The sequence below is a fragment of the Aestuariimicrobium sp. T2.26MG-19.2B genome, assembly GCF_950101875.1.
Classification (GTDB): domain Bacteria; phylum Actinomycetota; class Actinomycetes; order Propionibacteriales; family Propionibacteriaceae; genus Aestuariimicrobium; species Aestuariimicrobium kwangyangense.
Genome location: NZ_CATNLW010000002.1, coordinates 450,890 through 507,995, shown reverse-complemented (window position 1 = coordinate 507,995; position 57,106 = coordinate 450,890). Strand labels below are relative to the sequence as shown.

Here is a 57,106-nt window from a genome sequence, read left to right as displayed (position 1 = left end):
TACTGGGGCGAGAAGGTCTTGTTCGCCACCAGCATCCCGGCGACCACTGCGACCATCATCAAGGTCAGCACATCGGCGGGCAGCGACCGGTGGAGCAGGGCCATCAGCCCCATGCCCACGGCACAGATGACGACGACGGCCATGGCCAGGTCGGCTGCCCTCAGCCACGCGTCCACGCCCGGTCCGTAGATCTCGAAGGCGTTGTGGGGGCTGAACTCCACCTTCCACTGCGACGAGGTGACCCGCTGCGCCATCAGCCAGGTGGCCGGCACCGCCTCGATCTGCAACCCCCGGTCTCCCTGCCAGGTCAGGGGCGAGACCAGTCGCGCCGGCGACGAGCTGATGAGCGCCAGCAGCGCCAGGGCCAGTCCGGTGAACGCGAACCACACGACTCGCTGCACACCCGCGCGATGGCGCCCCGCCAGGGGGGCGATCAGGAGCGCGGGCCACAGCTTCAGACCGGCACCCAGCGCGACCAGAGCACCGCTCACCCGTGGATGCCTGGTGACGTAGAGCGCCGCCAGGCCCACCACGAGCGCGGGCACCATGTCGTAGCGGAACCAGATGAGCCCACCGAAGGCGAGCACGAAGACGGTCCAGAACATCACGGCACGGGTGGATCCACGGCGGTGCAGCGCGATCGTGAAGACCGCGTCGAGGGCGGCCATGGTCAGGCCGAACAGCACCACGTAGTCGTTCACCTCCCGTGCCGGGAGCACGATCAACCCCAACACCCACAGCACCGGCACGGGGTACTCCACGAGACGGTTCATGCCCAGGTCGGGTTGTGACATCCACGCGTAGTAGTAGCGGACGTCGTTCCAGATGAACCGGGCGTGTGCCGACCACTGCGAGAACATGTAGGCCCGGGTGACGATCCACACCACCGCCCACAGGGCCCCGTGCCGCCAGACCCGCACGAGGTCGTCCCGCAGTTCGCGGGTCAGCCCCCTCACCGCTGGGCTTTCTGCAACGGCTGGGCCTTCTTCGCCGGGGGTCGCAGGAACGTCCACAGCCAGTGCAGCACCCACACCAGCAGGGCGACGATCCCGAAGTTGCGGGCGGCCAGCACCAACGTGACCGCGGTCATGCCCAAGGATCCCTTGACCAGCGGCGCGTATCCGATCGGGTACACCAGTTGGGTGGCCAGGGTCAGGGCCAGGAGCACGGAACCGGTGCGGATCAGCCGCCGCTCGTCGGCGAGGCGCCGGAAGGTGGAGGGGTCGTCCGCTGAGGAGATCACGCTCAACCCTGCCGCCAGCGGCCCGCCGAGCCAGATGATGTACTGCGGCGAGAAGGTCTTGTTGGTCACGATCATGACCAGGATCACCATCAGCATGAGCACCACCGCCTCGATCCGTCGGCGGGAGTGACCCGGTCGGAGCCACGCCAGGTAGACCCCGACGGCCAGCGCGTAGCCCACGTAGGTCGAGATGGTGGCCATCGCCAGCAGGGCGTTGGCCCCCGGTCCCCAGATCTCGAAGGCCTGGAAGCTCGAGATGCCCACCCAGTAGTCGTGCCGGTGCAGGATCCGCCACAGCATCGCCGGGGTAGCCCAGACCGACTCGATCTGCAGGTGTCGTCCCGACTGCCAGGTCAGCGGCGACAGGAGCCGGTCCCACCCCGCCCAGAGGAGGCTGGCCAGGGCCAGTGCCCCGCCCAGGCCGAACATGGCGGCGGTGGCCTTCACCCGGGCCCGCGCATCCCCGCGGAGCAGGGCCGGCCACAGCAGTGCCGGCCACAGCTTCGTGGCCGCACCCAGGCCGATGAGCGCCCCGGCTCGTCCGTGGTGCCGGTTGACCAGGGCAAGCAGCGCCCAGGCGGCCAGGGCCGAGGTGACCAGGTCGAAACGCAGGTAGGCCGTGGGTCCGATGAACGCCAGGAAGACCACCCAGAAGACGACCGCCTCACCGCGCAGACGGCCGCCGTTGATCCACAGGCTGCGGCAGATGGCGGCGTCGATGGCCAGCATCACCACCACGAAGACGATGATGTAGCCGACCTTGGTGGTGAACCCGAGGTAGTAGGGGACGAGCATCAACCAGATCACCGGCGTCGGGTACTCGACCAGGGTCTGTTGGGGACCGACGTCGAACAGGGCGCGTGTCTTCTCGAAGTAGTAGACGACATCGCCCTGGGTGCTGGGTGCCGCGATCAGCCACAGCGCGAACACCAGGCATCTGGCGATCACCCACAAGGTGGCGAGGAAGCGAGGACTGTCGAGCTGGGCGCTGGTGAACCAGGTGCTCCACGCCCACCAGCGGCGTTTCAGGGGCAGTCGACGAGGCGCCTCCGTCTCCACCACGAGGCCTCCTGACACCGCGCCGCGCCGGGCGCGACACCCGCCCCTGGGTCCTGACTGGTCGATCCTGCTGGCGCCCCCGGCAGGATTCGAACCTGCGCTCCCGCCTCCGGAGGGCGGTGCTCTATCCCCTGAGCTACGGGGGCCTGGTGGCCTGGGGCCTGCCCCACACTAGCAGCCGTCGGAGGGTCTCGACACGCGCCGCCCGCCGCCCCTCCAACTGGACGGCATCGGGCCGATCCTCGCCGACATGGCACGCTTGCCCCATGACCCACATGCACGTCGCAGGTGTCACCCACGCCGATGTCTGGGGTGCTGGCCCGCAGTGGCTGGAACGCCCCACCGATCCCAATGCCCTCGACACCCAGTTGTGGTCGTCCACGACCAGGCGCGAGCCCTCTGGTGAGGTCACCATCGGCGGGCTCGGCGTCACCGGGATCGTCGAGCAGACCCAGACACCGGTCTACGTGATGGACGAGGTCGACTTCCGCGCCCGCGCGGCCGCGTTCAGGCAGGCCTTCGCCGACTGGGACGTCTACTACGCCGGCAAGGCGTTGCTGACCCGGTCGGTCGCCCGCTGGGCCATGGAGGAGGGCCTCCGACTCGACGTGTGCAGCCTGGGTGAACTCGTGACCGCCCTGCGCGCGGGGGTTCCGGCCGCCGACATCGGGCTGCACGGCAACAACAAGAGCGTCGAAGAACTGCGGCTGGCCATCGAACAGGGAGTGGGCCGTATCGTGGTCGACTCGCTCGACGAGGTGGCGCGCATCGAGCGGCTCACCGAGGAACTCGACCTCACCGCCCATGTGATGGTGCGTGTCACGGTCGGGGTCGAGGCGCACACGCACGAGTACATCGCGACCGCCCACGAGGACCAGAAGTTCGGCTTCTCGATCGCCAATGGGGCCGCCATGGTCGCGATGGTCAGGTGCCACTACAACCCCCGGATCGACCTGCGGGGAATCCACAGCCACATCGGCTCGCAGATCTTCGCCACCCAGGGCTTCGAGGTGGCGGCGCGCCGCACCATGAAGCTGTTGGGACAGTTCGTCTCGGCGACCGGCTCCCAGTTGCCCGAGCTGGACCTCGGGGGCGGTTTCGGCATCCGCTACACCAGTCAGGACTCGCCGGCGACCCCCGACCAGTTGGCCAGCGACCTGCGCGAGATCGTCGAGCACGAGTCCCGCGCGTTCGGTCTGACGGCGCCGAGGATGTCGATCGAGCCGGGCCGGGCGATCGTCGGACCGGCGGGTACCGCGCTGTACACCGTCGGCACGGTGAAGACGGTCGAACTGGACGGTGGCCAGAGCCGGGTCTACGTCTCGGTCGACGGAGGCATGAGCGACAACATCCGCACCGCCCTGTACGCGGCGGAGTACTCGGCCGCGTTGGTGAATCGCGCCAGCACCGCCCAACCCGTGCTCTGCCGCGTGGTGGGCAAGCACTGCGAGGCAGGTGACATCGTCGTCCGGGACGTCTTCCTGCCCGGGGACATCACCCCCGGTGACCTGATCGGAGTGCCCGCCAACGGTGCCTACTCACGTTCGATGGCCTCCAACTACAACCACGCCACCAAGCCCCCGGTGGTGGCGGTGCGCGACGGGCACCTGGTGACCATGCTGCGCCGCGAGACACTGGACGACCTGCTGGGACTGGACGTGGGCGCATGATCAAGCCTGCAGACCTGAAAGAGGACACCGTGAAGGAACCGCTGAAGATCGCCCTGTTGGGGTGTGGGGTCGTCGGTACCCAGGTGGCCCGACTGCTCACCCAGCAGACCGCCGACATCGAGGCCCGGATCGGCCGGGAGATCGAGTTGGTCGGCATCGCGGTACGCGACCTCGACCGGCCCCGCGAGGGGCTCGACCCTGCGTTGTTCACCACGGACGCCACCGCCCTGGTCAGCCGGGACGACCTGGACGTGGTGATCGAGGTGATCGGTGGTATCGACCCGGTGCACGCCCTGGTGCGCGCAGCCATCCAGCACGGTGCCTCGGTGGTCACCGCCAACAAGGCGCTGTTGGCCGAGCACGGCCCGGAACTGGCAGCCCTCGCCGAGAGTGAGGGGGTCGACCTGTACTTCGAGGCGGCCGTCGCCGGTGCCATCCCGATCATCCGCCCACTGCGGGAGTCGTTGGTCGGTGACGAGATCACCACGGTGATGGGCATCGTCAACGGCACCACGAACTTCATCCTCGACAAGATGTCATCGGAGGGCGGATCGTTCGCCGACGTGTTGGCCGAAGCCCAGGAGCTGGGCTACGCCGAGGCCGACCCGACCGCCGACATCGAGGGATTCGACGCCGCCGCCAAGGCGGCCATCCTCGCCTCCCTCGCCTTCCACACCCACGTGCGCGGTTCCGAGGTCTACCGCGAGGGGATCACGAAGCTTGCCAGCGACGACATCGCCGCCGCCCAGCGGATGGGCTTCGAGGTCAAGTTGGTCGCCATCGCCCACCTCAACCAGGACGATTCGGTGACCGTCAAGGTGCATCCGGCCATGGTTCCGCTCGACCACCCGCTGGCCGCGGTCAAGGGTGCCTACAACGCCATCTTCGTCGAGTCGAGGGAGGCCGGACGCCTGATGTTCCTCGGCCCCGGCGCCGGAGGAGCGCCGACCGCATCGGCGGTGATGGGTGACCTGGTCACCGTGGCCCGCAACCGCGTGCGTGGGGTGGCGGGTCCCGCCCAGACCAGCTACACCCAGCGCAAGGTCGCCCCCATGGGTGCCTCCGTGACCCGCTACTTCATGCGGTTCGAGGTCCGGGACAAGCCGGGCATCCTGGCGGCTGCGGCCCAGATCTTCGCCGAGCACGAGGTGTCGGTGCAGACGGTGCAGCAGTCGACCATCGAGGCCCTCTCGAGGGGCGACGAGATCTCAGCCACCCTGGGCATGCTCACCCACGCCGCCACGGAGGAACAACTGCGCGCCTGCGTGCAGGAACTGGAGGCGAGCGACTTCGTGCCCGGCGCCGTGCGGGTGCTGCGCGTCGAGGGGGTGTGATGGCGGCCGTCACCGTACGGGTGCCGGCCACCTCGGCCAATCTCGGCCCGGGTTTCGACGCCATGGGTCTCGCGCTCGACGTCTATGACGAGATCACCGTCACCCCCGCCCACCGGCTCGGCTTCGACCTGAGCGGCGAGGGTGCCGATGACGTGCCCCGCGACGAGTCGCACCTGGTGATCACGACGATCCGCCAAGGCCTGGTCGACCTCGGGCACCACGATCCGCACCAGGGCCTGCACCTGCGCGCCACCAACGTCATCCCGCACAGCCGCGGTCTGGGCTCGTCCGCCGCCGCCATCGGCGCGGGTCTGGTGGCGGCCTGGGCGCTCGCTCGTCCGGGCACCGAACTCGACCGCGAGTGGCTGCTCGACCGGTCGTCGCGCATCGAGGGGCACCCGGACAACGCCGGTGCGGTCGTGCACGGTGGTGCGGTGCTGGCCTGGATGGACGCCGACCGGGTCGGACTGGTCAACCTCGCCCTCGACCCACGCATCGAGGCCCGCGTGTACGTGCCCGCCACGACGCTGCCCACGGCCAAGGCGCGTCGGGTGCTCCCCGGCACCATGCGGCGTGCGGCGGTCATCAACCAGGCGAGTCGGGCGGCGCTGCTGGTGCACGCCCTGGCCGGGGCGCCGGAACACCTGTGGGAGGCGACCCGCGACTGGATGCACCAGGAGCAGCGGGCAACCCTCATGCCCGAGTCCCACCGCCTGCGCCTGCGCCTGCGCGGGGTGGGGGTTGCCGCGGCGGTGTCGGGGGCCGGTACCACCATCATCGCCCTGGGCACCCCGGAACAGTTGGCGGCCGCTGACGCGGTCGACTGTGAGGGTTTCCAGGAGCACCACGTCAAGGTCGGACGAGGCGCCCATCTCGTCGGCTGACCGTTGGCACCGGCGCGTCAGAATTCCCCAGTTGTCGCCACGCTGCTATGGTTGACGCTGACACGAGACGATGTCATACAGCCGAGGACTCCGGCAGCTTCCAGCAAGCACGCGGACCCCGCCACCAGCACCTGGTGCCGGCCCGCTGCAACCCAGACGATCACAACTGGGAGAAGTCCGAATCTTGGGTGACCGGGTTCGTCCCGTGAGCTCACATGCACCCCTTGAAGGGACCTTCGTGACCGAATCCACCGCCGGCCTGTCCGGCAAGCTCCTGCCGGAGCTCAAGTCCATCGCCGCAGGCATGGGCATCCAGGGCACCGCAAAGATGCGCAAGGCAGACCTCGTCGCCGCCATCGGCGCCCGCAACGGCGGGGGAGGGGCGCCGCGTCAGTCGGCCGCCCAGACCTCAACCGGCCAGGGCGGGACGGGCCAACCCGAGACCCAGCCGCGCCAGCACCGCTCGGCCCGCCGTGATGCCGGGGCACCCGCCCAGAGCCCAGCGGAGTCGTCCGGTGTGCACGTCGCACCCTCGACCGTCGACGAAGTGGGCGCCCGGCTGGCCCAGCTCGCCGCCGAGAGCGGCACCCCCGACACCCAGGACGGTGGGGGATCCCGCCGCCGCAGGCGTCGTGGTGACCAGGCCGACCAGTCCGAGGGCACCCAGCCCTCTGAGAACCAGCCGGACGACTCGGGCTCGAACGACTCGCAGGGCTCGGAGGGACGACGCTCCCGCGGTGGCCGCAACGATCGCCAGAGCGGTGATCGCCAGAACGGTGACCGCCAGAACGGTGATCGCCAGAACGGCCAGAACAACGATCGCCAGGGCTCTGGTCGCCCGGGCGGCCAGAACAACGACCGCCAGAACAACAACGACCGCCAGAACAACGACCGGCAGAACAACAACGAGCGGCAGTCGCAGAACTCGGGCGGGGGCTTCGAGTTCGACGACGAGCCGGGCGGTCGGCGCAGCCGTCGTCGTCGTCAGCGCGACCGACAGGGCCGCCGTACCCGCCCCTCGGGTGGCCAGGGTCTGGCCGACGAGCCCACGGTCAGTGATGACGACGTGCTGGTGCCCGTCCGCGGCATCCTCGACGTTCTCGACAACTACGCCTGCGTGCGCACCCAGGGCTACCTCCCCGGGCCCAACGACGCGTACCTGTCGCTCTCGCAGGTGCGCAAGTACGGCCTTCGCCGCGGCGACGTGGTGACGGGCCAGATGCGCGCCGCCCGTGAGGGTGACCGGAGCCAGAAGTTCTCGCCCTTGGTCTCGGTCGAGTCGATCAACAATGCCGAGCCCGAGTCGATGCGCAGTCGTCCCGAGTTCAACAAGCTGACGCCGCTGTACCCCCAGGAGAGGCTGCGGCTCGAGACCACCCCGACCAACATGACCGGCCGCATCATCGACCTCGTGTCGCCCATCGGCAAGGGTCAGCGTGGCCTCATCGTCTCGCCGCCGAAGGCCGGCAAGACGATGATCATGCAGAACATCGCGAATGCGATCGCCACCAACAACCCCGAGGTGCACCTCATGGTGGTGCTGGTCGACGAGCGACCCGAAGAGGTCACCGACTTCCAGCGCACCGTCTCGGGCGAGGTGATCGCCTCGACCTTCGACCGGCCCGCCGAGGACCACACGATGATCTCGGAGTTGGCCATCGAACGGGCCAAGCGCCTGGTCGAGCTGGGTCATGACGTCGTCGTCCTGCTCGACGGCATCACCCGACTCGGTCGCGCGTACAACCTCGCGGCGCCCGCGTCGGGACGCATCCTGTCGGGTGGTGTCGACTCGGCCGCGCTGTACCCGCCGAAGAAGTTCTTCGGTGCTGCCCGCAACATCGAGGACGGCGGTTCGCTGACCATCCTGGCGACGGCGCTGATCGAGACCGGCTCACGCATGGACGAGGTGATCTTCGAGGAGTTCAAGGGCACCGGCAACATGGAGCTCAGGCTGCAGCGCCAGTTGGCCGACAAGCGCATCTTCCCGGCCATCGACGTGGACGCCTCGGGTACCCGTCGTGAGGAACTGCTGCTGGGGCGCGAGGAGCTGGCCATCATGTGGAAGCTTCGCAGGGTGCTGTCGGGTCTGGAGGACCAGGCCGCCCTCGAGATGCTGCTGTCACGGTTGCGCAAGACCCAGACCAACCACGAGTTCCTGGCCGTCATCTCGCGTACCACACCATCCTCGGAGAGCTGATCCCGGCCCCCTCCAAAGGCCCTCGGGGAACCGATTTCGGAGAACCGATTCTGTAGCCCCTGACAAGTACCGACGCCCCATCGTGACCCGGTGGGGCGTTGGTGTATGTTCACGATTGGGTCACGGTTCGGTGAACATCCTCGCGGATCTCACTGAATGGTGGTTCAGTTAAGCGATCCTGACACTCGGGGGGCGGTGCAGCCCACTCGTTTCGAAGGTCAGCCCTTCTGGTCGAGGACGACCAGTCAAGGACTCACAGAGCATGCAAAGGAGCATCATGAACAATTCGTGGACGCCGACCCGTCGCGGGTTCCTGGGACTGGCCGCTGCGGCCACCGCGGGCCTCGCGCTGACGGCCTGTGGCACGGCCACCAACACTCCGGGGGGTGGGAGCACCAACAAGTCCTCCACCACCGGTACCGGCGCCAAGCCGATCCGCACCGGGGCATCGGCCGACACCTTCTTCATCGCCGGCTTCCAGTGGGGCCCGCCCACCAGCTTCAGCCCCATCAACGCCTCGCCCGCCTTCGGCGCGGCCCTGAACACCTTCGACATCATGTTCGAGCAGTTGGTGCACTTCAACCAGCTCGACGGCAAGATCGAGCCCTGCCTGGCCAAGGAGCTCAAGCAGACCGACACCGGTTTCGAGCTGCCGCTGCAGGACACCATCAAGTGGTCCGACGGCACCGACCTGACCGCTGACGACGTGCTCTACACGTTCGAGATCGCCAAGAAGGCGCAGGTGAGCTTCTCGTCCTTCTGGACCTACGTCGACAAGGTCGAGGCCAAGGATCGCACCATCGTGATCACCCTCAAGAAGGATCCCTTCAACCCGCTGATCGTCAAGGACATGCTCTGCACCGTCCCGATCCTGCCCAAGGCGTACTACGGCAAGCTCTCGGACGCCGACCTGACCAAGGACGCCAACCTGAAGCCCGTCGGCTCGGGCCCGTACATGCTCGACAAGTACGACGCCACCCAGGTGATCTTCAAGCGCAATGACGACTGGTGGGGCAACGACGTGTTCGGCAAGCCCGCGCCGACCGCCATCGTCCACCCGATCTTCAAGGCCAACAACGACGGTGACCTGCAGCTCGAGGCCGGCCAGCTCGACGGCAGCCAGCAGTTCACCGCCCAGATCTGGAAGATGTGGGAGGACAAGAAGAAGCCGGTCGGCACCTACCTCAAGGAGAAGCCGTACTACCTGCCCGGCGCCATGCCCTCGTTGATCTTCAACGTCGCCAAGAAGGGCCTCGACAACGTCGGCGTCCGCAAGGCCATCGCCTACGCGATCAACTACGGTGACATCGCCTCGAAGGCCATGAGCGACTACTCCGACGAGATGCAGGCCTCGATCGTGCTGCCGAAGGGCTCGGAGGAGAAGTACTTCGACAAGGCCGCCGTCGAGAAGTCGGGCTGGAAGTTCGACAAGGAGAAGGCCGTCAAGATCCTCGAGGAGGAGCTCAAGTGCAAGAAGGGCTCCGACGGCATCTACTCCCTGCCTGACGGCACTCGTCTGGGCCCGTGGAAGCTGCAGACCCCGACCGGCTGGACCGACTGGAACACCTCCTGCGAGATCATCGCCAAGTCCTGCAAGGACATCGGCATCGACGTGCAGACCAACTTCCCGCAGGCCGCCACCATGATCGACGCCATGCAGAACGGCAACTTCGACCTGGTGCACTACAGCTACGCCTCGGTCGGCTCCGCCACCCCGTGGCAGCGCTTCCGTGACTACCTCGGTGACGAGGGTGTCGCACCCGTCGGCCAGCGTGCCTTCTGGAACTACGGCCGGTTCAAGAACGCCGACGTCACCGCGCTGCTGAAGCAGGCGGCGGCCGAGACCGACGAGGCCAAGGCCAAGGAGATCTACGGAAAGTTGGACGAGATCTTCCGTACCAACGTGCCGGCGATCCCCGTGATGTACCGTCCGAGCCAGTTCTACGAGTTCAACCAGGGAACCTGGACCAACTTCCCGACCGAGGCCAACCCCTACGCCCCCCCGACCTGGAAGGGCGCGGGACGCAAGTTCCTCTGGAACATCAAGAAGGTTGGCGCCTGAGTCACCCCTGGGTGACTCCCTCTCCCCGGAAGGACAGACATGGGCCTCGGCCGCTACTTGCTGCGGAAGGCTCTGTGGTACGTCGCTGCACTGTTCGTCGCTCTCCTGCTCAACTTCCTCCTCCCGCGACTCATCCCCGGCAACCCGGTGGATGCGCTGGTGGGGAAGTTGGCGCAGGGGGGCGCCGGCAGCGACCAACTGCAGACCATCTACGAGCACTACGTCAAGGAATTCGGCCTTGACAAGCCAATGTGGGAACAGTTCCTGGTGTACCTGCAGAACACCTTCACCGGGAATCTCGGTACCTCATTCATGCAGTACCCCGCCTCGGTCAACAAGCTGATCGGAGACGCCCTTCCCTGGAGCCTCGCGATCCAGTTGCCGGCCGTCATCATCGGATGGCTGGTGGGCAACCTGCTGGGCGCCGTGGCCGCCTTCAAGGGCGGCTGGTTCGACAGGGGAGCCTTCGTCGGCTCGCTGTTCCTGTCGTCGATGCCGTACTACTGCCTGGCCATCCTGCTGCTGTTCGGCTTCGCCGTGTGGCAGCCGGTCTTCCCGCAGGGCCGGGCCTACTCCATCGGGCTCACCCCCGAGTTCTCGATGCCCTTCTTCATGGACGCCATCAGCTACTGGTGGTTGCCGTTCTGGTCGCTGGTGCTGATCTTCATCGGTGGCCAGGCCGTGGGCATGCGCTCCATGGCCATCTACGAACTGGGTTCCGACTACGTGAACTACGGTCGCGGCCTGGGCATGCGCGACAGCCAGATGGTGCGCTACATCTTCCGCAACGCCATGCTGCCCCAGATCACCGGTCTGGCGCTGTCGCTGGGTGGTCTGGTGGGTGGCGCACTGATCACCGAACTGGTCTTCAACTACCCGGGCATGGGCTCACTGTTGTTCACCGCCATCTCGGCGAACGACTACCCCGTGATCCAGGCGATCACGTTGATCATCACGGTGACGGTGCTCGTCGCCAACTTCGCCGTCGAAGTTCTCTACGGCCTCATCGATCCCCGCATCCGGGCCACCCAAGGTGGTGACAAGTCATGAGATTCTCCGTCCGTTTCTACGTCGCGGCCGGTCTGGTCGTGCTGGTTCTGCTGGCGGCACTGCTCGGCCCGTTCCTGATCGGCGTCGACCCGAACACCTCCATCGGTGGTCTGTACGACAAACCCGGGGTCCACCCCGGCTTCGGCGGCATCCTCGGCACCGACAACGAGGGCCAGTCGGTGATGTCGAACCTGCTGTACGGCACCCGCACCTCACTGCTGGTCGGCCTGATCGCTGGCATCGTCGCCTCTGCGATCGGTCTGGTCATCGGCCTGATCGCCGGCTATGCCGGTGGTCTGGTGGAGGAGATCCTGATGGGCCTGACCAACATCATGTTGGCCATCCCCAGCATCGTGATCGTCATCCTGTTGTCGGTGTCACTGCCGCAGCGCAACATCTTCACCCTTGCGCTGGTCATCGGGATCACCTCGTGGCCCTGGACGGCACGAGCGGTTCGTGCCCAGGCAACCTCGGTTCGCACCCGCGAGCACATCGAGGTCGCCAAGATGTCGGGTGCGAACTTCTGGAGCATCCTGGTCTGGGACGTGTTGCCCTACCTGCTCAGCTACGTCGTGATGGCCTTCGTCCTCCAGGTGGCCAGTGCCATCCTGACGGAGTCCTCGTTGTCGATGCTCGGACTCGGCCCCTCGAACATCGTGTCGATCGGCATGATGCTCAACTGGGCACTGGCATGGGGGTCGATCCGGGTCGGCGCCTGGTGGGCCTTCATCCCCCCGACGTTGATGTTGACCCTGATCGCGTTCTCGCTCTTCCTGCTGCAGTCCAGCCTCGACGAGTTGTTCAACCCGCGCCTGCGCCGAGGCAAGAAGGTCAAGGCCGGCGCTGTCACCCCTGACCAAGACGACGAGTTCCTGCCCGAGGCAGGTTCGGCGGCCGGTCCCGCAGCCCTGATGGAAGCGGCCGCCGTCGAGAAGACTCGTGAGGAGGCCCGACCATGACGAAGCGCCTGTTGGAGGCCAAGCAGGTCACTGCGGCCTACCACACACCCGACGGACGTGAGGTGCGCGCCGTCGACAATGTCAGCGTGTTCGTGGACGAGGGCGAGATCCTGGGCTGTGCCGGTGAGTCGGGGTGTGGCAAGTCCACCCTCGGCAACGTGCTGGCGCTGACCGCTCGACCGCCGCTGTACCCGATCAGCGGCACGCTGAACATCGACGGCCAGGTGCTCGAACTCGGGCAGAACAACAAGGTGCCCCGCACCTGGCGCGGTTCGGTGGTCTCGATGCTGCCCCAGGGAGCGTTGAACTCGCTGTCGCCCACCGCCAGGATTCGCGGGCTGGTGGTCGACGTGCTCAAGTCGCACGGCACCAAGTTGTCGAAGGACGAGTGCCTCGACCTCGCCAGGGACAGGATGAAGAACCTCGGACTTCCCACCCGGGCCCTCGACTCCTACCCCCACCAGCTGTCGGGCGGTATGAAGCAGCGCGTGATCACGGTGATCTCGACCCTGCTCAACCCGCGACTGCTGATCGCCGACGAGCCCACGTCGGCGCTCGACGTGTCGAGCCAGCGGGCCTTGGTCGAGATGCTCCGGGAGATGCTCAACCAGGACATCATGAAGGGCGTCATCTTCATCACCCACGACCTGCCGTTGCTGAAGACGATCTCCGACCGGGTCGCCATCATGTACGCGGGGCAGATCGTCGAGGTGGCCAACGCCGAGGACATCGCGGAGCGGCCCCGTCACCCCTACTCGAAGGCCCTCCTCAACGCGGTGCTCGCACCCGAGGAGGACACGCTTGCGAAGCGGGTGGAGGGCATCAAGGGCTCCCCGCCCAGCCTGGCCAAGCCACCGTCGGGATGCCGGTTCCACCCTCGCTGTGGTCTGGCGATGGACATCTGCACCCAGGTGATGCCGCGTGCCCAGGGCAACGAGCTGCAGTTCGCCAAGTGCCACTGGTCGCAGCAGCACCCCCACGAGCCCATCCGCATCGAGGACGTGTTGCGTCGCAACGACGAGATCGAGGCCCCCGTGCTGATCAAGAAGGAGGCCTGACATGGCACTGTTCGAAGCCGACAACCTGTCCAAGACCTTCGGCGGCGGCAAGGGGGCGGTGCACGCCGTCAAGGGAGCCACCTTCGGGCTGGAGCCGGGAACCATCACGGCAGTGGTGGGGGAGTCCGGTTCGGGCAAGTCGACGCTCGCCCGACTGGTGCTGGGGCTGCTGCCCTCGTCGGGTGGGACGATGACCTTCGACGGTCGTGACGTCACCCGGATGAGCTTCCTGCAGTCGAAGAAGTACTGGCAGGACGTGCAGGCGGTCTTCCAGGACCCGTTCAGCGCGTTCAACCAGTTCTTCACGGTCGAGCGCCTGCTCGATCGTTCGGCGAAGCTGATCGACAACAAGGCTGAGGCGAAGACCCGCATGGAGGAAGCCCTCCACCACGTGGGGTTCGAGGTTGCCGACGTCATCAAGAAGCACCCGCACGAACTCTCGGGTGGGCAGCGGCAGCGCATCATGATCGCCCGAGCACTGATGATGCGACCCAAGTTGCTGTTGGCCGACGAGGCGACCTCGATGTTGGACGCCTCACTTCGTGTGAACGTGCTCAACGTGTTCAAGGACCTGCGGGACAACCTCGGCACCACCATCATGATCATCACCCACGACATCGGCCAGGCCACCTACGTGGCCGACCGCATGTTGGTGATGCAGAAGGGTGACATGGTCGAGCAGGGCACGAGCCAGGACGTGGTGTTCAATCCGCAGCACGAGTACACCAAGCAACTCCTGGCCGACGTCCCGAAGCTGCACGGCGAGCTGGGCGAACTCGTCCACTGACCCGCGCCCGTCCCACCACTCGGGACGAGGCAGTCGACCCTGAGGGGGTGAGCAGCCGCTCACCCCCTTTTGGGTGGTCAGGTCAGGGTGGGGGTGTGAGCTGTGCTTGGATGTCCTGCGTGACCCGACCGAAACTTCATGACGAAACCTTGCGCGAGGCCCTGATCGAGGAGGCCTCGAAGGTGATCGCCAGGCACGGCCCGGACAGCCTGAACCTTCGCCGGGTGGCCACGGCCACGGGTACCTCCACGACCGCGATCTACTCGTTGTTCGGGTCGAAGGACGAGCTGGTGAGCGCGGTCACGATCACCTCATACGAGAGTCTGGCGGCTTCCCAGGCCGCCGTGCCCACCACGGACGATGCCTTCGCCGACCTGTGCGAGATCGGTCGCGACTACCGTCGCTGGGCACTGAAGCACCCCCACTTCTACGTGGGCATGTTCCGCGAGCAGGCGCTCAGCCTGTCGGCCTCCACTCCCACGGCCATGGACCCGGTCAAGGACTGCATCCGCCGCTGCATCGACGAGGACCTCTTCCGAGGCGACGTCTACCTGCTGTCGATGCTCTTCTGGTCCATCGTCCACGGCTTCGTCGTCCTCGAGATCGAGGGCCACTTCGAGATGCTCCCCGACCACGATGCCCTGTACGAGACCCTGCTGCTGGCCAATGCCGCCGGCTGGGTCACCGAGGCCCACAACGCCGAGCCCCGATCGAGCGACTGGCTCCACCAGTTGTCGATTCGGATGCAGCGCCCTTCCGTGGCATAATCAATCCTCGGTCCCGGTTCACGCACTCCTGCGACCCGGGGCACCAACCCAAGGAGAATCATGAAGCAGGGCATCCACCCCGAGTACGTCGACACCACGGTCACCTGCACCTGTGGCGCCACGTTCACCACCAAGAGCACCGCGAAGGGCGGCCAGCTGACCGCTGACGTCTGCTCCGAGTGCCACCCGTTCTACACCGGCAAGCAGAAGATCCTCGACACCGGCGGCCGCGTGGCCCGGTTCGAGCGCCGTTACGCCAAGAAGTGACGCTGCCGACCGTCTGATGGCCCACGCTCGTGCGGCCTCCAACGACCCCTCGCGTTCACGCGGGGGGTCGTTCTCGTCCGGGCCAGACCCGCGACCATCGATCAGTGCCGACGCAGGGGAGAGGATTCATCCGTGGCCGATCTGGCTGAAGGCCTGCGGGCCGAGCACGCCGACCTGGAACGTCAACTCGCCGATCCCGCGGTGCTGGGCGATGTGGCCCGTAGCCGAAGGGTGGGTCGGCGCTACTCCGAACTGACCGGCATCGTCCGGGCCCTGGACGATCGGGACGCCCTGCTCGCCGACGTACAGGCCGCCCGTGAACTCGCCGAGGAGGACCCCGACTTCGCCGCCGACGCGCAGACGCTGGCCGAACGACTCGACCAGGCGCAGCGTCGAGTGGCCGAGTTGTTGGCGCCGCGCGACCCCCATGACTCCTTCGACGCCCTGGTCGAGATCAAGGCAGGGGAGGGTGGGGAGGAGTCGGCCCTGTTCGCTGCCGACCTGTTCTCGATGTACTCCCGGTATGCCGAGAGGGTCGGGTGGAGGATCGCGGTGCTCGACTCCCAGGACACCGATCTGGGGGGACACAAGTCGATCACGTTCTCGGTGCAGGCGACCGCTGCCTGCCCGCCCGACCGACTGCCCTACGGGGTGCTGAAGTTCGAGGGAGGGGTGCACCGGGTACAGCGCGTGCCCGTCACTGAATCCCAGGGAAGGATCCACACCTCGGCTGCCGGGGTGCTCGTGATGCCCGACCTCGAGGCCGACGAGGTCGACCTGCGCGAGTCGGACCTGAGGATCGATGTCTTCCGCTCGTCGGGGCCCGGCGGACAGGGGGTCAACACCACCGACTCGGCCGTACGCATCACGCACCTGCCGACCGGCATCGTGGTCAGTTGCCAGAACGAACGCAGCCAGTTGCAGAACCGCGAGCAGGCGATGCGCATGTTGCGGGCGCGGCTGGTGGCTCGAGCCGACGAGGAGGCGGCCGCGTCCGCATCGGCGGCACGGCGATCGCAGGTGAGGACGGTCGACCGCTCCGAGCGAATCCGCACCTACAACTACCCCGAGAACCGCATTGCCGACCACCGGATCGGCTTCAAGGCGCACAATCTCGACGCGGTGCTGGGCGGTGACCTGGAGGCGGTCGTCGAGGCACTCCAGTCCGCAGACCTCGCCGAACGTCTGGGCCAGGCGTGAGTGTCCTGCGCCGCCTGACCCGTCAGCTGGCGGACGCAGGCTCGCCCAGCCCCGAGGCCGAGGCGCGCACCCTTCTCAGCCATGCCACGGGCGTCCCGCTCGATCGCCTGTTCCTGGTCGGCGAACTCTCCGAGCAGCAGCAGGCCGCCCTGATGGCTGCAACCCGACGGAGGCTGGCCGGCGAGCCCGTGCAACACATCACCGGTGAGGTCTGGTTCCGTCACGCCCGGCTCCGGGTCGGGCCCGGAGTCTTCGTGCCCCGCCCGGAGACCGAACTGCTGGCGGGCTGGGCCATCGACCAGCTGCGGGGCACCCGCGGTCGGGTGGTGGTGGAGCTGTGTGCCGGGTCGGGGGCGATCAGCCGGTCGATCGCCGACGAGGCACCGGGTCACCACCAGTACGCAGTCGAGATCAGCGAGACCGCGCTCACCTTCGCCCGGACGAACCTCGCGGGAACCGAGGTGGACCTTCGGGCCGGTGACATGGCGGACGCCTTCCACGACCTCGACTCCGGGGTCGACCTGCTGGTGGTCAACCCTCCGTACGTACCGGGCCCCACCCGGGTGCCGACCGAGGTGCACCACGACCCCGCGGCTGCGGTCTTCGCCGGCGAGGACGGGCTCGATGCGGTGCGGGTGGTCGCCGAGGTGGCGGCCCGGCTGCTGCGTGACGGTGGTGTGCTCGGCTGCGAGCACGACGAGTCCCATCCCGAGGCCGTCCGTGGACTGTTCGAGCGTGCGGGACTGACCCGGGTCGAGACCCACGCCGATCTGGTGGGTCGTCCTCGGTACACGACCGCCGTGGCAGGATGATCGCGTGAGCGTGAACGAACCCGAACAGTCCCCCCTTGACGAGTCGACCGGCGACCAGCTGCCCGTGGCTCCCGTGGAGCCCACCTGGCAGCGCCACACGCTGGGGATCGATGACGAGGCCGGGCTCGACGCCGCGGTGAAGGCAGTGCGTGCCGGCGAGGTGATCGTCATCCCGACTGACACCGTCTACGGGGTCGCCGCCGACGCCACGAGTTCTCAGGCCGTGCAGCGCCTGCTCAATGCCAAGGTGAGGGGTCGTGACATGCCCCCGCCGGTGCTGATCTCGGACGCCATCATGCTCGGCTCACTCGCCGACGAGGTGCCCGACTCGGTGCACACGCTGACCGCTGCCCACTGGCCGGGGGCGTTGACGGTGATCCTCAAGGCCCAGTCGAGCCTGGGCATGGACCTCGGGGAGACCGAGGGCACGATCGCGGTGCGTGTGCCCAACCACGACGGTGCCCGCGCCCTGCTGAGGCGCACCGGTCCGTTGGCGGTGAGCTCGGCCAACATCTCGGGCAATCCCGCCGCCACCACCGTTGACGAGGCGATCGACCAGCTGGGGGAGTCGATCTCGGTCTATCTGGACGGCGGGCCGACCCCGGGACTCGCACCCTCGTCCATCGTCGACTTCTCGACGAACCCCGACGGCCGGCTGGTGCGTCTGGGTGCGTTGACGATCGAACAATTGACCGAGCTGCTGCCCCAGCTGGACCTGGGCGAGTTCGCGCCCCAACCCAGCGAGGATCCCGAGACGCCCGTCGAACCTGCCGAGTCGGACGACGACGCCACCAGCGAGGACGAACCCGTCCGCTGACATGCGCGAATACCTGCTGGTGCTGCTGACGGCGGCCATGACCACCTACCTGCTCGCAGGCATGTGTCGGCGCGTGGCGCTGCGTGTGGGCGCACTGGCGATGGTGCGGGACCGCGACGTCCATGCCGTGCCGATCCCGTACTTCGGCGGGGTCGCCATGCTCGGTGGCGCTGCGGCAGCCTTCCTGCTGGCCGCCCAGCTGCCCTTCCTGGGCCGCTTCGCACTGGTCAGCCATGACGCCATGACCATCCTGCTGGCGGGCACCGTCATCTGCGTCGTCGGGGTGGTCGACGACATGATCGACCTGCCCGCCCTGGCAAAGTTCGCCGGTCAGATCCTCGCGGCGGCCATCGTGGTGACCAACGGCGTGCGGATGTACTGGATTCCCCTGTCGAGTTCGATCTTCGCCCTCGACCAGGCCTCCTCGATCGTGATCACGGTCTTCTTCATCGTGTTGTGTGCGAACGCCGTCAACTTCGTCGACGGGCTCGACGGTCTCGCCTCGGGAGTGGTCGCCATCGGTGCCGGAGCGTTCTTCATCTACACCTACCTGCTCGCCTACGAGCAGGACATCACCCGCGCGACCACGGCGAGTCTGGTGACGGTCGGCATCACGGGCGTGTGCTTGGGGTTCCTGCCCCACAACTTCTCGCCGGCGCGCATGTTCATGGGCGATTCAGGGGCGCTGCTGCTCGGACTGCTGATGGCCTGCTCGGTGATCTCCCTGACGGGACAGATCGACTCGTCCGCACTGTCGGCCACCAACGGTTCGCTGGTGCCGAGCTACCTGCCGATCGTGCTCCCCTTCGCCATCATGGCCATCCCCCTGCTCGACCTGGTGCTGGCCTACGTGCGGCGCACCATGAACGGCAACTGGTGGTTCGTCGCCGACAAGCAGCACCTGCACCACCGCCTGCTGCAACAGGGTCACAGCCAGGCGGGTGCCGTGGGCGTGATGTACCTGTGGACGGCCATCCTGAGTTTCGGCACCGTGGCCATCGGGATGCGCACCAACGCCTGGACGATCGGGGGCACGGCTGTCGCGGTGGCCCTGGCGGTCGTCCTCACCCTGATCCGTGGCCGTGGGGCGCGGGCGGCATGAACCGTGCCGGACAACGAGTGAGCGTCAGCGCGAGGCTGCTGTCGTCCATGATGCGCGGGTCGCTGCTGTTCGCCCACGCAGCCCTGCTGATCGCGCTCGGTGTGGGATGGCTCACATCTGGGGCGGCCGGTCTGGCCAACGCGGCCAGCGGGGGAGCGATGGTGGTGCTCTTCTTCGCGGCCGGCCAAGGGGTGCAGGTTCTGGCCGGGGAACTCGACCCGCGCGCCGGTCTGGGACTGACGCTGCTCAGCTACCTGGTCAGGGCAGCGCTGCTGGCCGCGGCGCTGCTCGCGGTGCAGAACTCGCAGCAGGTCGCCGATGCCTTTCGTCCGGTGCCCTTCTGCTGGGGGGTCGGTCTGGTGCTCGCGGGGTGGCTGTCCGGCATGTTCTGGGCGCACGCGCGTCTGCGGATCCCTGTCTACGACACCGACGATGTTGGCCCCGACGAGGGCAGCGACCGCGTCTGAGGGCTGGACGCCGCAGTGTGACCCGCACTGACTTGTGCTGATAGAGTCGCCAGCGACATGGACGACGAGAGTTCGAAGAAGGCTCCGCCAGTCAGATCCGGCAACGGTGAGGACGGCATGGTGGTGCTGAGCTATGTCTTGTCGGGAATCCTCCTCTATGGCGGACTCGGCTGGGCAGGTGCTCACTTCCTGGGCCAGGTCTGGATGCTTCCAGCCGGCCTCATTCTCGGACTCGGACTGAGCCTTTTCTTGATCGTCAAGCGATACGGGAGCCCGACACGATGATGAGCACCGCGGAGCGGCCATGCTGATCCCCTTCCTGCCCCTCGAGACCGCCGGTCACGGTGGTGGCTATCACGCGCCCTCGGTCGAGGACTTCTACTTCGAGAACCTGTTCGGGGTGGCCCAGGTCGACCGCGTGATCTTCCAGGCCGTTCTGGGTGCCGTGATCGTGGTGGCGTTGTGGTGGTTGGCGGCACGCCGACTGAGGACGGTGCCGACCAAGTCGCAGTTCATCTCGGAATACCTCTACGACTTCGTGCGCAACGGCATCGCACGCGACCTGTTGGGTCACGACTACCGCAAGTTCCTGCCCTACCTGCTGGGCCTGTTCAGCTTCATCCTGGTGAACAACCTGTTCGGGCAGTTCTTCCTGTTCATGTTCCCGACCTTCTCGCGAGTCGGGTTCGCCTATGGCCTGGCCCTGCTGACGTGGCTCATCTACATCGGCGCGGGCCTCAAGCGGCACGGGCTCACCTACATCAAGAACTCCCTGCTGCCCTCGGGCGTGCCGTGGTACCTGTGGGTGCTGATCATCCCGCTGGAGTTCCTCTCGAACTTCATCACCAGGCCGATCACGTTGGCCCTGCGTCTGTTCGCGAACCTGTTCGCCGGACACCTGGTGGTCTCGGTCTTCGTGGTCGGCGGCGCCTTCCTGCTGCAGTACCAGGACAACCTCTTCTACAACATCTCCGGCGGCGTCTCGCTGCTGTTCAGCTTCGCCATCCTGTGCCTGGAGCTGTTCGTGGGGTCGCTGCAGGCCTACATCTTCACGGTGTTGACCGCGCAGTACATCTCCAGTTCCCTGGCCGAGTCCCACTGACCCGGCCCGACCACCCCCACCCCAGAACTTCTCCACGCCAGTGGAGAGCAATCCGAAAGGAAACCACATGACCCCCATGGAAATCGGCGGCTCGATCAACATGATCGGCTACGGTCTGGCGACACTTGGACCGGCCATCGGTGTGGCCCTGATCTTCGCGGCCGTCATCAACGGCACCGCTCGTCAGCCCGAGGCTCGTGGCGCGATGATGAGCACCGCCTTCATCGGCTTCGCCGTGGTTGAGGCCCTCGCCATCATCGGCATCGCCCTCGCCTTCGTCCTGGCGTGACCTCGATGGGCCCCAACGTGTGGGCGCCCCTCGAAATCGACCTTGGGCCGCTCCTTCCGCACTACGTCTCGGAGATCATCGTCGGCATCGTGCTGATGGTGTTGATCTGGCTCGTCATGCGCTCGAAGGTCGTTCCTGCGTTCGAGAAGATGTACGCGGAGCGTACGGACTCGATCCAGGGCGGCATGGAGCGGGCCGAGAAGGCCCAGGCCGAAGCTGAGGCGGCGCTCGCTGAGTACCGCACCCAGCTGGCCGAGGCCCGCGAGGAGGCAGCCAGGATTCGTGAGGACGCCAAGAACCAAGGCGCCCAGATCATCGCAGAGATGCGTGACCAGGCGACCGCCGAGTCGGCTCGTATCGTCGAGCACACCCGCGCTCAACTCGAGGCCGAGCGGGCTCAGGCCATGCAACAGCTGAAGGTCGAGGTGGGCGGCTTGGCCACCACACTGGCAGGCAAGATCGTGGGCGAATCGCTCTCGGACGACGCCCGTGCCCGCCAGACGGTCGACCGCTTCATCGCCGAACTCGAGGCCGCTGACGCCGAGGCGGGGCAGCTGTCGTGAGTGCAGTGACCGAAGGCCGCGCACGCCAACTCGACTCCGTCCTCGACCAGAGCCAGGTCACCGAGGCAGTTGCCGACGACCTGTTCGGGGTCGTGGACGTGCTCGGTGAGGCCACGGCACTGCGCCGCGCCCTCAGCGATCCCGATGCCACGGCCGGTGCCAAGACCGATCTGGTCGAACGGCTGTTCGGGGCGCGACTCTCGGCCCCTGCGGTGGCCGTCGTGAAGGAGGCCGCATCGTTGCGCTGGTCGTCGATGGGGGCCCTGGTGGCCGGCATCGAGCGGCAGGCGGCCCGAGCGGCCCTGAAGCAGGCGGAGGCGGCGGGTCAGCTCGACCAGGTGGCCGACGACCTGTTCCACTTCAACCGGATCGTGGCCGACGACGACGGGCTGCGCGAAACCCTGACCGACGCCCGGATCGACCGCACCGCTCGCGAGCAGTTGGTCGACCAGTTGCTGCAGCATCGGACCAGCCCGGTGGTCGTGGTGTTGGCCAAACGAGCACTACGTGCACGCCACCTGGCCGACGCGCTGGCCGGGTACGGCAGCCTGGCGGCACAGTTGCGTGACCGCAGCGTGGCGAAGGTCGTCGCGGCGGTACCCCTCAGCCCTGAGCAGGAGGTGCGTCTGCGTGCAGCCCTGGTCAAGCAGGTGGGACGTGAGGTCGACCTCCAGGTGCGCATCGACCCCAGCGTGCTGGGTGGGCTCACGGTGCGCATCGGCGACGAGGTCATCGAGGGCACCGTCGCACATCGCCTCGAAGACGCCCGACGCCAGCTGGCCTGACCAGCGACAACTTCAACCGGCGGCTGCCGTCGCCACCCAGTAATTCTTGAGATGAGGACGCTATGGCGGAACTGACGATTCGTCCGGACGAGATCCGCGACGCTCTGGACACCTTCGTCCAGAACTACACCCCTGAGGCGGCCAGCCGCGAAGAGGTCGGCACCGTCGTGACCTCCGGCGACGGCATCGCCCGTGTCGAGGGCCTGCCCTCGGCCATGGCCAACGAACTGCTGAAGTTCGAGAACGGCACTCTCGGCATCGCGCTGAACCTCGACGTGCGCGAGATCGGCGTCGTGGTGCTGGGCAACTCCGAGGGCATCGAGGAGGGTTCGAGCGTCACCGGCACCGGCGAGGTGCTCTCGGTGCCGGTGGGCGACGGCTTCCTGGGTCGCGTCGTCGATGCCATGGGCAACCCGATCGACGGTCTCGGTGAGATCACCGATGTCGACGGTCGTCGCGCCCTGGAGCTGCAGGCAGCGGGTGTGATGGATCGCCAGGAGGTGCGCGAGCCCCTCCAGACGGGTCTGAAGGCCATCGACGCCATGGTGCCGATCGGCCGGGGACAGCGGCAGCTGATCATCGGCGACCGCAAGACCGGCAAGACCGCGCTTGCGATCGACACCATCATCAACCAGAAGACCAACTGGGCCTCCGGCGACCCGAAGAAGCAGGTGCGCTGCATCTACGTCGCGGTCGGTCAGAAGGGCTCCACCGTCGCCGAGGTGCGCGGTGCGCTCGAGGCAGCCGGGGCACTGGAGTACACCACCATCGTCCACGCCCCCGCGTCGGACCCCGCCGGGTACAAGTACATCGCCCCCTACGCGGGTTCGGCCATCGGCCAGCACTGGATGTACGCGGGCAAGCACGTCCTGATCATCTTCGACGACCTCACCAAGCAGGCCGAGGCGTACCGCGCCATGTCGCTGCTGCTGCGTCGTCCCCCGGGCCGTGAGGCCTACCCCGGCGACGTGTTCTACCTCCACTCCCGTCTGCTGGAGCGTTGTGCCAAGCTCTCCGACGAGCTGGGCGGTGGTTCGATGACCGGCCTGCCGATCATCGAGACCAAGGCCAACGACGTGTCGGCCTACATCCCCACCAACGTGATCTCGATCACCGACGGCCAGATCTTCCTGCAGTCCGACCTCTTCAACGCCAACCAGCGCCCGGCCATCGACGTCGGCGTGTCGGTCTCGCGTGTGGGTGGTGCGGCGCAGATCAAGGCCATGAAGGGTGTCGCCGGCTCGCTGAAGCTGAACCTGGCCCAGTACCGCGACATGCAGGCCTTCGCCATGTTCGCCTCGGACCTCGACGCGACCACTCGTCGGCAGCTGGACCGGGGCGCCCGCCTCACCGAACTGCTCCGTCAGGGGCAGTACGCGCCCTACCCGGTCGAGGACCAGGTGGTCAGCGTCTGGGCCGGCACCACCGGTGAGTTCGACGACGTTCCCGTCGACGACGTGCTCCGCTTCGAGCAGGAACTGCTCGAGCACCTGCGCCACAACACTCCCATCCTGAAGACGATCGCCGAGACCCAGGTCTTCGACGACGACCAGAAGCAGGCTGCCAAGGAGGCGATCGCCTCGTTCAAGCAGGGCTTCCGCACCTCAGCGGGCAAGCTCCTGCTCGGTCATGAGGAGGCGGAGCCGATGGCGGAGGAAGAGATCGGCCAGGAGACCATCGTCAAGCAGAAGCGGGGCTGATCGACGTGCCAGCCAGTCTGCGTGAACTCAGGCAGCGGCGGAAGTCTGTCCAGACCACCAAGAAGATCACCCGGGCCATGGAGCTGATCGCCGCCTCGCGGATCGTCAAGGCCCAGCAGGCTGCCGCAGCCGCCGCCCCGTACAGCCGTGAGCTGTTCCGGGCGGTCTCGGCGGTCGCGACCTTCTCGGACGTCGACCATCCGCTGACCAACGACGTGGAGTCGCCGCAGCGATCCGCCGTGCTGCTGATCACCTCCGACCGGGGGCTCGCGGGGGCGTACTCCTCGTCCGTCATCAAGGCGGGGGAGCAGTTGACCGCTCGCCTGCACCATGAGCAGGGCCAGGAAGTGCTGCCCTATCTGGCGGGTCGCAAGGCGATCGGTTACTACGGGTTCCGCAAGCGCCAGGTGGCCCAGCAGTGGGACGGGTTCTCGGACTCACCCACCTACACCCAGGCTCGCGAGATCGCCGACGCGCTGATCGAGGCCTTCCTCACCCCGACCGAGGAGGGCGGTGTCGACGAGATCCACATCGTCTTCACCCGTTTCGTCTCGATGATGACCCAGACCCCTACGGTGGTGCGCCTGCTCCCGCTCGAGGTCGTCGAGGGCACCGAACCCCCGGCCCCGGGTGAACTGTTGCCCGAGTACGAGTTCGAGCCCGACCCCGAGACGGTGCTCGACCGGTTGTTGCCGTTGTACGTCGCCAACCGCGTGCACTTCGCCCTGCTGCAGTCGGCAGCCTCGGAACTGGCGAGCCGTCAGCGGGCCATGAAGTCGGCCACCGACAATGCACAGACACTGATCGAGACCCTGACCCGCCAGGAGAACCAGGCGCGGCAGGCCGAGATCACCCAGGAAATCAGCGAGATCGTCGGCGGCGCCTCGGCGCTGGCCGAGTCCGCACCGCAAGCGTGACGACCACGGAAATTTGGAGACACAATGACTGCCACTGAAGTTGATCCCCAGGCCTCGCGCCCTGCCGGTGCGACCGGCGGAGTCGGCCGGGTCAGCCGCGTCATCGGCCCCGTGGTCGACGTGGAGTTCCCCGCTGACCAGATGCCCGACATCATGAACGCGCTGCTGGTCGAGACCGAGGTGATGGGCGACAAGCGCACCATGACCATGGAGGTCGCGCTGCACATCGGTGACAACACCGTGCGTGCTATCGCGCTGAAGCCCACCGACGGCATGCAGCGCGGGGCCGAGGTGCGCGACACCGGTGCACCGATCTCGGTGCCCGTGGGTGACATCACCAAGGGCCACGTCTGGAACGTGACCGGTGACGTGCTCAACGCCGATCCCGCCACCGTCGAGATCACCGAGCGCTGGCCCATCCACCGCGATGCGCCCAAGTTCGACGCCCTCGAGTCCAAGACCGAGATGCTCGAGACCGGTATCAAGGTGCTCGACCTGCTGACCCCGTACGTGCAGGGCGGCAAGATCGGTCTGTTCGGCGGTGCCGGCGTGGGCAAGACCGTGCTCATCCAGGAGATGATCTACCGCATCGCCCACAACTTCGGTGGCACCTCGGTGTTCGCCGGTGTGGGGGAGCGCACCCGTGAGGGCAACGACCTCATCCACGAGATGGACGAGGCCGGCGTCCTCAAGGACACCGCGCTCGTGTTCGGCCAGATGGACGAGCCGCCGGGCACCCGTCTGCGTGTCGCCCTGTCGGCGCTCACCATGGCGGAGTACTTCCGCGATGTGCAGAACCAGGACGTGCTGTTGTTCATCGACAACATCTTCCGGTTCACCCAGGCCGGCTCGGAGGTGTCGACCCTGCTGGGCCGCATGCCCTCCGCGGTGGGCTACCAGCCCAACCTGGCCGACGAGATGGGTCAGCTGCAGGAGCGGATCACCTCGACCCGTGGACACTCGATCACCTCGATGCAGGCGATCTACGTTCCCGCGGACGACTACACCGACCCGGCCCCGGCGACCACCTTCGCCCACCTCGATGCGACCACCGAGCTCAGCCGCGAGATCGCCTCGCGCGGTCTCTACCCGGCCGTCGACCCGCTGACCTCGACCTCGCGCATCCTCGACCCCCGCTACGTGGGCCAGGAGCACTACGACACCGCGGTCAGGGTCAAGCAGATCCTCCAGCGCAACAAGGAACTGCAGGACATCATCGCGATCCTGGGCGTCGACGAGTTGTCCGAGGAGGACAAGATCATCGTAAACCGGGCTCGTCGCATCCAGCAGTTCCTGAGCCAGAACACCTACATGGCCGAGAAGTTCACCCAGATCGAGGGTTCGACGGTTCCGCTGAAGGACACCATCGAGTCGTTCAAGATGATCTGTGACGGTGAGGTCGACCACATCGCCGAGCAGGCCTTCTTCAACGTGGGTGGCATGGACATGGTGATGGAGAACTGGTCGAAGATGCAGAAGGACGCCTGATCGTGGCCGAGCCATACCAGGTTGAGGTGGTCGCGGCGGATCGTCGGGTCTGGGAGGGGCGCGCGGTCAATGTGATCGTCCGCACCACCGAGGGCGACATCGGCATCCTGCCCGGCCACGAACCGCTGCTGGCCGCCCTGGTGCCCTGCGCTGCCGAGATCGTCACGGCCGAGGGCGGACGTGAGGTGATCGCCCTCGACGGTGGGTTCGTCTCGGTGACTCCCGAACGCGTCTCGCTGCTGGCCCAGTACGCCTCGTTGGCGACCGAGGTGAAGCCCGAACAGGCCCAGCGTGAGCTCGACAAGTTGCAGGTCCTGATGGATTCCGGTGACGCCACCGACGAGGAGCAGCACCGGTACCACCTCGCCGTGGCCCAACTGGCCGTGCTCAGGCGACAGGGGAACGAGCCTCACTGAGGCCACCCCCGACGCCCGCTGACGCCGAGGCCCCGTCCACATCCGAGCACGATGTGACGGGGCCTTCGTCGTTGGCTATCTTCTGAACATGAACGAGTGGGAGCTTCCGGTCGAGATCGCTCTCGCGGTCTTCGTGATCGTGGTGCTCCCGCTGGTCTGGCTGTTCGTCCGCCGCCGCTGGCTGACCGGTCGAGGAGGTCTGTTCGACTGCTCCTTGGCCAGGGGCCAGAGTCATCGGTGGGCCCTGGGACTGGCCCGCTACGAGGCAAACACGCTGCAGTGGTACCCGGCCCTGGGTGTCAGCCTGCGTCCGGCGCTGACCCTGGACCGGACCGAGACGACATTCGAGTCACAGCGGGAGCCAGACGTCTCGGAGGCGATCCAGTTGTTCAGCCATGACGTGGTGGTCACCCTGCGCAGCACTCGCCCCGACCAGTCCCACCAGTTGGCGATGACCCCCGCCTCCCTGATGGGTCTGCTCAGCTGGCTCGAGGCCGCCCCCCCGGGGGGTCTGCGCTACCCCGGACTGGAGTAGGGCTCAGCGTTCCGGACGCGGACGGTCGCCGCCGGGCACCCACAGGACCTCGCGCTCGGGGTGCGCGCCGGACTCGGTGGTGACCGAACGACTCAGGATGAACAGCAGGTCGGAGAGCCGGTTCAGATAGGTCAACGCCAGCCCGTGCAGCCCACCCTCGGTCTCGAGGCCGTGGGCCTCGGCCGCCTGCCAGCCGGCGCGCTCGGCCCGACGCACGACCGTGCGTGCCACGTGCAACTGCGCGCCCGCAGGCGACCCGCTGGGCAGGATGAACGAGCGCAGGTTCGGCAGCGGTTCGGAGAACTCGTCGCACCACGCCTCGAGTCGGTCGATCGACTCCTGCTCGATGCGCAGCGGCGGCCACGGCGGTGACTGCTGGATGGGCGTGGACAGGTCGGCGCCGACGTCGAAGAGTTCGTTCTGGATGAGCGTCAGCACGCCCGCCACGGCCTCGGGGAGGTCGGCCGCGGCCAGCACCACACCCAGCAGCGAGTTGGCCTCGTCGACGTGACCGTAGGCGGCAACCCGCAGATCGGTCTTGGACGCGACCGAGTTGTCACTCAACCGGGTCTGACCGGCGTCGCCGGTGCGGGTGTAGATGCGTGTCAGATTGACCATGTACACACCCTAGTGAACAGTGGAGCAGTGGCTTCCTCCCCCCGCCCCTTGACCCTGTTGGTGGCTGCGCTGGCCCTGGTCACCGCAGGCTGCAGCGGTTCACCCTCCGCCGCCGACCATCCCGCGCCCGTCGCCTCGGGGAAGCAGTCCCGGTGCGCCTACCCGGTGGGTGGACGCGAACCGGCTCGTCCGGTCGACCCGCCCAGCACCGATCGGGTGCCCACCACGGGCACGGTCACGGCGACCGTGAAGATGGCCGCCGGCACGGTGACCATCACGATGGATCGAGCCAAGACGCCCTGCACCGTCCACAACTTCGAGTCGTTGGCCTCCCAGCAGTTCTTCGACCACACCAAGTGCCACCGACTGGTCGACACCGGCATCTTCATCCTGCAGTGCGGTGACCCCAGCGGCACCGGCACCGGTGGCCCCGGCTACTCCTTCGCCGACGAACTGACGGGCAAGGAGACCTACCCGCGGGGCACGGTGGCCATGGCCAACGCCGGCCCCGACACCAACGGCTCCCAGTTCTTCCTGGTCTGGCAGGACAGCCCGCTCGACCCGAACTACACGGTCTTCGGGCAGCTGGACGAGGCGTCGCTGAACGTGGTGGCCTCGATCGCCTCCCAGGGTGTGGACGGCACCGATGGGGTCTCGCCGATCGCGGATGCCTCGATCACGTCGGTCACGCTGGGCTGAAGAAGGCCTTCACCACCGCGACGAAGGCGGCCGGCTGCTCGGCGTGCACCCAGTGGCCCGCGTTCTTGATGGTGACCAACCGCACCTGCGGGAAGAGACTGCGCATCAGCGGCCGGTCGGCATCGGTGATGTAGTCGGAGTTCTGCCCGGCCAACCAGAGAACAGGGCCCGGCCAGGGCGTGAACTGTTCGTCCGGCCAGCCACCGATCGCCGGCAACTGTTCCGCGAGCAGGTCGAGGTTCATCTGCCACCGCCACTGGGCGGGACCGTGCTCGCCGGGGATGCGGCGCAGGTTCTGCAGCAGGAACCCCCGCACCGTTGCCGAGGGCACGGCCTCCCGCAGGGCGTCGTCGGCCTGACTGCGGGCCGTGAGCCGGTCGAGGTCGATGGCCTGCATCGCCTCGATGTAGGGGGCGAACGCGCTGACCCCGGTCGACTGACCGGGTGAGATGTCGGCGACGACCAGCCGCTCGACGAGTTCGGGATGCCGCAGGGCCACCAGCATCGCCACCTTGCCACCCATGGAGTGCCCCACCAGGGTCGCTCCTCGTCCACGGTCGACCGAGCCGGTGTGCGTGCGCATCCAGGTGGCGATCTGGTCAGCCAGCTGAGGGTAGGAGAGGTCGACGGTCCACGCCGAATGGCCATGGTTGGGCAGGTCGAGCAGGTGGACCGTGACGTCGCCCAGCTCGTCGGCCAGAGCCCTGGCGACGGTGGAGAAGTTCTTCCCCTGCCCGAAGAGGCCGTGCAGGAAGACCACCTGGCGGGGTCCGGAGCCGTGGTGCAGGGCGTGGATCGGTTGACTCACGGCGACTCAGTGCCTGGTGGTCCAGCAGTGCCCGTGCCAGTGGCGCCGGACGTCGGAGGCGCGCTCGACACCCCAGTCCGGTTCGGCGGGCCAGGCCACCACGTGGGCGGTGCCGGCCGGGATGGTGCGGTGGCAGCCGGGGCAGGTGTAGGTCTTCTGCGCGGCGGTGCCGGTCACGGTGCGGACGATCCAGCGGCCGTCAGATTTCTCGACCACGCTCGCCAGACTGCCGGTTGACAAGGGACGATGCGCCCGCTGATGTTTGCTGACTCGTCGTGCCACCCGACCAGCCTAGCGTCGGTTCGCTAAGGTGTCGGCGTGCGAATGGTGATAGCGGAGTGTCAGGTCGATTACGCGGGCCGGCTGACCGCCCATCTGCCGATGGCCAAGCGGTTGATCCTGGTGAAGGCCGACAACTCGGTCTCCATCCACGCCGATGACCGTGCCTACAAGCCGCTCAACTGGATGAGCCCGCCGTGCACCTTGGTCGAACGTGAACCGGAGGCAGACGAGGCGGCAGCCACCGTCGACGTCGATCCGAGGATCACCCGCGTCTGGGTGGTCGAGGGCAAGAACGGCGACACGCTGCAGATCTCGCTCGGAGAGGTCTTCCACGATTCCAGTCACGAGTTGGGCGTCGACCCCGGGCTGCAGAAGGACGGTGTCGAGGCGCACCTGCAGGCGTTGCTGGCCGAGAACCCAGCGACCTTCGGCACGGGGTACACCCTCGTGCAGCGGGAGTACATGACGGCCATCGGCCCCGTCGACCTGCTGCTGCGCGACGACCGGGGCGCCTACGTGGCCGTCGAGGTGAAGCGCCGGGGGGAGATCGACGGCGTCGAGCAGTTGACCCGCTATCTCGAGCTCATGAACCGCGACCCCCTGCTGGGGCAGGTCAGCGGTGTCTTCTGCGCCCAGCAGATCAAACCGCAGGCGAAGACCCTGGCCACCGACCGTGGCATCGCCTGCGTCACCGTCGACTACGACGCCCTGCGTGGACTCGACCACGCCGAGGACCGACTGTTCTGAGCCGATTCGCCCGATCAGGCCTTCCGGTCCGCGGACGACGAGGCCGCCGGTTCGGAAGGGGGATTGTTCGGGTCGAGGACCATCGTGGGTTCTGACTCGGGAGTCTCGAAGGGGTCGGCGTCGGGGAAGTCGCCGACCGACTGACCGGCCAGTTGACGAAGGTTCGACAACTGGGCCAGTACGGACTGCTTGCGCTGCAGCAGGGTGGCGACCTCCCGCTCCAACTGCTCCTTGCGCCAGGCGAACTGCTCCTCGAGCCGGTCCTTCATCATGGCCGCCTGGCGATGGGCGGCAGCGATCTGCTGCTCCGACTCGCGGGCCGCCTCGACCTTGATGGTCTCGGCCTCGGTCAGGGCGTCGCTGCGCAATTTCTGCGCGTTGTCGGTCTCGGTGGTCAGGTGCGCCGCGGCCGCCTCCAGGTGACGGGTGGCGTCGGCCAACATCTGCTGCGAGCGGTCCTTCGCCTCCAGATGGTCGGACTGGGCCTTCGAGATCAGCTGTTCCGAGTCGTTGCGGGCCTGCAGCATCGCGGCAGCGGCATCCCTCTCACCCTGGGCACGCAGGGTGCTGCCCTCGGCCTTCGCTGCCTCGATCAGGGAGGCGGCGGTGCGCTCGGCGGCGTGCACCTTGCCCTCGGCCTCACGCCGCGCTGCCGCCACCAGGGAGGCGGCCTGTGACTTCGCCTGCCGCAGGGTCTGCTCGTGCACGGCCTCGTGCTCGGACCGGAGCTTGCGCAGGTTGGCCAGTCCGGCCACCCGAATGTCGTCGGCCTCCGCCTGGGCATTGGCGCGCAGGTCGGCCGCCACCCTCCGGCCCTCCTCCTTGATCCGTTCGGCTTCGAGTCCCGCCCGGCTGACCAGATCGGCAGCCTGGGCCTCGGCGGCCTTGAGCAGCCCCTGGGCATGTGCCCCGAGCCGCGTCAGGTCGGTGGTGCCGTGGGCCTCGTGGGCGAGTGCCACCTCGCGGCGCAGCTGTCGGGCCAGCTGCTTGAGGGTCGACAGTTGCGTCTCGATCTCGCGGACATAGCGGTCGACCTCCCGGCGTTCGTAGCCCATCATGGCGCTCGGGAAGGTGCCAGCGGCACTGGCCTGGTCGTCGAACAGGTTGAGCCCGGTCTCTTCGCCGAGGTCACGCACCTGCAGTTGGTCGTTGTCGCTCATGAGCCCTCCAGAACACGTTCGTCCCCGAGGCTACCCTGCCAGTGGCGGGGTGCTCGGGGACGACTCGGCGGGTTGACCGCGGATTGTGGGTGGCGCTCAGTGAGCGGCTGCGGCCGGGGGCTCGGTCAGCTCGAGCAGTACGCCTCCGGCGTCCTTGGGGTGCACGAAGTTGATGCGCGCGCCCCCGGTGCCGGTCTTCGACTCGGGGTAGAGCAGTCGCACACCTCGCTCACGGAGCACCGCCGAGACATGCTCGAGATCTGCGACGCGGTAGCAGAGCTGCTGCATGCCCGGACCGTTCTTGGTGAGGAACTTGCCGATCGCCGAGTCCTCGCGCAGGGGAGCGAGCAACTGGATCTGCGCGCTCTCGGGAAGCTGCGAGCCGGTGCCGATCATGGCCTCCTCGACACCCTGTTCCTCGTTGGTCTCGCGGTGCAGCAGACGCCACCCGAAGACCTCGGTGTGGAAGCGGATCGCCTCGTCGAGGTCGGGCACGGCCAGACCGACGTGGTCGATGCAGATGAACAGGTCCTGGGGGAGGGTGACTGGGGTGTGTGCGCCGTTTTCCATGTGCCCATCGTCCCAAACGGGACGGCCTCGCGTCGGGGCGGGGCGCCCATTCCCACTCCGGTGGCTGCGCCGAGCCCTCGGCGCGCCGCCTGCGAGCAGGCAGCCGCGGCGGGCATCATGTGAGCTGGAGTGGAGACCGATCGTTCGGTGTGCCATGATCCCGTGACCTTCCCCGCCACTAGGAGATGACCATGCCAGGCTGGCTCAAGAAGACCCTGTGGGCGCTGCTTGCTGCCTTCGCGCTGTACTACATCTTCACGCAGCCGGAGCAGACCGCCACCGTCGTCCGCAACTTCTTCGGGGGCATCTTCACGTTGTTCCGCGCCCTGGCCTCCTGATCACAGCGGTGCCGCAGCCATGAGTCTGCTGACCCGTTTCGTCGAACCGGACATCGACCGCCACCTGCTCACCCAGGAGGGTGAGTACGTGATCGACGAGGTGACCAAGCACTGGGTCACCATCCTGTGGCCCACCCTGGGTGTGGTCGCCTGCATACCGATCTTCCTGGCCATGATCTGGATGGGCCCGTGGTTCTGGTTGTCGTTCGTCGTCGGTGTGCCCCTGCTGGTGATCTGTCTGGTCCGGATCCACGTGGAGTACATGGACCGGTTCGTGGTCACCAACATGCGTGTCTTCAGGGTGCACGGGGTGCTGAGCCAGCACTTGGCGACCATGCCGATGACCCGCATCCTCGACATCTCGGTCTTCCAGCCGTTCCTGGGCCGGCTGGTCGGCTACGGGCACTTCACCTTCGAGTCGGCCGCCCAGGACCAAGGGCTGCGCGACATCCGCTTCGTCCCCGATCCCGAGGGCCGCGACCTGACCATCCAGCGGACGATCCAGCGCGCCGGTCTGCGGGCCTCCTTCAGCCGACAGACCAACGACGACGCCGAGGACGGCAACTGAGCCGACGTGTGGTCAGGCCAGTGCGGCGTCGACCACCTGCTTGGCCTCGGCCAGCACCTGCTGGAGGTGTTCTGGGCTCTTGAGTGACTCGGCGTAGATCTTGTACTTGTCCTCGGTGCCCGAGGGTCGGGCAGCGAACCAGGCGTGCTCGGTGGTCACCTTGATCCCGCCGATGGCCGCCCCGTTGCCCGGTGCATGGGTGAGCACGGCGGTGATCGGCTCACCCGCGAGTTCCGTGGCGGTGACGTCGTCGGCGGAGAGCTTCGACAGGCGCGCCTTCTGCTCCCGGGTGGCGTCGGCGTCGACCCGGGCGTAGGACGAGGCACCGTAGCGGGCCTCGAGGTCGGCGTAGTGCTGGCTCGGGGTCCGACCGGTGACAGCAGTGATCTCGGAGGCAAGCAGGTCGAGCACCAACCCGTCCTTGTCGGTGGTCCAGGTGGAGCCGTCCATGGCGAGGAAGGAGGCCCCCGCCGACTCCTCGCCGCCGAACCCCATGTCTCCCGAGATCAGTCCGGGCACGAACCACTTGAAGCCGACGGGCACCTCGACCAGTTCCCGGCCGATCTCGGCGGCGACCTTGTCGATCATCGAGGAGCTGACCAGGGTCTTGCCCACCTTGGCGTCGGCCGACCACCCGGGGCGATGGGTGAACAGGTACCAGATGGCCACGGCGAGGAAGTGGTTGGGATTCATCAGTCCGGCGTCAGGGGTGACGACGCCGTGACGGTCGGCGTCCGCGTCGTTGCCGGTCGACAGGTCGAAGGCGGTGCGGTTGCGGATCAGCGAGGCCATGGCGTTGGGGGAGGAGCAGTCCATGCGGATCTTGCCGTCGGTGTCAAGGGTCATGAAGCGCCACGTCGGGTCGACCTCGGGGTTGATCACCGTCAGGTTGATCCCGTGCGTGTGGGCGATCGCACCCCAGTACTGCACCGAGGCTCCACCCATCGGGTCGGCCCCGATCCGCAGCCCCGACCTCTGGATGGCCTCGAAGTCGATGGCCTGGGCGAGGTCGGCGACATAGGCCGTGCGGTAGTCGTAGCGCGTCACCGAGGACGAGGCCAAGGGGTAGGGGGTGCGCGCGATCGCCCCCGCGTCCTCCCTCAGGTCGGCGAGCAACTGGTTCGCCCGGTCCGCGATCCAGCCCGTGGCGTCGGAGTCGGCCGGCCCACCGTTGGGCGGGTTGTACTTGAAGCCTCCGTCACGCGGGGGGTTGTGGCTGGGGGTGACCACGATGCCGTCGGCCAGGGCCTCGGGGTGTTCGCGGTTGTACCGGATGATGGCGCGGCTGACGGCCGGGGTGGGGGTGTACTCGTCCTCCCGCTCGGCGAGGACGGCGACACCGTTGGCCACCAGCACCTCGATGGCGGTCGTCCAGGCGGGCAGGGAGAGGGCGTGGGTGTCCTTTCCGATGAACAGCGGTCCGGTGGTGCCCTGACCCGCGCGGTACTCGATGATCGCCTGCGTGGTGGCGGCGATGTGGGCGTCGTTGAACTTGGTGTCCAGGCTCGACCCGCGGTGCCCGGAGGTGCCGAAGACCACCTGCTGGTCGGGGTTGCTCGGGTCGGGTACCAGCTCGTGGTAGGCGGCCAGCACCTCGTCGACGTTGATCAGGTCCGCCTCGGTCGCGGGTTGGCCCGCTCGTTCATGTGCCATGGCCCCATCCTTGCGGATAGTCGGGATTGGTGCAGGGCGAAGGTTTGGTTGAATGGGAGCCATGACCGACGCTCAGTTCTCCCGTCCCGGTGCCGTTGACCTCTCCTCCCTCACGCAGGCCGCCCAGACATCGCCCGCGGCGGCCCCCGGTGGCGACACCTGGGTGACCGACCTCACCGAGGCCAGCTTCAACGACTTCGTCCAGTTGTCGATGCAGTACCCCGTGGTGCTCGAACTGTGGTCCCCCCGCGCCCAGGGCGGCGAGCAGTTGGCCCGGGACCTGGCCGAACTCACCGACGCCGCCCGCGGCTCGTGGTTGCTGGGCCGGGTGAACGTCGACGCCGAACCGCGCATCGCCCAGGCGCTCCAGGCCCAGGCGGTGCCCTACGTCGTGGTGTTGCTGGGTGGGCAGGTGGCCCCGCTGTTCCAGGGCACCCGTTCGAGGGACGAGGTGAAGGCGGCGCTCGACCAGATCGGCCAGGCGGCGGTTGCCGGGGGCATGGTCGGCAAGGCCCAGCCGCTGGGACGCACCGCCGCCGCCTCGGCGGGCAGCCCGGACGAGGCGCCCGCCAATCCCCGGTTCGCGGCCGCCGATGCCGCCCTCGAGCGGGGGGACTTCGCCGCCGCCCTGGCCGAGTTCGACAAGTTGGTTGCCGAGACGCCGCGGGACGCCGAGGTGGTCGCCGGGCGCGCCCAGGCCGCCCTGCTGGTCCGCGCCGGTGCCTACGACCCTGCCGAGGTGCTCGCCGCAGCCCAGGCCAACCCCGACGACCTGGAGGCCCAGTTCCGAGCCGCCGACGTCGAGTTGATGAACAACCGCGCCCATGAGGGATTCGACAGGCTGCTCTCACTCGTGCGGATCCTGTCGGGGGACGAGCGCGAACAGGTGCGCCTGCGACTGTTGGAATTGTTCAGTCTGCTGGGCAATGGTGACCCGCGGGTGTTGAAGGCCCGGCGGGAACTGTCAACAGCCCTGTTCTGAGCCGCGAGGACACCGGTCAGTCGACGACGGCGTTCGAGAGTGAGGTCAGCCGTCCGTCGTACTTGAGCCAGACCGAACCCAACGGGGGCAGGCACACGCTCGCCCCGGCCATGGCCCCGCGCCCACCCGGGATCTCGCGTGCGATCACCTGGCCCATGTTCCCGTAGCTGCCCGTGCCCTGGAAGTAGGCCGAATCGGTGTTCAGGATCTCGGTCCAGACCCCGGGCTTCGGCAGCCCCAGTTGGTAGTGGTCGTGCGGGGTGGGGGAGAAGTTGGTGATGCAGGCCACCAACTGCCCCTCGCCGTCGGAGCGCAGGAAGGCGAACACGTTCGCGGCCGAGTCATCGGCGTTGATCCACCGGAAGCCAGCCGGGTCGTTGTCGAGCTTGTGCAGTGCCGGCAGCGAGCGGTACAGACCGTTCAGGTCCCGCAACAGCAGCTTGAGCCCGTGGTGTCCGTGCTGGTCGGCCTGCCACCAGTCGAGGCCGCGGGTCTCGGAGAACTCGGCCGACTGCCCGAACTCCTGCCCCATGAACAGCAACTGCTTGCCCGGGAAGCTCCACATGAAGGAGTAGAAGGCACGCAGGGTGGCGAGCTTGCGCCAGTCGTCCTGGGGGATCTTCCCGAACATCGAACCCTTGCCGTGCACGACCTCGTCGTGGCTGATCGGCAGCATGAAGTTCTCGGAGTAGGCGTAGACCATCGCGAACGTCATCAGGTGGTGGTGGTGGCGCCGGTTGATCGGGTCTTCCTCGAGGTAGCGCAGGGAGTCGTTCATCCAGCCCATGTTCCACTTGAACCCGAACCCCAACCCGCCGTGGTGCACCGGCCGGGTGACCCCCGGGAAGCTGGTCGACTCCTCGGCGATCATCAGCACCCCCGGTTCACGCTCGTAGAGGTGGGTGTTGACGTAGCGCAGGAAGTCGATCGCCTCGAGGTTCTCGCGGCCACCGAACTGGTTGGGCACCCATTCGCCCTCCTTGCGCGAGTAGTCCAGGTAAAGCATCGATGCGACGGCATCGACCCTCAGGCCGTCGATGTGGAACTCCTGGATCCAGTACAGCGCGTTCGAGACGAGGAAGCTCTTCACCTCGTTGCGGCCGTAGTTGAAGATGTAGGTGCCCCAGTCCATGTGCTCGCCCTGGCGGGGGTCGGAGTGCTCGTAGAGAGCGGTCCCGTCGAAGCGACCCAGGGCGAAGTCGTCCTTGGGGAAGTGGCCCGGCACCCAGTCGAGGATGACCCCGATGCCGGCCTGGTGCAGGCGGTCGACCAGGTACCGGAACTCGTCGGGACGGCCCAACCGGCTGGTGGGGGCGAAGTACCCGGTCACCTGGTAGCCCCAGGAACCCTCGAAGGGGTGCTCGGCGACCGGCATGAACTCCACGTGGGTGTAGCCCTGCCAAGTGACGTACTCGACCAACTCCTCGGCCAGCTCCAGGTAGGTCTTGCCGCGCCGCCATGAACCCAGGTGCACCTCGTAGACGCTGATCGGTTCCTGATGGGCCTGACTGGTGCGCCGCTTGGCCATCCAGTCCTCGTCCGCCCACAGGTACTTGCTCTCGTAGACGATCGAGGCGGTCGACGGTGCGGCCTCGCAGAAGCGGGCCATCGGGTCGGCCTTCTCGATCCACCTCCCGTCGGCGGTGAGGATCTTGTACTTGTACACGGTGCCGGTGTCGATTCCCTCGACGAAGCGTGCCCACACCCCCGAGCCGGGCACGAGCGTGAGCTCGTCGCCCTGCCACCCGTTGAAGTCGGCGATCACCATCACGCGCTGCGCGTTCGGTGCCCAGACCGAGAAACGGGTGCCCCTCACTGACCCGCGCTCGTCGTCGTGCACGTCGGTGACGACGGCTCCCAGACGCTTCCAGCACTCGGTGTCGCCACCGGAGTGGAAGCCCTCCAGGTCCCAGCCGGTGAGTCCACCGGAGAAGTCGTGTGCCACGTCAGTTCCTTTCGGTCAGCTGCTGCAGGGCGAGCAGAGGAATCCCAACCCACGTCGGTCGGTTGCGTGTCTCGTAGACCACTTCGTAGATCGCCTTGTCAGCGATGTAGGCGGCAAGGATCCGGCGCTGCTCGGCCGTGATCTGTGGAGCGTAGGCGCCGAGGAAGGCCGCCGTGGTGCGGTCGAGCCAGCCTGCGGCCGTTGACGGGTCGTCGGCTGCCGAGGTGGCGTAACCGAAGGAGCGCACCATGCCGGCGACGTCACGCCACTTGGAGTCGGGCAGGCGGCGCTCCTCCAAGGACTTCATGGGTTCCCCCTCGAAGTCGATGATCCGCCAGCCGCCGGGGGTGTGCAGGGTCTGGCCCAGGTGGAAGTCGCCATGGGTCTGCTGGGTGTTCAACTGCAACCCCACCAGGCCCTCGAACAGCGAGGTCAGCGCCGTGACGTGCGGCTCGAGCACCGGTGCGGCCAGCACGGCCTGGTCGAGCCGCGCCCGCATGGTCGCCGCCACGGTGGCACCGTCGACGCGTTGCGCCGGGAAGGTGTCGGCCAGTGCCCGGTGCACCTGGGCCAGCGCACTGCCCAGGGCGGCCGCGTGGTCGGTGAAGTCGGAATCGGTGCGGGCCGCCTCGCAGGCGAGCCCCCAGCCGTCGACGGCGTCCTGCAGGCGTTCGACGATCATCGCCAGGTCGCAACCACCCAGTCCGGGCACCGGTGCCGTCGACTCGACCCAGCCGTAGAGTCGCGCCACCGCACCCGACCCGGCCCGGGCGAGGGCGTCGTGCACGGCGATGTCGAGGTTTCGTCCGGCCTCCAACTTGCGGAACAGCTTCACCAGGGCGACGCCGCCGACCTCGAGGTTGGTGTTGGACTGCTCGCCACCGAAGACGGTGACCTCGCCCGACAGCGCCTCGGGGTGGCTGACGACCGATGACCACGTGCCCGACTCCCCCCCGCGCTGAGCCATGGCGGACACCATGGCCCGCAGGGCGGCGGGATCGCGGGTGGCGTCGTGGGCGTGGCCCTCGTTCGTGTGGCCCAGACCGCCGGATCCCAGCGCCTGGGGCCGGTAGCTCACCACCACCTGGTAGAACTCGTGGCCGCCGTCGTCGTAGGTGACGGTGACGATCTCGCTGCGCACCGACAACTCGTCGGAGCGTACGTACCAGTCGAGGGGGACGAGGGCGGTCAGGCGACCGCCACGGCCCTTGCCGGAGAACCAACGGGCCCCCAGCACGTGGTCGGACAGGGCGGGGCTCTCGAGCAGCGTGGTCACGGGCGACACCTCACTGCTGGCGGGCACTGAAGATGTGGGCGGGCGTCGCGGGCGAGAGCTTGACGAAGTTGGTCTGCCCCCAGCTGAAGGTGGACCCCGTCAGTTCGTCGTGCACGCGCAGCACCGCCCCGGCATCGAAGCCCAGACCGGCCAGGTCGAGGGACACCTCGGCCGACTGCTCCAGGTTGGGGTCGAGCGAGACGATCACCAGCACGACGTCGTCACCGTCGCGTTTGGCGTAGGCGAGGATCGCCTCGGAGGTGGTGTGCTGGAAACTGGTGCGGCGCAGTTGCTGCAGGGCCGGGTGCCGGCGCCTGATGTCGTTGAGCAGGCCGATCAGCGCGTTCAGGTTGGGCTCCGCGTTGTGGTCACGGGGCCGGTACTCGTACTTCTCCGAGTCGAGGTACTCCTCACGACCGGGTGCCAGGGGCAGGTGTTCGAACAGTTCGAAGCCGGAGTACACCCCCCAACTCGGCGCGAGGGTGGCCGCCAGGATGGCCCGGATCGCGAACTGGGCCTGGTTGCCCGACTGCAGGGCGAAGGGGTTGATGTCGGGCGTGTTGACCCAGAAGCTGGGCCGGTAGCAGTCGGCCCACTCCGTGGCCAGTTCGGTGACGTACTCGGTCAGTTCGTGCTTGGTGTTGCGCCAGGTGAAGTAGGTGTAGCTCTGCTGGAACCCGGCCTTGCCCAGGGCCTGCATCATCTGGGGGCGGGTGAACGCCTCGGCCAGGAACACCACCTCGGGATGGGCGGCGTTGACCCGCCCGATCAGCCACTCCCAGAAGTCCACGGGCTTGGTGTGGGGGTTGTCGACCCGGAAGACGGTCACCCCCTTCGAGATCCACAACTCCAGCAGCCGCAACGACTCGGCATAGATGCCCTCGGGGTCGTTGTCGAAGTTGATGGGGTAGATGTCCTGGTACTTCTTGGGAGGGTTCTCGGCATAGGCGATGGTGCCGTCCAGCCGGGTGGTGAACCACTCCGGGTGCGAGGTCACCCACGGATGGTCGGGCGATGCCTGCAGGGCGAAGTCCATCGCCACCTCCAGCCCCAGCTCCCGGGCTCTGCACACGAAGGCCTCGAAGTCGGCCATGGTGCCCAGGTCGGGATGGATGCTGTCGTGGCCGCCGGCCGGGGAACCGATCGCCCAGGGAGAGCCGGGGTCCTGTTCGCCGGGGGTCAGGGTGTTGTTCCTGCCCTTGCGGAAGGAGGTCCCGATGGGGTGGATGGGTGGCAGGTAGACGATGTCGAAGCCCATCGCGGCCGCTGCCTCGAGCCGCTCGTGCGACGAGGCGAAGGTGCCCGAGACCCATCGTCCGGTCTGGGCGTCGATGTGGGCCCCCTGGGAACGGGGGAAGAACTCGTACCAACTCGAGAACGCCGCGAGCCGCCGCTCGACCCGCACCGGGACGGGGCTGGTGGGGGTCACGAGACCGCGTACGGGGAACCTGGCCATGGCGTTGGAGACGGCCCGGGTCTGCACCGTCTCGAGCAGTTCGGCCGGGTCACGTTCGGGCAGCAGGGTCGCGGCGACGGAGTCGAGCACGGTGGCGGTGGTGGTGTCACCGGCCGTGCGGGCCAGGTCAGCGGCCCGGGTGAGCACGTCGCGTCCCTCGAGGCAGACCAGCGCGACGTCGATCGCCAGCGGCAGCTTCGCCTCGGCGTGGTGCAGCCAGGTGTTCCATTCGTCGGCCCAGCCCTCGACGTGGAGGGTCCAGTCACCCTCGGCATCGGGGCGAACCCAGCACTCGAAGATGTCGAGCCCCATCGGCTCCACCTGGACCATCGCAGTGGTCAGTCGTCGACCGTCGGGGGCGGTCAGCACCGCGGTCGCGGCGACCGCGTCGTGCCCCTCGCGGAAGACGTGCGCTCGGACGAGCACCTGCTCCTTGACGACCGCTTTCGTGGGGTACGCGCCACAGTCGACCAGCGGCTCGGTGAGCCGCACGGGGATACGTCCCATGGCGGCCGGGTGAGGGTTGCGTTCGAGGGTGATCGCAGCCACGGCGGGAGCCGCGGTGGTGGCAGTGTCGGCCTGGACGGCCGAGGGTTCGGTGGCCTTCTGGGCGGGCTTCTTGCTGGGAGTGCTCACGCCTCCAACGTATCGGCTCCGGCCTTGCTGGGGGCCAGATGCACGCGCACCACCAGTGAGGATCGTCCCGGGATGGTCAGCGTCTCACCCGGGGCCAGCACCGTCGGAGCCGACCCGGTCGTGCCGTCCGTTTCCGGTGCCGACCAGGAGTCGAGCAGCACCTCGTGGCCGGCTCCCCATTCGGCGGGCGGCATCACCAGGTCGAGGGGTTCCGGGCCGGCGTGCAGCCAGACGATGAACGCGTCGGTCTCGTCGGAGACGTACATGCCCAGGGTGCGGCGTCCGGCGTCGGCCCAGTCGGCGTCCCCCATCTCCCCGGCCCCGCCGTTGAGCCAGGCGAGGCGGTGGCGACCGGTCGGCTCACCGTCGGCATCGAGGATCTCGTCGTGTCCGCTGAACTCGGGCCGGCGCAGGAGCGGCTGCTCGGCCCGCAGCTTGAGGGCGCGCGCGGTGAAACTGGTCACGTCGGCCCAGTCGTCTGCCATCTCCCAGTGCACCCACGAAATGGGGGAGTCCTGGCAGTAGGCGTTGTTGTTGCCCCGCTGGGTGCGTCCGATCTCGTCACCGGCCAGCAGCATCGGCACGCCCACCGCCATCACCTGGCTGAGCATCATGTTCTTGATCTGTCGGTGGCGCAGGTCGAGCAGGGCCTCGTCGTCGGTGTCGCCCTCCCACCCGTGGTTCCACGAGTGGTTGTTGTCGGAGCCGTCGCGGTTCGACTCGCCGTTGGCGTCGTTGTGCTTGACGTCGTAACTGACGACATCGCGCAGGGTGAAACCGTCGTGCACGGCCACGAAGTTGATACCCGCCGTGGCATCGCGCCCCGGGGTCTGGAAGATGTCGGGGGACCCGGCCATGCGGGTCGCCAGTTCGCGCACACCGTGGGTGGCGCCACGCCAGAAGTCGCGCACGTGGTCGCGGAAGTGGTCGTTGTGCTCGGCCCAGCCCGGCCCCCAGTTGCCCACTTGGTAGCCGAAGGGGCCCACGTCCCACGGCTCGGCGATCAACTTGATGTCGGCGAAGACCGGATCGGCCGCCAGTGCCTGCTTGAACGGGTGGTTCTGGTCGACGTGGTGCTGGGCGTCGCGGATGAGGGTGGTGGCGAGGTCGAACCGGAACCCGTCGACCCCCATCTCGGTGACCCAGTAACGCATCGAGTCGAGCACCATGTCGAGCACCGCCGGGTGGGAGGTGTCGACTGAGTTGCCACAACCGGTGACGTCGTAGTCGTTGTGCAGGTCCTGTGTGAGCCGGTAGTAGGCCCCGTGGTCGATGCCGCGGTAGCCCAGGGTGGGTCCTTCGTGACCGCCCTCACCGGTGTGGTTGTAGACCACGTCGAGGATCACCTCGATGCCCGCCTCGTGCAGCGTCGAGACCATCTGCTTGAACTCCAGCACCTGTTCGCCGGTGGTCCCCATCGACGAGTAGGCGGCATGCGGTGCGAAGAAGCCCAGCGTGTTGTAGCCCCAGAAGTTCGTCAGTCCCTTGCCGACCACGAACGGCTCCGAGACGAAGTGGTGGACCGGCATCAACTGCACCGCTGTGATGCCCGTCCTCACGAGGTGCTCGACCACGGCGGGATAGGCCAACCCGCCGTAGGTGCCACGCAGGTGCTCGGGGACCTGCGGGTGCTGATGGGTGTAGCCCGACAGGTGCGTCTCGTAGATGACCGTCTCCGACATCGGACGACGCCGGGCGAGCGGGGTCGGCGCCGGTCCGTCGGCCACCACCACGGCCAGGGGCACCGCCGAGGCACTGTCGCGGGTGTCGGGCTGGTAGTTGGACTCGGCGGTGTGGTCGCGGATGGGTCCGGCGTAGTCCACCCCGGCCGTGATGGCGCGGGCGTAGGGGTCGAGCAGCAACTTGGCCGGGTTGAAGCGCATGCCCCGGTTGGGGTTCCACTCACCGTGCACCCGGTAGCCGTAGAGCTGACCTGCGCGCACACCCGGCACGTGCACCAGCCAGGTGCCGTCTGGTTGCTGGGCCATGTCATGGTTCTGCTGGCTGCGGTCGAGTTCGAGCAGGGAGAGTTCCACCCGCGTGGCGCGAGGCGCCCACAGGGAGAATCGACAACCGTCGTCGACGAGGTGTGCCCCCAAGCTCGATGAATCCTGGGCTCGACGGGACTCAGCAGCGCTGATCTCGCTCAATTCACATCCTTTGGTTGACCGGCGACTGATTGTAACCGCCACGGTAAGTTGACCGACATGAACAGAGCGGACGTCGTGGTCGAGCGTGTCGGACGAGTGGCGGTCATCCGGTTGGATCGTCCGCCGGTGAATGCCCTCTCGATGGCGATGCAGGACCGCCTCGGTGAGATCGCCCATGACCTGTCAGCGGATGCCGGGGTACGGGCGGTCGTGGTCACCGGCAACGGCAAGAACTTCGCCGCCGGTGTCGACATCAAGGAGATGTCGCAGCTGGGCGTGACGCAGATGTCCTCGCGCGTGAAGGTGATGCAGGAGTGTTTCACGGCCGTGGCGAAGATCGGCAAACCGGTCGTGGCCGCCGTCAACGGCTACGCACTGGGCGGGGGCTGTGAACTGGCCCTGTGCGCCGACCGCCGGATCGCGGGGGAGTCGACCACCCTGGGCCAGCCCGAGATCCTGCTGGGCATCATGCCGGGGGCGGGTGGCACCCAGCGGCTGCCGAGGCTGATCGGCTCGTCCGCGGCCAAGGACCTGATCTTCACGGGACGCCGGGTGCACGCCCAGGAGGCACTGGCGCTGGGCCTGGTCGACGAGGTGGTGCCCGATGCGGAGTTGGTCGACCGGGCCGTTGCGTGGGCCGCGCAGTTCGAGAACTCGCCCTCGTGGGCGATCAGCTGGGCCAAGGAGTCCATCGACACCGGCCTCGAGACCGACCTCGACAACGGACTGACCATCGAGGCGACCGGGTTCGCGTCACTGTTCGGCACCGAGGACCGTCGGATCGGCATGAAGAGTTTCCTGGAGTCCGGGCCCGGCAAGGCCGTCTTCCGTGGCCGCTGAGGCGACCCGACACTACTTCGACCACGCGGCGCACTCGCCGCTGCGGCCCGCTGCCCGGCAGGCGTGGCTGCAGGCCGCCGACCTGGTCGGCAACCCGGCCGCCCTGCACGCCTCAGCCCGGCGCTCCCGGGCCGCGCTGGAGGACGCCCGCGAGTCGATCGCGGCTGATCTGGGGGCGCACCCCACCGAGGTGGTGCTGACCTCCGGCGGGTCGGAGGCCGACACCCTGGCGGTGTGGGGTGGTGTGCGTGGGCGCGCGTCGTCGGGCCGCGATCTGGTGGTGATCTCGGCCGTCGAGCACCCCGCGGTCGGCGAACTGGCCCGACAGTGGCCGGGCACCCTGATCGCCGGTGTCGACCCGACCGGCTCGGTGATGATGGACGAACTGGCCCGTCTGGTCGGTCCGTCGACGGCGGTGGTGAGCGTGCAGACCGTCAACAACGAGGTCGGGGTGGTGCAGCCGGTGGCCGAGGCCGCCGAGATCGCCCACGCGGCCGGCGCCTGGTTCCACACCGACGCGGTCCAGGCACTGGTCTCACCCGGGCTTGACTTCTCAGCCAGCGCGGCCGATCTGGTGTCGGTCTCCGCCCACAAGCTGGGTGGCCCCGTCGGGGTGGGGGCGCTGCTCGTCCGACGTGAGGTGGCCCCCGCCGTCACCGGACTGGGAGGGCGCCAGGAACGGGACCTGCGCTCAGGCACTCAGTCCGCGGCGCTGGCGGCAGCCTTCGCCGCGGCGCTGCACGAATCGGTGGCGAGCCGAGAGGCCGAGCGCGTCCGGATGGCTCGACTGAGGGCTGAACTGCTGGCCGGTCTGGCCGCAGCAGGCCAGGGAGAGGGGGTGCGCGTGAACGGCGGCGAGGTCGTCAACCCGGCCATCGTCCACCTCACCGCCCCCGGGGTACGCGCCGACGATGTGCTCCTGCTGCTCGACCGGGTCGGCATCGACGCCTCCGTGGGGTCGGCGTGCCGGGCGGGGGTGCACCAGCCCAGCGAGGTGGTGTTGGCGATGACCGGCTCCACCCAGGACGCCCTGTCGAGCCTGCGCTTCTCGATGGGTTGGTCGACCACCGACGACGACGTCGCGGCGCTGGTGAGGGAACTGCCCCGGGCGCTGGCGCGGGCGCGGGGAGTCTGAGGCCGCCGGGCCATCGAGGGCGGCGGGGTAGACTCGTCCGCCGTGAGAGTTCTGGCAGCCATGAGCGGGGGAGTGGACTCCGCCGTCGCCGCTGCCCGCATGGTGGCCGCAGGTCACGACGTCACCGGCGTGCACCTGGCGCTGTCGAAGAACCCCGAGTCGTATCGCAGCGGTGCGCGTGGGTGCTGCTCGCTGGAGGACTCCCATGACGCCCGCCGCGCCGCCGACAAGCTGGGCATCCCCTTCTACGTCTGGGACTTCGCCGAGCGTTTCCATGCCGACGTCGTCGAGGACTTCGTCGCCGAGTACGCCGCCGGCCGTACCCCCAACCCGTGCCTGAGGTGCAACGAGAAGATCAAGTTCGCTGCCGTCCTCGACCGCGGGCTGCAGTTGGGATTCGACGTGGTGGCCACCGGGCACTACGCCAGGTTGACCCGCTCGTCCGCCGGCCAGGTGGAACTGCGCCGCGCCGCTGACCCCGCCAAGGACCAGTCCTACGTGCTGGGCGTGCTGGACGCACACCAACTCGCGCACTGCGCCTTCCCGCTCGGCGACACCCACAAGACCGACGTGCGCGCCGAGGCCGCAGCCCTCGGGCTCGGAGTGGCCAAGAAACCCGACAGCCATGACATCTGCTTCATCCCCGATGGTGACACCGCGGGCTTCCTGACCCGCCAGCTCGGTGAGCGGGTCGGCGAGGTCGTCGACACCGCCGGACGGGTGGTCGGCAGCCATGCGGGCCATCACCAGTTCACCGTGGGCCAGCGGCGTGGCCTGCACCTGGGCGTGCCCGCCGATGACGGACGACCGCGGTTCGTGCTGTCCATCGAGCCCGTCCAGAACCGGGTCACGGTGGGTGCGAGGGAGAACCTGGCAGTCGGGGTGATCGACGCGATCCGGCCCATCCTGGCCGTTGCCGCCGCGCCCGGACGGTGGCGCGGGCACGTGCAGGTGCGGGCGCACGGCGCACCGATGCCTGCCACCGTCGAGTTCAGCGCCGACGCTCTGCACGTCGAGCTCGACGAGCCCTGCGAGGGCATTGCCCCCGGCCAGGCCGCCGTCGTGTACGCCGACGACCGCGTGGTCGGCAGCGCCACCATCAGTGGGACCCGCTGACATGTTCGCCACCCATCTGGGATCGCTCCCGGGCACCGACTTCCGCGCAGCCGTGCGACTGGTCCGTGACCGGCTCGGTCGGGCCGACCTGCCCGAGCTGCCCGCCCGTGGGGTGGGTGCCCAACTGGTCGGGCGAGGGGCCTCCCTGCTCGACGGGTTGGCCGTCGACCTGCAGCCTGCAGGGTGGCGGCTGACCGACCACCCCGGACGCGACCAGCGGCGCGCCCTCGCCCTGTTCCGGCGTGACCTCGACGACCTCGAGGAGGAGTGCTCCACCTTCGCCGGCCCCGCGAAGCTGTCGGTGGCCGGACCATGGACACTGGCCGCCGGTGTCGAACTGGCCCGCGGTGAACTGGTGCTCGCCGACGCGGGTGCGACCCGCGACCTCGCAGCCTCGCTCGCCTCGGGACTGGCCGACCTGGTCGGCGAACTGCGCCGCAGGTTTCCCGCCGCCAGCTGGACGGTGCAACTGGACGAGCCCTCCCTTCCGGCCGTGAGCTCCGGTGCCCTGCGCACGGCCTCGGGTTTCGGCCGCCATCGCGCCGTGGACGAGTCCGTCATCGGTGGTGGGCTGACGGCGGTCGCGTCGGCGGTGGCCGCCGCGGGTGCCCAGGTGGCCCTGCACTGTTGCGCGCCCGGACTCCAGCTGCAGTGGTTGGAGCGCGCCGGGATCGGCACTGTCGCGCTCGACGTGGCCCTGCTGACCGATCACGACCTGGCTGCCCTGGCCGGCTGGCTGGAATCGGGCAACCAGGTGTGGTGGGGCGTGCAACCCACCCAGGTACCCGACCTGGTGCTCAGCCGGGACCAACTGGTGGCCACCCACCGCCGGGTCGTCGATCGGCTCGGGCTCGACCCCGTGGTGGTGGACGAACGCTCGGCGGTCAGCCCTGCCTGTGGGCTGGCCGGGTGGAGCGAGGGCACCGTCCCACGCGTGTTCGACTCGCTGGTGTGGCTGGCCGAGGCCGCTCTCGAGTCAACCACCTGAGCGGTACTGTGGGCCGGGTGCGGATCTTCACCAACCTGAACCTCAACGGCACCACCCCGGCCCGGGTTCAGCCCAAGGTGGGGGAATGGGGACCGACCAAGGTGCCCACGACGGCCGCGAAGAAGCGGATGCGCATCTGGGTGAGCATTGCGTTCGTGGTGGTGCTGGCCGTCCTGGTGTTCGTGGGGTGGACGTTCTTCAAGGCCTTCACCCAGACCGCTTGACGCCGGCGCTCAGCCGAAGATGCCCTGGAAGGCTCCCATGGTGCCCAGTGCCAGCACGATGCAACGCACGAAGAACCCGACCAGCATGACCAGGCTGAAGGCCCAGAAGTTCATCGCCGTGGTGCCCGCGACCAGCACGACACCGTAGACCGGGGGCGCCCCGGTAGCCGATGAGACGAACAGGATCGGCATCCCCCACCGTGGGTTCTCGACCAGACGCGCCGTACGGGCCGACCAGCGGCGCCACCGGGCCCGCCACGATCCGGCGGGCACCTGGACCGGTTCACCCCGGTTCAGCCACGGCAGCTTCTTGCCGTGCCTGACCGCCAGGAACATCACCTGCTTGCCGATGGTGTGGCCGATGGCCAGTCCCACCGACAGTTCCACCGGGCCCAGCAGGTTGGACGCCGCCGCGGCCACGATGAATGCCTCGGTGTGGAACACGGGGACGATCGACGACAGCACCCCGTATCCGATCGACGAGATCACCTCGAGCCACTGGTGCCAGCTGATCAAAGGGTCATCCCTGCCAGGTGCTGCAGCCGGCGCACCTCCGAGACCAGATAGGCGGGCCCTCCCTGACGGCCCAGCACCAACGCGGATCCGTTCTGGAGGGGCGCGAAGGCGATGGTGGTCTCGCCCCAGCCCGGCAGCCACCCCTCGGGCAGGTCGCGGGTGGCGGCCTCGTCGAGGGGACCGAGGGCGCTGATCGCCTCGTCGTCCAACTCGGGGGCCAATTGGCTGGTCGTCGACGAACCGTCGGCGTTGACCACGGCCGCCCACTGGCTGTGGAAGACCACCGGCGCGTGGGCCGTCAACGTCTCGCTGGCACGGGCGGGGTCGGCCGAGATGCGGTCGAGCAGGTCGATGTCTGACTCAAGCCCCCAGTTCTCCGGGTACCGCGACAGCCACAGCACCTGTACCCCCGGCAACTCGTTGCAGGCGCTCACCAAGGTGTCGGGAAGACTGTTGGGAGGCATCGTCAGCATGAAGTCGTTGATCACCGAACCCTGCTGCTTCTCGACGATCTCGATGGCGGAGATGTCGGCACCCACGGTGCCCATAGCGGTCGCCACCTGGCCCAGGGAGCCGGGACGGTCGGGGAGTTGGACTCGGAGCAACAGCACCCCCCCAGTGTGACCGACGGCGGCGACGAGCCCAAGCCGACCGTGTTGCAGTCCTGTTTCACCCCCTAGGATGGGGTGGCCCCGTGCGGGTCGGTCCCGCACATGCCCGGGCTGCAGGAGGTTTCGTGGCACTCACCGAACGAGAGGTCGCTCGGCTCGCCGAGTTGGCCCGCATCGAGTTGACCCCCGAGGAGCTGCGCCTGTTCGCGCCGCAGCTCGACGTGATCCTCGACTCCGTGGCCAGTGTCGCCCAGGTCGCCACCGACGACGTGCCGCCCACCTCGCACGCGATGGGTCTGACCAATGTGTTCCGCGACGATGTGGTGCGCCCGGGCCTGACCCCGCAGCAGGCGCTCGCGATGGCACCCGTCTCGGAGGACGACCGGTTCCGCGTGCCCCGCATCCTGGACGAGGAGTGATCGTGTCCCAAGCCGACCTGAACGCGCGGATCATCACCGCCACCGCCGCCGAGATCGGACGGGCCATCGCGGCCGGCACCTGGACCTCGGTGCAGGTGACGACCGCCTTCCTGGCCCAGATCGACGCCGTCGACGACCGGGTCAACGCCTTCGTCACCGTCGACCGGAAGGGGGCGCTCGCAGCCGCCCGCCGGGTGGACGAGAGGATCGCCGCCGGGGAACGACTGGGTCCGCTCGCGGGCGTGCCGATCGCGGTCAAGGACCTGCTCTGCTACCAGGAGCTGCCCACCACGGCCGGCTCGAGGATGCTCGAGAACTGGACACCGCCCTACAACTCCACCGTCGTGCAGCGCCTGCTCGACGCCGGGCTGGTGATCCTCGGCAAGACCAACCTCGACGAGTTCGCCATGGGCTCGTCCACGGAGACCTCGGCCTTCGGCGCCTCCCACAACCCGTGGGACCTGGATCGGATCCCGGGCGGTTCCGGCGGCGGATCGTCCGCGGCCCTGGCGGCCTTCGAGGCGCCGCTGGCCATCGGCACCGACACGGGTGGATCGATCCGCCAGCCGGCGTCGGTGACCGGCACGGTCGGGGTGAAGCCGACCTATGGTGGCGTCAGCCGCTACGGCATCATCGCGATGGCCTCCTCGCTCGACCAGTGCGGCCCCTGTGCCCGCACGGTCGAGGACGCTGCGCTGCTGCACGAGGTGATCGCGGGGCACGACCCGATGGATGCCACCTCCATCGACCAGCCGGTGCCCGCCGTGGCTGAGGCCTCACGCGCGGGCGATGTGCGGGGGATGAGGATCGGCGTCGTCCGCGAACTCGGCGGCGAGGGCTATGCCCCCGGTGTCGAGCAGCGCTTCGACGAGGCCGTCGAACTGCTCAGGGCCCAAGGGGCCGAGGTGGTGGAGGTCTCCTGCCCCCACTTCGACCAGTCGCTGTCGACCTACTACCTGATCATGCCGGCCGAGATGAGCTCGAACCTCGCCCGCTACGACGCCATGCGCTACGGCCTGCGGGTCGGCGACGACGGCCAGAACTCGGCCGAGCAGGTGATGCGGCTCAGCCGCGGAGCCGGTTTCGGGTCGGAGGCCAAGCGACGGATCATCATCGGCACCTATGCCTTGTCTGCCGGTTACTACGACGCCTACTACGGCTCCGCCCAGAAGATGCGCACGCTGATCACGCGTGACTTCGACGCTGCCTTCGCGCAGTGCGACGTGCTCGTCTCGCCGTCGACGCCCACCACCGCGTTCAAGCTGGGGGAGCGGATCGACGACCCCCTGGCGATGTACAAGGCCGACCTGTGCACCATCCCCTCGAACCTGGCCGGCAATGCCTCGGCGTCGTTCCCCTGCGGCACCGCACCCGAGGACGGGTTGCCCGTCGGTTTCCAGGTGATGGCGCCCCCGATGGCCGACGACCGCCTCTACCGCGTCGGCGCCGCCCTCGAACGGGCGCTGGCCACGTGTGGCACCTCCACCGTCATTCCCCAGCTGCCCGGCAGTCTGGCCGAACCTTCACAGGAGGCCTGAGATGAGCGCATCCGCCGACGAGCTGATGGACTACGACGAGGTGCTCGACCGCTTCGACCCGGTGATGGGGCTCGAGGTGCACGTCGAACTCAACACGGCCACCAAGATGTTCTGTGGCTGCCCCACCACGTTCGGCGCCGAGCCCAACACCCAGGTCTGCCCCGTCTGTCTTGGCCTGCCCGGGTCAATGCCGGTGGTCAACGGCAAGGCCGTCGAATCGGCCATCCGGATCGGTCTGGCGCTCAACTGCGAGATCGCGCAGTGGTGCCGGTTCGCCCGGAAGAACTACTTCTACCCCGACATGCCCAAGGACTACCAGATCAGCCAGTACGACGAGCCGATCGCCTTCAACGGCCACCTCGACGTCGACGTCGAGGGTGAGACCTTCCGCATCGACATCGAGCGCGCCCACATGGAGGAGGACACCGGCAAGTCGCTGCACGTCGGCGGTTCGACCGGTCGCATCCAGGGGGCGGAGTACTCGCTGTTGGACTACAACCGGTGCGGTGTGCCGCTGATCGAGATCGTCACCAAGCCGATCGTCGGCGCCGGGGCGAAGGCACCCCAGGTGGCCCGGGCGTACGTGGCGCACCTGCGCGAACTGCTGCGCGCGCTCGGCGTCTCCGACGTCCGCATGGAGCAGGGTTCGCTGCGCTGCGATGCCAACGTCTCGCTGATGGCCAAGGACGCGACCGAGTTCGGCACCCGCACCGAGACCAAGAACGTGAACTCCCTGCGTTCGGTCGAGAACGCCCTCGCCTTCGAGATGCGGCGTCAGGCCATGGTGCTGGCTGGGGGAGGACGGGTGAAGCAGGAGACCCGTCACTGGAACGAGTCCCAGGGCAACACCTCACCGGGACGCTCCAAGGAGACCGCCGAGGACTACCGCTACTTCCCCGAGCCCGACCTGGTTCCCGTGGCCCCCGCGACCGCCTGGGTGGAGGAACTGCGGGCCACCCTGCCCGAACCCCCCGCCCAGCGCATGCGACGCCTCGCCGAGCAGTGGCAGCTGGGTGAGCTCGAACTGCAGGCGGTGATCAGCGCCGGCGCGCTCGACCTGATCGACGCCACGGTCACCGCCGGCGCCAGTCCGCAGGCCGCCCGCAAGTGGTGGACCGGTGAGCTGCTGCGCCGCGCCAACGAGGCCGGCGTCGACCTGGCCGACCTTGGCATCAGCCCGGCCCAGGTGGCGGCCGTCCAGGGTCTGGTCGAGGCGGGAACCGTCAACGACAAGCTGGCCCGGCAGGTGATCGAAGGCGTGCTGGCCGGTGAGGGCGAACCGGCCGAGGTCGTCGAGTCACGAGGCCTGGCCGTCGTCTCGGACGAGGGCGAACTCTCCGCCGCCGTCGATGCCGCCATCGCGGCCAACCCCGACGTCGCCGCGAAGATCCGCGAGGGCAAGGTGCAGGCGGCTGGAGCCCTGATCGGCTCGGTGATGAAGGCCATGCGTGGCCAGGCCGATGCGGCCCGGGTGCGTGAACTCGTGCTGGCCAAGCTCGCACAGTCATGACGGATGCGTGGGTGAACGGGGTCGAGCGGCTGGCCACGGCCGCACGCTGGCTCGAGGGACCCTGCTGGGTGCCGGCTCGGCGCAGTGTCGTGATGTCCGACATCCCGGGCAATCGGGTGCTCGAATGGCATGCCGAGACCGGTGAGCTGACCGTGTTGGAGGACCGGTGCGAGTTCACCAACGGACGCACGTTGGCCGCCGACGGCTCGTTGCTGGAGTGCAGCCACGGCCGCCGCGCGGTGCAGCGCCGACAGTTCACCGAGAACGGGTCGTCCACCGAGGTGCTCGTCGACCGTTGGCACGACCACCGGTTGAACTCGCCCAATGACCTGGTGGTGAGCCGCGACGGAGCGATCTGGTTCAGCGACCCCAGCTACGGCATCGATCTGCCCGATGAGGGGCACCCCGGTGAGCGCGAGTACGGCGACCGCTGGGTCTTCCGGCTCGACCCCACCGGTCGACTGAGCCCCGTCGTCACCGACATCGTCGCTCCCAACGGGCTGGCGTTCTCACCGGACGAGACCCTGCTCTACGTCGCCGATTCCGACGTGGCCGCCCAGATCAGGGTCTACGACGTCGTCGATGGCTGTCGGGCCAAGAACGGACGCTGGTTCGCCACCGTGCCGGCGGGCGTGCCCGACGGGATCCGGGTGGATGCCTCGGGGCGGGTGTGGTCGTCCGCGGCCGATGGGGTGCACGTGTACGACACCCTCGGCACCCACGTCGGGTTCGTGGGGGTGCCCGAGGTGGTCTCGAACCTCTGCTTCGGTGACGACGACTGGGTCTATGTCACGGCCTCGACCAGCCTCTACCGGTTCCGGATCCACGACCTGCCTGGCTGAGGCAAAATCAGGCAAGCGCCTCCGTTCGCTGCGCGGGCGGGCAAGGCCGGACGTAGCGTGGATGCATGGCCCCCGGTGGGCCCCGCTCCCACGAAAAGAGTGCTGCACCATGTCCGCCCCGACCCTGGAACTGACGCCGTCCACCACCTCCCAACTGCCGCGGTCGCGGATCTTCTCCTACGCCCTCGGCGACGTGGCGAACAACCTGAGCTTCCAGCTCACGTCCATGTTCCTGATGATCTACATGACCGACATCGTGGGCATCTCGGCCGGGGTGGCGGGCACCATCTACGCGATCACCAAGATCTGGGCCGGCGTCGCCGACCTGATCGCCGGTTCCACCGTCGACCGTGCGCGCACCAGGTGGGGACGGCTTCGTCCGTGGCTGTTGTGGTGCTCGACACCGCTGGCCGTGGTCTTCGTGTTGCTCTTCTCGGTGCCGGCGGGACTCAGTCCGGCCGCCTCGGTCGCGTGGATCTTCCTGTTCGACGCGCTCTTCCAGCTCTTCTACTCCTTCGTCAACATTCCCTACGGTTCCCTGTCAGCTGCCATGACCCAGGACTCGGTCGACCGCTCCCGACTCTCCGGTGCCCGGGCGATCGCCTCCGCGCTGACCGGGGTGGGATTGGCGGCCGTTGTCGCCCCACAGTTCAAGGACACCGCCGCTGACGGGGTACGGCTCACCTTCACCCTCACCACCATCGTGCTGGGCGCCATCGCGCTCGGACTGCACCTGGTGTGCTTCCGCAACACCCGTGAGGTCGTGCCACGCGGCACGGCACGGATCAACCTGCGCAACACGCTGGTGATGGTGCGCCGCAACCGGCCCCTGCTGGTGCTCTGCCTGGGGGCCCTGTTCCTGCTGGCCGCGAACTTCACGATGAATGCCGTGGCCATGTACTACACCCGCTACGTGCTCGGCAACGCCTCGTGGTTCACCTGGCTGATGCTGGCGCAGACCGTCGGGACCATCGCCGCCGCCTCCCTCGTGCCCACCCTGACGATGCGGTGGGGCAAGCGCCGGGGCTACATCGGTTTCGCGGCCGTCGCCGTGATCGCCTACCTGCTGGTCTTCCTCGTCCCCGGCGGCGAGGGCAGCCTGTTCATCGCGATGATCGCCTGGCTGCTGCTCGGCATCGGGATGGGCGGCACCAACGCGCTGATGTTCGCCATGCAGGCCGACACCGTCGACTACGGCGAGTGGCGCACCGGCATCCGGTCCGAGGGAGGCTCGTACTCGATCCTGTCGTTCGTCCGCAAGGTCGGCCAGGGTGTCGGTGGGGCGGTCGGTGGGGCCGTGGTGGGTGCGTTCGGTTACGTGGCCCAGGCGCCTTCACAGAGCGCCCACGCGTTGACCGGTATCAAGCTGTCGGCCGGGCTGGTGCCGGCCGGGCTGGCCGTGCTGGCCGCGTTGGTGATCATCTTCTACCCGCTCACCGCCGACCAGCACCGCTCCCTGGTGCGTGAACTCAGTGACCGTCGCACTCGCGCGGCAGCCGCCGAACAGGGCGTGGACGAGGTCACGATCACCGGTGTCGGCGACGGTCGCGACACCATGGTCACCGTTCCCCCCGCGACGCTTGGTGCGCAGGTGCCGCCGATCGTCACGATCTTCGCCCAGTACGGCTCGGGCGCCTCGGTGATCGCACCGGCGGTGGCCGAACGGCTGGGGGTGCGCTTCATCGGGCAGGCCTTCAGCCACGAGCAGATCGCCGATCCCACGGGGCGCAGCGACAACCCAGGCATCTGGGACCGGTTCCTGCAGACCTTCCAGGACGCGGGGTCGTCCGACTCGGAGATCTCGCGGGCCGCGCACCAGAGCCTCGACCACACCATGGTGGTGCGCAACACCGACGAACTGCTCGCCGGGGTGCAGAACGGTGCCGTGGTGCTCGGCCACAACGGTCAGGCCGTGCTGGCTCGTGCCGTGGGGGCGCTGCACGTGCGGCTCACCTCGCCGGTCAGCATGCGTACCCAGCGCGTGGCCTACCTGACGGGACTGCCCGAGGACCAGGCGCTGGCCAGGCTGCGCAACGACGACAGGCTCCGCGCCGAGATGTCGATCAGGCTGCACCAGGTCGACCCCAACGACGACACCTTCTACGACCTCGTGCTGAACACGGCCACCTTCACCTTCGACCAGGCCGTCGATGCCATCGTCGACGTCTACCGGACGAAGTACCCCACGGCCGTGCTCTGAGGCAGATGTCGGTGCGGCTTGCCATGATGGGCCCATGGCTCGCATCCTGCCCCCGACCGAGGAATGGTCGGACTCCGAACACCCCGTCATGAAGGCGCTCCACCAGACCCTGACCGACGAGGACGTGGTGCTCGTCCACCTCAACCTGATGGAGGCCGACCGTGACCGCGAGGTCGACTTCCTGGTGATGATGCCCGGCACGGGTTTCGCCGTGGTCGAGGCCAAGGGAGGGCTGGTCAGCCACGACAAGGACGGGCAGTGGTGGACCAGGTCGAGGGGCAGCAGGTTCGCGAGGGTGGACCCCGTCGACCAGGCCAGGCGCGGCAAGTACGCCGTCATCGAGCGGTTGGAGCGAGCCCCCCGCTGGGGGCGCAGGGGACGGATCGCATTCGTGCACAGTGTCGCCGTTCCCTTCTCGGAGTTCCCCGACACCTGGCACTCCGCTGACCTGTCCCGCTCAGCGCTGCACGACAAGGCCGACCTGCCCCAGATCGGCGGACGACTCCGGCGCCTGGTCGCCGAGCTCCGCCCCGGCGACCGGGTGCCCGACCACGACGACATCGAGGTGGCCGTCGAGATCCTCCTGGGCGGCGAGGTCTGGCAGGACGGTCCGCGACCCGAGGCCGACCTGCGGGCCGGCCAGGTGGCGCGGCTCACCACCGAGCAGTACTCCCTGCTGGGCGTCACGCGGCTGCTGAACCGGGTCGAGGTACGGGGGAGCGCCGGGTCCGGCAAGACCACGTTGGCCCTCGAGCAGGCCCGCCAACTGGCCGGCGGACGGCAGGGACACCCCGCCCAGAAGGTGGCGGTGATCTGCTACACCCACGGCTTGGCCGAACACCTCAAGCGTGAGGTCGCCAGCTGGCCCCGACGCTCCCGGCCCGCGTTCGTCGGACGCTACGACGAACTCGCCGAGGACTGGGGCATCCCACCCCATGACCGCGACGACTCACAGTGGTGGGAACAGGAACTCCCCGCGCAGATGGCGGAGGCCGCCAAGCAGCTCGACGAGGTGCAGAAGTTCGACGCCCTCGTGGTCGACGAGGCACAGGACTTCGCGGATGCCTGGTGGACCCCGCTGTTGGGCTGCCTGCGGGACCCCGACAGCGGTGGCATCTACACCTACGCCGATCCTGACCAAGGGGTGTTCGGGCGTCGTGGGACGCCCGGGGTGCCCATGGTTCCGCTGGTGCTCGACCACAACCTTCGCAACAGTCGTCAGATCGCCGAGTCGCTGCGCCCTTTCGCCCCTCACATCCGCCCACGCGGGTCGGACGGGCCGGCGGTCCGCTTCGTCGCGGCCGACCCCGACCAGGTGGTCGGTGTGGCCGACGACCTGGTCGACGAGCTGCTGGGCGAGGGCTGGGCCCCGGGCGATGTCGCCCTGATCACCACCGGCAAGCGGCACGAGGTGCAGCGGGAGCTGTTCGACCGGTACGGCAACCAGGGGTACTGGGCGAGCTTCTTCGCCGGCGACGAGGTCTTCTACGGAACCGCCCTGGGGTTCAAGGGCATGGAACGCACCGTGGTGGTGCTGGCCGTCAACGACGGGCGAATGGATCCCGAACGGGCGCGGGAGCGCCTCTACGTGGGCATGTCGCGGGCGACCGATCTGCTGGTCGTCGTGGCTGATCCCGATCACATCGTCCGCGTGGGAGGACGCGACCTGGCCCACAAGTTGGGGGTCACCACCCCCCACCGGTGAGGGTCACAGGCTGATGGCGGCGGCCTCGAGGGCTGACTGGCCCT

At 68.1% G+C, this 57,106-nt stretch carries 57 protein-coding genes and 1 tRNA gene (2 of these 58 cut by a window edge); 42 read left to right on the top strand and 16 right to left on the bottom strand.

Going from position 1 to position 57,106, the window contains the following annotated elements:
- From QQZ11_RS12215 to QQZ11_RS12205, 3 genes are all read right to left on the bottom strand, one after another.
- Positions 1-956: the 5' portion of a glycosyltransferase 87 family protein gene (locus QQZ11_RS12215; RefSeq protein ID WP_284550604.1), read on the bottom strand. The gene continues 280 nt to the left of window position 1, outside the view; only the first 956 of its 1,236 coding nucleotides appear in the window; it begins with the start codon at positions 954-956; its stop codon lies beyond the left edge, outside the window.
- A complete protein-coding gene (locus tag QQZ11_RS12210; RefSeq protein WP_284550603.1) occupies positions 953-2,305 on the bottom strand; it encodes a glycosyltransferase 87 family protein in 1,353 nt (450 codons plus the stop codon). The genes QQZ11_RS12215 and QQZ11_RS12210 overlap by 4 nt, the downstream gene beginning before the upstream one ends.
- A gap of 68 nt (positions 2,306-2,373) precedes the next feature.
- Positions 2,374-2,448 (bottom strand) — tRNA-Arg (locus tag QQZ11_RS12205).
- Between the two features lie 120 nt (positions 2,449-2,568).
- Between QQZ11_RS12205 and lysA the strand changes: the two genes are divergently transcribed.
- From lysA to QQZ11_RS12075, 26 genes are all read left to right on the top strand, one after another.
- Positions 2,569-3,972 (top strand): diaminopimelate decarboxylase, encoded by a 1,404-nt coding sequence (gene lysA, locus QQZ11_RS12200; protein ID WP_284550602.1) that lies wholly within the window; start codon positions 2,569-2,571, stop codon positions 3,970-3,972.
- Positions 3,969-5,306, top strand: coding sequence for a homoserine dehydrogenase (locus QQZ11_RS12195; protein ID WP_022910387.1), 1,338 nt, complete (start codon positions 3,969-3,971; stop codon positions 5,304-5,306). Before lysA ends, QQZ11_RS12195 begins: the two co-directional genes overlap by 4 nt.
- Complete coding sequence (thrB, locus tag QQZ11_RS12190; protein WP_446698855.1) at positions 5,306-6,190, top strand: homoserine kinase; 885 nt, start codon at positions 5,306-5,308, stop codon at positions 6,188-6,190. The genes QQZ11_RS12195 and thrB overlap by 1 nt, the downstream gene beginning before the upstream one ends.
- Positions 6,191-6,428: 238 nt before the next feature.
- Positions 6,429-8,387 carry a transcription termination factor Rho gene (gene rho / locus QQZ11_RS12185; protein ID WP_284550600.1) on the top strand — a complete coding sequence of 653 codons (1,959 nt, stop codon included), beginning with the start codon at positions 6,429-6,431 and terminating at the stop codon, positions 8,385-8,387.
- A gap of 277 nt (positions 8,388-8,664) precedes the next feature.
- Positions 8,665-10,449, top strand: a complete 1,785-nt coding sequence (locus QQZ11_RS12180) for an ABC transporter substrate-binding protein (RefSeq protein ID WP_022910384.1) — start codon at positions 8,665-8,667, stop codon at positions 10,447-10,449.
- Between the two features lie 39 nt (positions 10,450-10,488).
- Positions 10,489-11,499 (top strand): ABC transporter permease, encoded by a 1,011-nt coding sequence (locus QQZ11_RS12175; RefSeq protein ID WP_284550599.1) that lies wholly within the window; start codon positions 10,489-10,491, stop codon positions 11,497-11,499.
- Positions 11,496-12,458: an ABC transporter permease gene (locus tag QQZ11_RS12170; RefSeq protein WP_284550598.1), complete on the top strand. Its 963-nt coding sequence runs from the start codon at positions 11,496-11,498 to the stop codon at positions 12,456-12,458. The genes QQZ11_RS12175 and QQZ11_RS12170 overlap by 4 nt, the downstream gene beginning before the upstream one ends.
- A complete protein-coding gene (locus QQZ11_RS12165; protein WP_284550597.1) occupies positions 12,455-13,516 on the top strand; it encodes an ABC transporter ATP-binding protein in 1,062 nt (353 codons plus the stop codon). Before QQZ11_RS12170 ends, QQZ11_RS12165 begins: the two co-directional genes overlap by 4 nt.
- A gap of 1 nt (position 13,517) precedes the next feature.
- A complete protein-coding gene (locus QQZ11_RS12160) occupies positions 13,518-14,303 on the top strand; it encodes an ABC transporter ATP-binding protein (RefSeq protein WP_284550596.1) in 786 nt (261 codons plus the stop codon).
- A gap of 119 nt (positions 14,304-14,422) precedes the next feature.
- Positions 14,423-15,070 (top strand): TetR/AcrR family transcriptional regulator, encoded by a 648-nt coding sequence (locus QQZ11_RS12155; protein WP_051139728.1) that lies wholly within the window; start codon positions 14,423-14,425, stop codon positions 15,068-15,070.
- Between the two features lie 60 nt (positions 15,071-15,130).
- Positions 15,131-15,337 (top strand): 50S ribosomal protein L31, encoded by a 207-nt coding sequence (rpmE, locus tag QQZ11_RS12150; protein WP_022910378.1) that lies wholly within the window; start codon positions 15,131-15,133, stop codon positions 15,335-15,337.
- 132 nt (positions 15,338-15,469) lie between these two features.
- Positions 15,470-16,537, top strand: coding sequence for a peptide chain release factor 1 (gene prfA, locus QQZ11_RS12145; protein ID WP_284550595.1), 1,068 nt, complete (start codon positions 15,470-15,472; stop codon positions 16,535-16,537).
- Complete coding sequence (gene prmC, locus QQZ11_RS12140; protein ID WP_284550594.1) at positions 16,534-17,349, top strand: peptide chain release factor N(5)-glutamine methyltransferase; 816 nt, start codon at positions 16,534-16,536, stop codon at positions 17,347-17,349. The genes prfA and prmC overlap by 4 nt, the downstream gene beginning before the upstream one ends.
- A 4-nt stretch (positions 17,350-17,353) precedes the next feature.
- Positions 17,354-18,166, top strand: a complete 813-nt coding sequence (locus QQZ11_RS12135) for an L-threonylcarbamoyladenylate synthase (RefSeq protein WP_284550593.1) — start codon at positions 17,354-17,356, stop codon at positions 18,164-18,166.
- Position 18,167: 1 nt separating this feature from the next.
- On the top strand, positions 18,168-19,268 hold the full coding sequence (locus tag QQZ11_RS12130) for an MraY family glycosyltransferase (RefSeq protein WP_284550592.1): 1,101 nt from the start codon (positions 18,168-18,170) through the stop codon (positions 19,266-19,268).
- A complete protein-coding gene (locus QQZ11_RS12125; protein WP_284550591.1) occupies positions 19,265-19,735 on the top strand; it encodes a hypothetical protein in 471 nt (156 codons plus the stop codon). The genes QQZ11_RS12130 and QQZ11_RS12125 overlap by 4 nt, the downstream gene beginning before the upstream one ends.
- A 57-nt stretch (positions 19,736-19,792) precedes the next feature.
- A complete protein-coding gene (locus tag QQZ11_RS12120) occupies positions 19,793-20,020 on the top strand; it encodes a hypothetical protein (protein ID WP_022910372.1) in 228 nt (75 codons plus the stop codon).
- A gap of 19 nt (positions 20,021-20,039) precedes the next feature.
- The gene (gene atpB / locus QQZ11_RS12115) at positions 20,040-20,837 is read left to right on the top strand and encodes a F0F1 ATP synthase subunit A (RefSeq protein WP_284550590.1); all 798 of its coding nucleotides are present in this window, start codon (positions 20,040-20,042) and stop codon (positions 20,835-20,837) included.
- Positions 20,838-20,904: 67 nt separating this feature from the next.
- Positions 20,905-21,126, top strand: a complete 222-nt coding sequence (gene atpE, locus QQZ11_RS12110; RefSeq protein WP_022910370.1) for an ATP synthase F0 subunit C — start codon at positions 20,905-20,907, stop codon at positions 21,124-21,126.
- Positions 21,127-21,131: 5 nt separating this feature from the next.
- Positions 21,132-21,689 (top strand): F0F1 ATP synthase subunit B, encoded by a 558-nt coding sequence (locus QQZ11_RS12105; RefSeq protein ID WP_040438050.1) that lies wholly within the window; start codon positions 21,132-21,134, stop codon positions 21,687-21,689.
- On the top strand, positions 21,686-22,474 hold the full coding sequence (locus tag QQZ11_RS12100; RefSeq protein WP_284550589.1) for a F0F1 ATP synthase subunit delta: 789 nt from the start codon (positions 21,686-21,688) through the stop codon (positions 22,472-22,474). The genes QQZ11_RS12105 and QQZ11_RS12100 overlap by 4 nt, the downstream gene beginning before the upstream one ends.
- A 62-nt stretch (positions 22,475-22,536) precedes the next feature.
- Positions 22,537-24,174 (top strand): F0F1 ATP synthase subunit alpha, encoded by a 1,638-nt coding sequence (gene atpA / locus QQZ11_RS12095; protein ID WP_284550588.1) that lies wholly within the window; start codon positions 22,537-22,539, stop codon positions 24,172-24,174.
- Positions 24,175-24,179: 5 nt separating this feature from the next.
- On the top strand, positions 24,180-25,091 hold the full coding sequence (locus QQZ11_RS12090; protein ID WP_284550587.1) for a F0F1 ATP synthase subunit gamma: 912 nt from the start codon (positions 24,180-24,182) through the stop codon (positions 25,089-25,091).
- Positions 25,092-25,115: 24 nt separating this feature from the next.
- A complete protein-coding gene (gene atpD, locus QQZ11_RS12085) occupies positions 25,116-26,579 on the top strand; it encodes a F0F1 ATP synthase subunit beta (protein WP_284550586.1) in 1,464 nt (487 codons plus the stop codon).
- Positions 26,579-26,995, top strand: a complete 417-nt coding sequence (locus QQZ11_RS12080; RefSeq protein ID WP_446698867.1) for a F0F1 ATP synthase subunit epsilon — start codon at positions 26,579-26,581, stop codon at positions 26,993-26,995. Before atpD ends, QQZ11_RS12080 begins: the two co-directional genes overlap by 1 nt.
- 88 nt (positions 26,996-27,083) lie before the next feature.
- Positions 27,084-27,530: a DUF2550 domain-containing protein gene (locus tag QQZ11_RS12075; RefSeq protein ID WP_284550584.1), complete on the top strand. Its 447-nt coding sequence runs from the start codon at positions 27,084-27,086 to the stop codon at positions 27,528-27,530.
- 3 nt (positions 27,531-27,533) lie between these two features.
- On the opposite strand, the gene QQZ11_RS12070 is transcribed toward QQZ11_RS12075, so the two are convergent.
- A complete protein-coding gene (locus QQZ11_RS12070; protein ID WP_284550583.1) occupies positions 27,534-28,148 on the bottom strand; it encodes a cob(I)yrinic acid a,c-diamide adenosyltransferase in 615 nt (204 codons plus the stop codon).
- A gap of 27 nt (positions 28,149-28,175) precedes the next feature.
- On the opposite strand from QQZ11_RS12070, the gene QQZ11_RS12065 reads away from it, so the two are divergent.
- Entirely contained in the window at positions 28,176-28,847 is a 672-nt protein-coding gene (locus QQZ11_RS12065) for a peptidylprolyl isomerase (protein WP_284550582.1), read from the top strand.
- Here QQZ11_RS12065 and QQZ11_RS12060 read toward each other — a convergent pair.
- Positions 28,834-29,655, bottom strand: a complete 822-nt coding sequence (locus QQZ11_RS12060; RefSeq protein WP_284550581.1) for an alpha/beta fold hydrolase — start codon at positions 29,653-29,655, stop codon at positions 28,834-28,836. The genes QQZ11_RS12065 and QQZ11_RS12060 overlap by 14 nt on opposite strands.
- Positions 29,656-29,661: 6 nt before the next feature.
- The gene (locus tag QQZ11_RS12055) at positions 29,662-29,871 is read right to left on the bottom strand and encodes a hypothetical protein (RefSeq protein WP_245558881.1); all 210 of its coding nucleotides are present in this window, start codon (positions 29,869-29,871) and stop codon (positions 29,662-29,664) included.
- Between the two features lie 108 nt (positions 29,872-29,979).
- Here QQZ11_RS12055 and nucS point away from each other — a divergent pair, with 108 nt between their 5' ends.
- On the top strand, positions 29,980-30,684 hold the full coding sequence (nucS, locus tag QQZ11_RS12050; RefSeq protein ID WP_284550771.1) for an endonuclease NucS: 705 nt from the start codon (positions 29,980-29,982) through the stop codon (positions 30,682-30,684).
- 14 nt (positions 30,685-30,698) lie between these two features.
- On the opposite strand, the gene QQZ11_RS12045 is transcribed toward nucS, so the two are convergent.
- Complete coding sequence (locus tag QQZ11_RS12045) at positions 30,699-31,844, bottom strand: adhesin (RefSeq protein WP_284550580.1); 1,146 nt, start codon at positions 31,842-31,844, stop codon at positions 30,699-30,701.
- A gap of 96 nt (positions 31,845-31,940) precedes the next feature.
- Positions 31,941-32,414: a methylmalonyl-CoA epimerase gene (gene mce / locus QQZ11_RS12040; RefSeq protein WP_022910357.1), complete on the bottom strand. Its 474-nt coding sequence runs from the start codon at positions 32,412-32,414 to the stop codon at positions 31,941-31,943.
- Between the two features lie 191 nt (positions 32,415-32,605).
- Between mce and QQZ11_RS12035 the strand changes: the two genes are divergently transcribed.
- Together QQZ11_RS12035 and QQZ11_RS12030 are read left to right on the top strand one after the other, a co-directional pair.
- Positions 32,606-32,752, top strand: coding sequence for a hypothetical protein (locus tag QQZ11_RS12035; protein WP_284550579.1), 147 nt, complete (start codon positions 32,606-32,608; stop codon positions 32,750-32,752).
- Positions 32,753-32,771: 19 nt separating this feature from the next.
- Positions 32,772-33,320, top strand: coding sequence for a PH domain-containing protein (locus QQZ11_RS12030; protein WP_284550578.1), 549 nt, complete (start codon positions 32,772-32,774; stop codon positions 33,318-33,320).
- 12 nt (positions 33,321-33,332) lie between these two features.
- Here QQZ11_RS12030 and pgm read toward each other — a convergent pair whose 3' ends face one another.
- Positions 33,333-34,973 carry a phosphoglucomutase (alpha-D-glucose-1,6-bisphosphate-dependent) gene (gene pgm, locus QQZ11_RS12025; RefSeq protein ID WP_284550577.1) on the bottom strand — a complete coding sequence of 547 codons (1,641 nt, stop codon included), beginning with the start codon at positions 34,971-34,973 and terminating at the stop codon, positions 33,333-33,335.
- Positions 34,974-35,034: 61 nt separating this feature from the next.
- Here pgm and QQZ11_RS12020 point away from each other — a divergent pair, with 61 nt between their 5' ends.
- The gene (locus tag QQZ11_RS12020; RefSeq protein WP_284550576.1) at positions 35,035-35,955 is read left to right on the top strand and encodes a tetratricopeptide repeat protein; all 921 of its coding nucleotides are present in this window, start codon (positions 35,035-35,037) and stop codon (positions 35,953-35,955) included.
- A 16-nt stretch (positions 35,956-35,971) separates the two neighbouring features.
- On the opposite strand, the gene glgB is transcribed toward QQZ11_RS12020, so the two are convergent.
- From glgB to glgX, 4 genes are read right to left on the bottom strand one after another with little or no spacing between them, the layout of a single operon-like run.
- Positions 35,972-37,900, bottom strand: coding sequence for a 1,4-alpha-glucan branching protein GlgB (gene glgB / locus QQZ11_RS12015; protein ID WP_022910351.1), 1,929 nt, complete (start codon positions 37,898-37,900; stop codon positions 35,972-35,974).
- A gap of 1 nt (position 37,901) precedes the next feature.
- Positions 37,902-39,176: a maltokinase N-terminal cap-like domain-containing protein gene (locus QQZ11_RS12010; RefSeq protein WP_284550575.1), complete on the bottom strand. Its 1,275-nt coding sequence runs from the start codon at positions 39,174-39,176 to the stop codon at positions 37,902-37,904.
- Between the two features lie 10 nt (positions 39,177-39,186).
- Entirely contained in the window at positions 39,187-41,268 is a 2,082-nt protein-coding gene (locus tag QQZ11_RS12005; protein ID WP_446698854.1) for an alpha-1,4-glucan--maltose-1-phosphate maltosyltransferase, read from the bottom strand.
- Positions 41,265-43,409, bottom strand: coding sequence for a glycogen debranching protein GlgX (gene glgX / locus QQZ11_RS12000; RefSeq protein ID WP_284550769.1), 2,145 nt, complete (start codon positions 43,407-43,409; stop codon positions 41,265-41,267). Before glgX ends, QQZ11_RS12005 begins: the two co-directional genes overlap by 4 nt.
- Before the next feature lie 66 nt (positions 43,410-43,475).
- Here glgX and QQZ11_RS11995 point away from each other — a divergent pair, with 66 nt between their 5' ends.
- From QQZ11_RS11995 to QQZ11_RS11975, 5 genes are read left to right on the top strand one after another with little or no spacing between them, the layout of a single operon-like run.
- Positions 43,476-44,258, top strand: coding sequence for an enoyl-CoA hydratase/isomerase family protein (locus QQZ11_RS11995; protein ID WP_284550574.1), 783 nt, complete (start codon positions 43,476-43,478; stop codon positions 44,256-44,258).
- Complete coding sequence (locus QQZ11_RS11990; RefSeq protein WP_284550573.1) at positions 44,248-45,393, top strand: cysteine desulfurase family protein; 1,146 nt, start codon at positions 44,248-44,250, stop codon at positions 45,391-45,393. The genes QQZ11_RS11995 and QQZ11_RS11990 overlap by 11 nt, the downstream gene beginning before the upstream one ends.
- Before the next feature lie 42 nt (positions 45,394-45,435).
- Entirely contained in the window at positions 45,436-46,509 is a 1,074-nt protein-coding gene (mnmA, locus tag QQZ11_RS11985; RefSeq protein ID WP_284550572.1) for a tRNA 2-thiouridine(34) synthase MnmA, read from the top strand.
- A 1-nt stretch (position 46,510) separates the two neighbouring features.
- Positions 46,511-47,497, top strand: coding sequence for a hypothetical protein (locus tag QQZ11_RS11980; RefSeq protein WP_284550571.1), 987 nt, complete (start codon positions 46,511-46,513; stop codon positions 47,495-47,497).
- Positions 47,498-47,514: 17 nt separating this feature from the next.
- A complete protein-coding gene (locus QQZ11_RS11975) occupies positions 47,515-47,721 on the top strand; it encodes a hypothetical protein (RefSeq protein ID WP_040438213.1) in 207 nt (68 codons plus the stop codon).
- A 9-nt stretch (positions 47,722-47,730) separates the two neighbouring features.
- On the opposite strand, the gene QQZ11_RS11970 is transcribed toward QQZ11_RS11975, so the two are convergent.
- Positions 47,731-48,237, bottom strand: a complete 507-nt coding sequence (locus QQZ11_RS11970) for a VTT domain-containing protein (RefSeq protein ID WP_022910342.1) — start codon at positions 48,235-48,237, stop codon at positions 47,731-47,733.
- Positions 48,234-48,842 carry an amino acid-binding protein gene (locus tag QQZ11_RS11965; RefSeq protein WP_026378007.1) on the bottom strand — a complete coding sequence of 203 codons (609 nt, stop codon included), beginning with the start codon at positions 48,840-48,842 and terminating at the stop codon, positions 48,234-48,236. The genes QQZ11_RS11970 and QQZ11_RS11965 overlap by 4 nt, the downstream gene beginning before the upstream one ends.
- 131 nt (positions 48,843-48,973) lie before the next feature.
- On the opposite strand from QQZ11_RS11965, the gene gatC reads away from it, so the two are divergent.
- From gatC to QQZ11_RS11935, 6 genes are all read left to right on the top strand, one after another.
- Positions 48,974-49,267 carry an Asp-tRNA(Asn)/Glu-tRNA(Gln) amidotransferase subunit GatC gene (gatC, locus tag QQZ11_RS11960; RefSeq protein WP_022910340.1) on the top strand — a complete coding sequence of 98 codons (294 nt, stop codon included), beginning with the start codon at positions 48,974-48,976 and terminating at the stop codon, positions 49,265-49,267.
- A gap of 29 nt (positions 49,268-49,296) precedes the next feature.
- Positions 49,297-50,805, top strand: coding sequence for an Asp-tRNA(Asn)/Glu-tRNA(Gln) amidotransferase subunit GatA (gatA, locus tag QQZ11_RS11955; RefSeq protein WP_446698866.1), 1,509 nt, complete (start codon positions 49,297-49,299; stop codon positions 50,803-50,805).
- A gap of 1 nt (position 50,806) precedes the next feature.
- Positions 50,807-52,315 (top strand): Asp-tRNA(Asn)/Glu-tRNA(Gln) amidotransferase subunit GatB, encoded by a 1,509-nt coding sequence (gene gatB, locus QQZ11_RS11950; RefSeq protein ID WP_022910338.1) that lies wholly within the window; start codon positions 50,807-50,809, stop codon positions 52,313-52,315.
- Positions 52,312-53,157 carry an SMP-30/gluconolactonase/LRE family protein gene (locus QQZ11_RS11945; protein ID WP_284550570.1) on the top strand — a complete coding sequence of 282 codons (846 nt, stop codon included), beginning with the start codon at positions 52,312-52,314 and terminating at the stop codon, positions 53,155-53,157. Before gatB ends, QQZ11_RS11945 begins: the two co-directional genes overlap by 4 nt.
- Before the next feature lie 109 nt (positions 53,158-53,266).
- Positions 53,267-55,357 carry a cytidylate kinase family protein gene (locus QQZ11_RS11940; RefSeq protein ID WP_284550569.1) on the top strand — a complete coding sequence of 697 codons (2,091 nt, stop codon included), beginning with the start codon at positions 53,267-53,269 and terminating at the stop codon, positions 55,355-55,357.
- 34 nt (positions 55,358-55,391) lie between these two features.
- Positions 55,392-57,062 carry a nuclease-related domain-containing DEAD/DEAH box helicase gene (locus tag QQZ11_RS11935; RefSeq protein WP_284550568.1) on the top strand — a complete coding sequence of 557 codons (1,671 nt, stop codon included), beginning with the start codon at positions 55,392-55,394 and terminating at the stop codon, positions 57,060-57,062.
- Positions 57,063-57,065: 3 nt separating this feature from the next.
- Here QQZ11_RS11935 and QQZ11_RS11930 read toward each other — a convergent pair whose 3' ends face one another.
- Positions 57,066-57,106: the 3' end of a TIGR03085 family metal-binding protein gene (locus QQZ11_RS11930; protein ID WP_284550567.1), read on the bottom strand. Its footprint extends 610 nt past the window's final position; the window shows 41 of its 651 coding nt (coding positions 611-651); its start codon lies off the right edge, out of view; it ends in the stop codon at positions 57,066-57,068.

Bases quoted from the DNA above. Each gene is read 5' to 3' on its own strand.
- lysA (WP_284550602.1), top strand. From the start codon at position 2,569: ATGACCCACATGCACGTCGCAGGTGTCACCCACGCCGATGTCTGGGGT.
- QQZ11_RS12195 (WP_022910387.1), top strand. From the start codon at position 3,969: ATGATCAAGCCTGCAGACCTGAAAGAGGACACCGTGAAGGAACCGCTG.
- thrB (WP_446698855.1), top strand. From the start codon at position 5,306: ATGGCGGCCGTCACCGTACGGGTGCCGGCCACCTCGGCCAATCTCGGC.
- QQZ11_RS12180 (WP_022910384.1), top strand. From the start codon at position 8,665: ATGAACAATTCGTGGACGCCGACCCGTCGCGGGTTCCTGGGACTGGCC.
- QQZ11_RS12175 (WP_284550599.1), top strand. From the start codon at position 10,489: ATGGGCCTCGGCCGCTACTTGCTGCGGAAGGCTCTGTGGTACGTCGCT.
- QQZ11_RS12170 (WP_284550598.1), top strand. From the start codon at position 11,496: ATGAGATTCTCCGTCCGTTTCTACGTCGCGGCCGGTCTGGTCGTGCTG.
- QQZ11_RS12165 (WP_284550597.1), top strand. From the start codon at position 12,455: ATGACGAAGCGCCTGTTGGAGGCCAAGCAGGTCACTGCGGCCTACCAC.
- QQZ11_RS12160 (WP_284550596.1), top strand. From the start codon at position 13,518: ATGGCACTGTTCGAAGCCGACAACCTGTCCAAGACCTTCGGCGGCGGC.
- rpmE (WP_022910378.1), top strand. From the start codon at position 15,131: ATGAAGCAGGGCATCCACCCCGAGTACGTCGACACCACGGTCACCTGC.
- QQZ11_RS12130 (WP_284550592.1), top strand. From the start codon at position 18,168: ATGCGCGAATACCTGCTGGTGCTGCTGACGGCGGCCATGACCACCTAC.
- QQZ11_RS12125 (WP_284550591.1), top strand. From the start codon at position 19,265: ATGAACCGTGCCGGACAACGAGTGAGCGTCAGCGCGAGGCTGCTGTCG.
- QQZ11_RS12120 (WP_022910372.1), top strand. From the start codon at position 19,793: ATGGACGACGAGAGTTCGAAGAAGGCTCCGCCAGTCAGATCCGGCAAC.
- atpB (WP_284550590.1), top strand. From the start codon at position 20,040: ATGCTGATCCCCTTCCTGCCCCTCGAGACCGCCGGTCACGGTGGTGGC.
- atpE (WP_022910370.1), top strand. From the start codon at position 20,905: ATGACCCCCATGGAAATCGGCGGCTCGATCAACATGATCGGCTACGGT.
- QQZ11_RS12105 (WP_040438050.1), top strand. From the start codon at position 21,132: ATGGGCCCCAACGTGTGGGCGCCCCTCGAAATCGACCTTGGGCCGCTC.
- atpA (WP_284550588.1), top strand. From the start codon at position 22,537: ATGGCGGAACTGACGATTCGTCCGGACGAGATCCGCGACGCTCTGGAC.
- atpD (WP_284550586.1), top strand. From the start codon at position 25,116: ATGACTGCCACTGAAGTTGATCCCCAGGCCTCGCGCCCTGCCGGTGCG.
- QQZ11_RS12075 (WP_284550584.1), top strand. From the start codon at position 27,084: ATGAACGAGTGGGAGCTTCCGGTCGAGATCGCTCTCGCGGTCTTCGTG.
- QQZ11_RS12070 (WP_284550583.1), bottom strand. From the start codon at position 28,148: ATGGTCAATCTGACACGCATCTACACCCGCACCGGCGACGCCGGTCAG.
- nucS (WP_284550771.1), top strand. From the start codon at position 29,980: ATGGTGATAGCGGAGTGTCAGGTCGATTACGCGGGCCGGCTGACCGCC.
- QQZ11_RS12045 (WP_284550580.1), bottom strand. From the start codon at position 31,844: ATGAGCGACAACGACCAACTGCAGGTGCGTGACCTCGGCGAAGAGACC.
- mce (WP_022910357.1), bottom strand. From the start codon at position 32,414: ATGGAAAACGGCGCACACACCCCAGTCACCCTCCCCCAGGACCTGTTC.
- QQZ11_RS12035 (WP_284550579.1), top strand. From the start codon at position 32,606: ATGCCAGGCTGGCTCAAGAAGACCCTGTGGGCGCTGCTTGCTGCCTTC.
- QQZ11_RS12030 (WP_284550578.1), top strand. From the start codon at position 32,772: ATGAGTCTGCTGACCCGTTTCGTCGAACCGGACATCGACCGCCACCTG.
- pgm (WP_284550577.1), bottom strand. From the start codon at position 34,973: ATGGCACATGAACGAGCGGGCCAACCCGCGACCGAGGCGGACCTGATC.
- QQZ11_RS12020 (WP_284550576.1), top strand. From the start codon at position 35,035: ATGACCGACGCTCAGTTCTCCCGTCCCGGTGCCGTTGACCTCTCCTCC.
- QQZ11_RS11995 (WP_284550574.1), top strand. From the start codon at position 43,476: ATGAACAGAGCGGACGTCGTGGTCGAGCGTGTCGGACGAGTGGCGGTC.
- QQZ11_RS11980 (WP_284550571.1), top strand. From the start codon at position 46,511: ATGTTCGCCACCCATCTGGGATCGCTCCCGGGCACCGACTTCCGCGCA.
- gatB (WP_022910338.1), top strand. From the start codon at position 50,807: ATGAGCGCATCCGCCGACGAGCTGATGGACTACGACGAGGTGCTCGAC.
- QQZ11_RS11945 (WP_284550570.1), top strand. From the start codon at position 52,312: ATGACGGATGCGTGGGTGAACGGGGTCGAGCGGCTGGCCACGGCCGCA.
- QQZ11_RS11940 (WP_284550569.1), top strand. From the start codon at position 53,267: ATGTCCGCCCCGACCCTGGAACTGACGCCGTCCACCACCTCCCAACTG.
- QQZ11_RS11935 (WP_284550568.1), top strand. From the start codon at position 55,392: ATGGCTCGCATCCTGCCCCCGACCGAGGAATGGTCGGACTCCGAACAC.